Source organism: Stenotrophomonas sp. K-6 (assembly GCF_056861555.1).
In genome coordinates this window covers 1-57276 of the sequence record NZ_JBSPUC010000002.1, presented here as the reverse complement: position 1 = coordinate 57276, position 57276 = coordinate 1, and the positions used below count along the sequence as shown (strand labels likewise).

The window sequence follows — 57276 nt, the reverse complement described above, 5'->3', positions numbered from 1 at the left end:
ATGGCACCTGCCTGTACCTGACCACGGTGGCGCTGTTCCTGGCCCAGGCGACCAACACCGAGCTGACCGTGTGGCACCAGCTGGGCCTGATCGCGGTGCTGCTGCTGACCTCCAAGGGCGCCGCGGGCGTGGCCGGTGCGGCCTTCGTGGTGCTGGCGGCGACGCTGGGTACCACCGGCACGATTCCGGTCGCCAGCATCGCGCTGATCCTGGGCATCCATCGGATCCTGGCTGAAGGCCTGACCTTCGTGAACCTGGTCGGCAACGCGATCGCGGTGCTGGTGATCGCCAAATGGGAAGGCAAGCTGGACGAGAAGGTGATGGCCGAGCAGATCGGCACCCGACGGCTTCGCCGCCGCGTCCTGGCGGCCCAGCCGGTCTGAGCCTTGCCGCAGTGAATCCGGCCGCCATGGGGTGTCGTGGCGGCCTCCCTCCCTCCATCCACGTCCCGGCTGCCTTGCGCCGGACAGGAGCTGCCTGTGTCCCGTTTCTCCCGTACTGCTCTGGCCGCGCTCATCGGCGCCTGCCTGGCCAGCCCCGTGTTGGCGGCCGATGCGCCTGCCCGCAGCGGCGCGCTGCCCGACGGCGTCGACCTCACGCTGGATGTCGTCGGCAATGTCGCCTCCAACCCGTCCGGCGGTGTCGAGCAGGGTACCGAAGGGTCTTATTGGGTAATGGCCCAGTCCAGGTTCGACCTGGATGCGCTGTTTGGCGTGCGAAATACCGATGTGGATACGCAATGGGCCTGGTTTGCCGGGCGCAACCTGGCGCGCGAGAAAATCGGCAATTCGATCAGCGCCCAGCAGACCTGGCGCCCGGTGGCCGGCGGCCGCCTGACCCGGCTGACCGTGCGCCACCGTTTCCAGAACGGGCTGAGCATCACCGCTGGCCGCGCGCCGGTGAACAGCTACTTCAATACCTCCGCGCTCAACTGCGTGTTCATGAGCAACGCGATCTGCCTGACCCCGTACGGGGCGATCACCGACCTGGGCATCACCGCGTTCCCGAATTCGTCGTGGGCGGGCATCCTGCGCTACGACGTGGATGATCGCTGGTATGTGCAGGGTGGGGCGTTCGACTACAACAACGAGCTGAACAGGGCGGGCAAGAACGGCCTGGATTTCTCGGTCGGCGAGGGGACCGGCACCCTCACCGCGTATGAAGCCGGCTACCAGACCAGCGTCGCCAATGACCGGCTGCCTCGCACCTACCGGGTGGGCATGTACCGCAACAGCGATGGCGGCAAGAGCTCCTACTTCGATGCGAACGGCGGCTCCGCCGCGCTGACCGGCAGGCCCACTGCCATTCAGGAGGGCGCGCGGACGGGCTGGTATGCGATGGCCGACCAGACCGTCTGGCGGGGGCAGGGCAAGCGCAGCCTGGCGGTGTTCGCCCGTGCCTACGTCAATACAGGCAATGAAGCCCCGGTGGACCAGTTCGCGGCGGTCGGCTTCGTCAAGACCGGCACCTTCGCCGGCCGCGACCAGGACACGCTGGCCATGTTCGTCTCCAACACGCATTTCAGCGACGAACAGATCGCCTTCCTGCGCGACCGTCGCGCACGCAACGGCGGCAGCGGCGCGCCGAATGCGGACGAGATCATCGCCGAGCTCAGCTATGGCTGGGCGGTGCACAAGGGCATCCGGCTGATGCCCAACCTGCAGTATGTGATCAACCCCGACCCGATCTACGCGCCGACCCGCACCACCGACATCCCCGACGCGCTGATCGTCGGGCTGCGCGTGGACGTCCACCTTGCCCAGCTGTTCGGCTGGTGACTCCTCCCCCACGAGGCTCCCTGATGATCATCGATTGCCACGGTCACTACACGACCGCCCCCGCCAGCCATGATGCGTTCCGCAAGGCGCAGGTGGCCCATTTCAACGACCGGTCGCTGCCGGCGCCGGTGTACCCGGTCATCAGCGATGACGAACTGCGCCAGAGCGTGGAAAACAACCAGCTGCGGCTGCTGCGCGAGCGCGGTGCGGACATGACCATCTTCTCGCCGCGCGCGAGCACGATGGCCCATCACGTGGGCGATGAGGCGGTCAGCGCCGAATGGACGCGGCGCTGCAACGACCTGATCGCGCGGGTCGTGGCGCTGTACCCGGACACCTTCATCGGCGTGTGCCAGCTGCCGCAGTCGCCGGGGGTGCCCATCGCGAACTCGATCGCCGAACTGGAGCGCTGTGTGAACGAGCTCGGCTTTGTCGGCTGCAACCTCAATCCGGATCCCTCGGGCGGCCACTGGACCGGGCTGCCGCTGACCGATCGGGCCTGGTATCCGTTCTTCGAGAAGATGGTGGAACTGGATGTGCCGGCCATGGTGCACGTCTCGGGCAGCTGCAACGCCAATTTCCATGCGACCGGCGCGCATTACCTCAACGCCGATACCACCGCGTTCATGCAGTTCCTGCAGGGTGACCTGTTCCGTGACTTCCCGGACCTGCGCTTCATCATCCCGCACGGTGGCGGTGCGGTGCCCTACCACTGGGGCCGCTTCCGCGGTCTGGCGGACATGCTGGGCAAGCCGCCGCTGAACGAGCACGTCATGAAGAACGTGTTCTTCGATACCTGCGTCTATCATCAGCCAGGCATCGACCTGCTGTTCAAGGTAATCGAGATCGACAATATCCTGTTCGGGTCTGAAATGGTCGGTGCGGTGCGCGGTATCGATCCGGAAACCGGGCAGTATTTCGACGACACGCTGCGCTACGTGCAGGCGCTGGGACTGTCCGAGGCCGATCGCTACAAGGTGTATGAAGGCAACGCGCGCCGGGTCTACCCGCGGCTGGACGCGCAGCTCAAGGCGAGGGGGCTGTGATGGCGGCGTTCGAGAAAGACGCGGATTGGCTGGATTTCTTTCCGAACCCGAGCCGGCCGGCATTCGTGCCGCCGCCGGGCGCGGTGGATGCGCACTGCCACGTGTTCGGGCCGGGCGACGTGTTCCCGTATGCGCCGGAGCGCAAATACACCCCCTGCGATGCCGGCAAGGCCGAGCTGTTCGCGTTGCGCGACCTGCTCGGGTTCGGCCGCAACGTGATCGTGCAGGCCACCTGCCACGGCGCGGACAACCGGGCGCTGGTGGATGCACTGCGCAGCGCCGGCGGACGTGCACGGGGCGTGGCGACCGTGCGCGATACGGTGTCCGATGAAGAACTGCAGGCGCTGCACGCGGCCGGCGTGCGCGGCGTGCGCTTCAATTTCGTGAAGCGGTTGGTCGATCCCAAGCCGGACGCCTACTACCACGCGATCATCGCGCGCATCGCACCGTTGGGCTGGCATGTCGTGGTGTACTTTGAAGCGGCCGACCTGGCCGAGCGATGGGACTTTTTCACCTCGTTGCCGGTGACGGTGGTGGTCGACCACATGGGGCGTCCGGACGTCAGCAAGGCGGTGGACGGGCCGGAGTTCCAGCGCTTCGTGCGGCTGATGGCCGAGCACGGGAATATATGGACCAAGGTCAGCTGCCCGGAGCGGCTGTCCCAGATCGGCCCGCCCGGCTACGACGACGTGGTGCCGTTTGCGCGGTATCTGGTCGAACGGTTCCCCGAGCGTGTGCTGTGGGGAACGGACTGGCCGCACCCGAACCTGAAAACGCACATGCCCGATGACGGCATGCTGGTGGACATGATTCCGCGGATCGCGGTGACCGGGGCGCTGCAACAGCAGTTGCTGGTGGACAACCCGATGCGGCTGTACTGGGGGAGGCCCTGCGCGTGATCGCCGCTGCGCTGCGGGGCGGGGGTGAACCCGCTCCGCAGCACCGCGATGGCCTCAACCCCGCGCCAACGCCATCAAGCGCTCGGCGATCCGTTCCAGCGGCACCATCTCCTCCGCTGCGCCCAGCTTGAACGCCGCACCCGGCATGCCCCAGACCACGCTGGTCGCTTCATCCTGCACCAGCGTCGGTGCGCCCGCGTTCTTCAGGTCCAGCAGGCCACGCGCGCCGTCGTCGCCCATGCCGGTCAGGATCGCGCCGATGGCGTTGGCGCCGGCGCTTTCGGCGACGGAACGGAACAGCACGTCCACCGCCGGCTTGTGTCGGTTGACCGGCGGGCCATCGTCGATCCGACAGCGCCAGCGCGCACCGTCACGGATGATCCGCAGGTGCTTGCCGCCCGGGGGGAGATACGCATGGCCGGGCAGCACGGCTTCGCCGTCGGTGGCTTCGCGCACGGACATCGCCGAGTGGCGGTCCAGGCGTTCGGCGAACGGCGTGCTGAAGGTGGCCGGCAGGTGCTGGGTCATCACCACGGCCGGTGCATCGGCGGGCATGCCTTCCAGTACCACGCGCAGGGCTTCGGTGCCACCGGCCGAGGCGCCGATGGCGATCAGACGGTCGGTGGTGCGGAACTGGATGGAGCGCGGCACGACGGGAGCCACGGCGCCGAGGGTGATGCGCGGCGGATTCGGGCGGGCCAGCGGACGCACGCGCGAGCGTGCGGCCATCTTGACCTTGGCGATGATCTCGTCCGCGTAGCCCTGCAGGCCACGCGCGACATCCAGCTTGGGCTTGGACACGAAGTCCACCGCGCCCAGCGCCAATGCCTGCAGCGTGGTGTCGGCGCCACGCTCGGTCAACGAGGAAATCATCACCACCGGCAGCGGATGCAGGCGCATCAGGTTCTCAAGGAAGGCCAGGCCGTCCATGCGCGGCATTTCCACGTCCAGCGTGATCACGTCCGGTGCCAGGCGCTTGATCTTCTCGCGCGCCAGCAGCGGGTCGGCGGCGGTGCCGACCACTTCGATACCGGGATCGCTGTCTAGGATTTCGCTCAGCATCTGACGCACGACCGCCGAGTCGTCGACGATCAGGACTTTGCAGGGTGCACCATGGGTCATTCGAACAGCTCCACGCCACCGGTGACCGGGGCTTTGGACAGGCGGGCGCGCACGGCCGATTCGGTCGCGGCAACTTCGGCTTCATGCGCATGCGGCAGGCGCTGCACGACGACGCGGCCGGTGTCGGCGAAGAACCACACCTTGCGCGGGTGGATGCCACACAGGTCTTCGGCAATGATCGGGATGTGTTCGGCCTGCAGGTACTGGCGCACGAACTCGGCGTTGCGCGTGCCGACCGGGTTGCTGGTGAAGCCCTTGAGCACGTTGGCGCCACCGAAGACTTTGGCCTCCAGACGCTTGCGGTGCGCGCCGCGCTTGAGCAGGTCGTTGATCAGCAGTTCCATCGCGTAGCTGCCGTAGCGCGCGGGCGCACCATCACCGACGTTGCCCTCGGGCAGCAGGAAGTGGTTCATGCCGCCGATCTTCAGTACCGGGTCCCGCAGGCACGCAGCCACGCAGGAGCCCAGCGTGGTGGTCAGTGCGGTGTTGTCGTCCACCGCCAGATACTGGGTCGGCAGCAGCTTGGCGGCGGTGACCTGGAAGCGGCTGTCGTAGTAGCGCATGACCTCATCGTTGCGGATCGGCAGACTCATACCGGCGCTCCGGGCGCGCGCTTGTACAGGGTGCGCCCGCACGGCTGGATCAGATCGGCGGCGTGCAGGTAGTTTTCCGAATGACCGGTGTAGAGCAGGCCGTCGTCGCCCATGTGCTGGATCAGGCGCGAGAGGATGCCGCGCTGGGTCGGCTTGTCGAAATAGATCATCACGTTGCGGCAGAACAGGGCGTCGAACGGGCCGCCGACGTCGTAGCGGTTGGCCAGCAGGTTGAGCGGACGATAGTCGATCAGCTCGCGCAGGGCAGGGTGTACGCGGCAGTGGCCTTCATTGGGCCCGGTGCCGCGCTGGAAGTAGCGCTTGCGGATCGCCGGATCCAGGCCGGACACGCGGTCGATCGCGTAGACGCCACGGCTGGCGGTGGCCAGCACCTGGGTGTCCACGTCGGTGGCCAGGATGCGTACCGGCGGCTTGAGCGTGCCGAAGGCCTCGCAGGCGGTGATGGCCATCGAGTACGGCTCTTCGCCGGTGGAGGCCGCGCAGGACCACAGCTGCAGCGTGCCGCCACCGTTGCCGCGCAGGCGGAGTTCGTCGGTGAGCTTTTCGAAATGATGCGGCTCACGGAAGAACGCGGTGAGGTTGGTGGTCAGCGCATTGGTGAACGCCTGCCATTCCTCACCGCCATGGGCTTCGAGCTGGTCCAGATAGTCACTGAAACTACGCATGCCGAGCGCACGCAGCCGGCGCGAGAGGCGGCCATAGACCATGTCGCGCTTTGCGGGCGCCAGCGAGATACCGACCCGCTGGTAGATCAGCTCGCAGACACGGCGGAAATCACGGTCGGCGAACTCGAATTCGCGGCTATTGGAAGAGGCGGCGGTGGCAGGAGGCGTGGACACGGGCGGGCTCGCAGTAAAAGGGGGATGCGGCGGTCGTGCGACCGCCGCAGGAACTCAGAACTCTTGCCAGTTGCCGTCATCGGCCGGCAGGGCGCGCGGGGGCTTGGCGGCTGCGACCGGACGCGGCGCGGCAGGTGCCGGGCGAGGGGCACTGCGCACCGGCGGCAGCTCGGCACCGGCGCGCGCCGTGACGGCGCTGACGGCGGCGGCGACCTGGTTGTCCAGGCGGAAGATGGCGACGGCATCGGCCAGCTGTGTGGCCTGCTCCTCCATCGAGCGGGCGGCAGCGGTGGCTTCTTCCACCAAGGCAGCGTTCTGCTGGGTGGTTTCATCCATCTGCACCACGGTCTGGTTGACCTGGTCGATGCCGGCGGACTGCTCCTGCGAGGCCGCCGAGATCTCGGCCATGATGTCGGTCACGCGCTGCACCGAGGCGACAATCTCGCCCATGGTGGCGCCGGCCTGATTGACCAGCTGCGAGCCTTCGGCGACCTTGCCGACCGAATCATCGATCAGGCCCTTGATCTCCTTGGCCGCACCGGCCGAACGCTGGGCCAGGGTGCGCACTTCGGAAGCGACCACCGCAAAGCCACGGCCCTGTTCACCGGCGCGGGCGGCTTCCACCGCAGCGTTCAGCGCCAGGATGTTGGTCTGGAAGGCGATGCCGTCGATGACCGAGATGATCTCGGCGATCTTCTTGGACGAGGTCTGGATCGCGGCCATGGTGGTCACGACTTCACCGACCACGCTGCCGCCCTGGGACGCAACGGAGTGCGCACCGATGGCCAGCTGATTGGCCTGACGGGCATGCTCGGCGTTCTGGCGCACGGTGGAGGTCAGTTCCTCCATCGAGGCAGCGGTTTCTTCCAGATTGGCGGCCTGCTGCTCGGTGCGGCGCGACAGGTCACTGTTGCCGGTGGCGATTTCGCCCGCGGACAGGTTGATGCTGCCAGCAGCCGTCTGGATCTGGCCGACAATCTGGGTCAGCTGCGCGACGGTGGCATTGGCGTCGTCGCGCATGGTGGCGAACACGCCCTGGAAATCGCCGTCCATGCGTGCGGTCAGGTCGCCTTCGGCGATGGCCGACAGCAGCTGGGAGAGTTTGCCCAGGTTCTCGTCGCTGACCTGCATCATCGCGTTGAGGTTGGCGATCATCAGGCGGAAATCGTGATTGAAGCGGGCGGTGTCGCCGCGCTGGCTGAAGTCGCCGGCCGCGGCGGCCGATGCCAGGCGCTGGATCTCGCCATTGATGTTGCCCAGGTTCTGCTTGACCGCATCGACGGTGGCGGTGATCTGCGCCTTCTCACCGGGGTAGCGGGTGAGATCCGCACGCAGATCACCCTGCGCGTAACGCTGTACGACCGACAGCACCTCGGTCATGGTCTGCACGTGCGCGCCGACCAGGGTGTTGGTCTCATGCACCATCAGGCCGTACTCGCCCGGGAAGGCGCCCTCATCCATGCGGTAGCTGGTATTGCCGGCGTCGTGATGGGTCGCCATCTCGCGCTGGCCGCTGATCACCGCGTGCAGCTGTTCCTGCATGCGGGCCATGCTTTCCAGCAGGCGACCGGGTTCATCGTGTGCCTGCTCGCCGATGCGACTATCCAGCTTGCCGCGCGCGATGCTCTCGGCCACGTGGGTGGCCTGACGCAGGGGCAGGGTGATGCGGTTGCCGATCAGCCAGCTCAGCGCCAGCACGATCAGCACCACGCCGCCACCGGTGGCGGTCATGATGCCGGTGAACACCAGCGCCTGCTGCTGCACGTCTTCCATGTACACGCCGCTGCTGATCACCCACTGCCACGGCTGGTACATGCCTGCGTAGGCGGACTTCACGAACAGCCCCTTTTCGCCGGCCTTTTCCCACTTGTAGGTGACTACGCCGCCACCGATGCGGGCCATGCCGACCAGGTCGTAGAACAGGCGGACCCCGTCCTCGGAACGGAAGTCTTTCATGTCCTGGCCGATCAGATCCTTGCGGAACGGATGCATGATCACGCGGTACTGGGTGTCGTAAACGCTGTAGTAGAAGGCGTTGTTGTCCGCGCGCATGCGGGCCAGTGCTTCCAGCGCACTCTGCTTGGCTTCCTGCTCGCTGAGCTCGCCGCTCTGCGCCAGCCCGTGATAATGATCGAGGATGCCGTAGGTCAGCTCGACCTGGGTTTTGAGGCTGGTCTTGCGCGTTTCGGTCAGGTCCAGGTACTGCATGCGCGCGGCGACGACCGACAGGGCAATCACGCCCAGCGCGATCAACAACGTCAGCATGTTCAGCTTGCGCCGGACGGAGAGGTTGGCGAAGTACTGGTTCCAGCGGCGGAATAGAGTCATGGGCAGGGCATCTGATCGGCAGGAAAGCACGTGGCGATGCCAGGGAAATCGCGGTGACGTTCACCCACCTGGCCGGCCGCGACGAAGTGTCTGGCAATGCTGTTATCGGCCGATTTCGGCGAGTATTTAGCCGCTCTCCATTCAGCTGGGCAGTTGCGCACGAAAAAGGCCCCGATGCCGAAGCACCGGGGCCTTTGTGCAACAACGCGAGCCGTCAGGAAATCAGAATTCCTGCCAGTCGCCGTCGGCCAGTTCGGTGGCGACCGGGCGCGCTGCCGGGCGACGTGCCGCCGGTGCCACAGCAGGCGCTGCCGTGACCACCGGCGCACGGGCAGCGCGAGCCGGTGCCGGGGCCGCTGCCTGCTCGTCCAGCTTGAAGATGGACACCGCGTCGGTGAGGTGGCCGGCCTGTTCTTCCATGGCGCGGGCGGCAGCCGTGGCTTCTTCCACCAGCGCAGCGTTCTGCTGGGTGGTTTCATCCATCTGCACGACGGTCTGGTTGACCTGCTCGATGCCGGCCGACTGTTCCTGCGAGGCCGCTGAGATCTCGGCCATGATGTCGGTCACGCGCTGCACCGAGGCGACGATCTCGCCCATGGTGGCACCGGCCTTCTGCACGAGTGCCGAACCATCGTTGACCTTGCTGACGGAATCGTCGATCAAGCCCTTGATCTCCTTGGCCGCACCGGCCGAGCGCTGGGCGAGGGTGCGGACTTCGGAAGCGACGACGGCAAAGCCGCGACCCTGTTCACCAGCACGTGCGGCTTCGACGGCGGCATTGAGCGCCAGGATGTTGGTCTGGAAGGCGATGCCGTCGATCACCGAGATGATCTCGGCGATCTTCTTGGACGAGATCTGGATCGCGCTCATGGTGGTGACAACCTGGCCGACCACGTCACCGCCCTGCGAGGCAACGCTGTGCGCGCCGATCGCGAGCTGGTTGGCCTGGCGGGCGTGCTCGGCGTTCTGGCGCACGGTGGAGGTCAGTTCCTCCATCGAGGCAGCGGTTTCTTCCAGATTCGCTGCCTGCTGCTCGGTACGGCGCGACAGGTCGCTGTTGCCAGTGGCGATTTCGCTGGCGGCCGAGCTGATGGCCTGGCTGGAGTCCTTGATGCGGGTAACGATGCTGCTGAGCTGTTCGGCCGTGGCGTTGGCATCGTCGCGCATCCGGGCGAACACACCCTGGAAGTCGCCGTGCATGCGCACGCTCAGGTCGCCCTGGGACAGGGCGGTCAGCAGATTGGAGACCTGTTCGATGCTGGCCGAGTTGGCATCCAGCAGACCATTGATCTGCTGGGCCAGCTGCAGGAAGAAGCCATCCTTGCCCTCGCTGACGATACGGCCGGACAGATCGCCTGCCGCTGCCTGCGCGATGACGCGGGCGACTTCGGCTTCGACCAGGGCCTCCGGGGTGCGGTCACGCCACTCAGCGACATGGCCGACGGTCTCGCCCTGTTCGTTGAAGATGGACGTCACCGACTGCGCGAACTGCGCCTGGCCGAACTGCAGCTGGCGATGTGCGACGCCGTGCTGTTCCAGCTGGCTCATGAAGCGATCGTCGGCGCGGTTGTTCTTTTCCAGAACGAGGACGGACTTGCCGACCAGCACGGTGGCGGGGTCGAAGTCCGGCAGGTCTTTGTGCAGCTCGTCGGCGTGCTGGCTGAGCGTCTGCTGCAGAGCACGGTTGGTATAGACGATCTTCATCTCGCCGTCGGTCAGGCACACGCCGGTGGAGCTGTAGTCCAGCGCAGTACGGATGCGCAGATTCTCACGGGCGATGGCCTGGTCGGTTTCGGTGCGTTCGCGCAGATCGCGCTGCATGCGCTGCATGGCCTGCAGCAGGTCACCCACTTCGTCCTTGCGGCTGACATCGATGTGACCATCGAGCTTGCCGCTGGCGACATCGTTGGCGACCGAGACGGCACCGCGCATGCTGCCGACCAGCGAACGGGCGAACAGATACACCAGCACCAGGCCCAGGGCGGCGCCGCCGAGCAGGGTGATGACCGTCAGCGTAGCCGAGGCGGCATAGGTGGATGCGGCCTTCTCACTGGACGCGCGCGAAAGGCGGTTGTCTTCGGCGATCAGCGCCTCCAGGGCGGCCGAGGCCTTGGCATGCTTGGTCCGGGTTTCGCCGACGAACGTATCGATGGCGTCGTCCGGCAGGTCCAGTTCCAGCATTTCGGTGACGGCGTCGTAGGACGCCAGCGTATCGGTCCAGTCCTTGGCGAAGGTGTCGAACAGCTTCTTCTGCTGGGGATTGTCGATCAGCTCGGGATATTTTTTGATCGACGCGTCGATCTGGGTGCGCAGTTCCGCTGCGCGCGCCTTGGCCTGGGCCTTGACGTCGTCGCTGGCGCGGATGAGGCCCTGATAGGCGGAGTTGCGGTACTCACCGACCATGCCGCGCAGCTCGCCCGCAGTGCGGATGCTGTCCATGCGGGCGCCGGCCAACTCGGTGGTGACACCGTTGAGCGAGTGGAGGCCACGGTAGGCCACGATGCCCTGCAGCAGCATCACCAGCAGGAGGACGCCGAAAGTCAGCATCAACTTGGGCATCAGTTTGAGGTTGTTGATCCACGGCATGGCAGGTGCGGTCTCCAGTGGCAAACGCGTCCGGCCGAGGTGGCCGGTTGCAGCGACCACGCCGGCCGGTGCCGGCGTGGCAGGGCGTACGGGGATTACTTGATGTTGGCCAGCTTCAGGCTGGACGGCGAGCTGACTTCGATTTCAGCGCGCGAGGCATCGCGGGCGATCTTGCCGATCACGCAGACGGTCTTGCCTTCCAGCGATTCCAGCGGGAAGGTGAACTTGTCGCGGTTGGCGCCGGCGATGCGGGCCGAGAAGGTGTGGCGCGGGAACGCACCGCCCATGTACAGGAAGGTCGGCTGGCCTTCAGAGCCTTCGGCGTAGCGGGCCTTCTCGACCTTGCCACAGACCATTCCGTCCTTGCCGACCGAACGCGGCGCCATTTCCGGCGGGATCATCTCGTTGGACTGGGCGAACGCGGAGGACGCGGAGGTGGCGAGCACGGCGACCGAGAACAGGGCAAGCAGGGACTTCATCGGGAGATTCTCCGGGGATATGGGCAAGTTGGCCCGGCCGTGGGCTATCCAGTGCAGCCGGGTCCTGAATCCAGCTATCGGCCGGCCACTGGGGAACTGAAGCACTTTTTTTCCGTGACCCGCATTGCGGTTGCAGATGCGGGCAGGAAGATCAAATTCTGTGACGGACGTCTCAGGCGGCGACGTCGTCAACGACCAGATGGGTCTGGCCCATATCGGCACTGTCGAGCAGCGTTTCGATGTCCAGCAGGATGAGCATGCGGTCATCCTGGGTGCCGATGCCGGAGATGAAGCGGGTGTCGACGGCGGCGCCGAACTCGGGGGTCGGGCGGATCTGGTCGGCGGCCAGCGGGATGACGTCGGAGACGCTGTCCACCACGATGCCGACGACGCGGTCTTCGACGTTGAGCACGATCATGACGGTGAAGGCGTCATAGGTCGCGTTTTCCAGGCGCAGTTTCAGGCGCAGGTCGATGACGGGAACGATGGTGCCGCGCAGGTTGATGACGCCCTTGATGTAGTCGGGCGCGTCGGGGACGCGGGTGACGGAGTCGTAGCCGCGGATTTCCTGGACTTTGAGGATGTCCACGCCGTAGTGCTCGGCGCCGAGGGTGAAGCTGAGGTATTCGCCGCCGTCGCTGGCGGCGGTGGTGTTCTTGTCGTTCATCGAGGGGTCCTGGGTCGGGCGTGGCGGTCGAAAAAACCGGCTTCACGCTGGATATCGGCCTCGTTGGGGACGACTTTAGGGGGGACAATCCGTCCTTGGACAGTGCGTCGGTGTGCAGGTGACCAGGGGGACGAGCGGCTAGATCACGCATCAGCGGCGCCACGCGGTTGAAGCGGCCGTCAAATCTCCCCGTTTTTCCGGGCACTGCGCTGCCGGTCGATGCGGAAGATGTAGCGCTGGATCGCGCTGTCGCCGCCACGCGGGAGGTCATCGAAACGCATGCCGATGCGCTTCATTTCCACGCCATTGGGCAACTTGACGGCCAGTTGATTGCACACGATCAGCGAGATGTGCAGCGGGCTGCTGTCAGGCAGGTCGAGCTGGGCGGCATAGCGCTTCTGCAGGGAGAAGACATTGCAGTCCACCGGCACCGTCACGGCCAGGCCACCGCCGCTGATGTCCACCACCCGCAGGTGGAGCGCTTCGCTGCGGTCTTCATTGATCGGGAACTTCAGGTGCGGCGAATCAGTGATCGGGGTCTCGAGCCGGTACAGCTCGCGGCGCTGCAGGTGCACCAGCTCTGCCGGAAACGGCACGCGGAAGGCTACGTGGCCGTCGTTCTGCGTACGCTCCAGGCCGTCGAGCCGGAAGCGGACCATCACCCGGTCCAACTGGGCGAAGCAGAGCAGGTGGCCGACTTCCTCCGCCGCGCGGTTGGAGGGCTCGGACGGGCTGCCGTCGAGCAGCAGCCAGTCGTCGTCCTCGTCCAGTTCCAAGACGGCGGTCGGGAAGGACTGGTCGCGCCCCCCCAGATGGGCGTTGATCAACGAACGCTGGTCGATCAGCGCCTGCAGCAACTGCCGGATCTGGCGAGGGTTGCGGACCAGATACCGGTCGTCCGTACCGTCGTCGTGCGCGGCATGGGAGGGGTCGTGTGCGTCGAGGCTGCCTTCGGACATGGAATCTGCTGAGTTGGGCGGGTGACGACATCCGCAGATGCCAGGGCTCAGTCCGTTTATCGGCAGCGGGGCACAATTATGTAGGGTCAGATGCCAGGGAGACCGACGCACCGGTGCAGGGCCGGCGCGTCCTGGACCATCAGTGGGCGCTGGCGATCTGCCGGATCCGTTGCAGCACCGAGGTCTGGCCGTCGTCCAGGTGGAAGCGCGCCACTCCTTCGGCCAGCAGCCCGGCCTGATGCGCCATGCCGTGCGTGGCCGTCATCGACTCTTCCACCAGCGCGGCGTTCTGGCGGGTGTTGACGTCCATCTGCGCGATGCTCTGATTGACCTGTTCGATGCCCATCGACTGTTCCTGCGAGGCGGCGGAGATCTCGCCCATGATGTCGTTGACCTGGCGCACGGCCGTGACGATATCGCCCATGGTGGCCCCGGCACGATCGACCAGCTGGCTGCCATGGGCCACCTTGCCGACCGAGTCGTCGATCAGCGTCTTGATCTCCTTGGCGGCGTCGGCTGAGCGCTGGGCCAGGGTGCGCACTTCGGTGGCGACGACGGCGAAGCCGCGGCCCTGCTCACCGGCGCGAGCCGCTTCCACCGCGGCGTTGAGGGCCAGGATGTTGGTCTGGAACGCGATGCCATCGATCACCGAGATGATGTCGGCGATGCGGCGGGAGGAGGCCTGTATGGCGCTCATGGTGCGGATGACTTCGCCGACCACCTCCCCGCCCTGCGAAGCGACCTCCGATGCACCACTGGCCAGTCGATTGGCCTGGCGGGCATGCTCGGCATTCTGGCGCACGGTGGCGGTGAGTTCTTCCATCGTGGCGGCGGTTTCTTCCAGGCTGGCGGCCTGCTGCTCGGTCCGGCTGGAGAGGCGGCCATTGCCTTCGGACATGCCGCTCGCCGCCGCGCTGAGACTGCTGGACGCCGACTGGATGCTGGACACGATGCCGGTCAGCTGGTCGATCGTGGCGTTGGCATCGTCCTGGATGCGTGCGAACACACCGTGGAAGTCGCCCTCCATGCGCGTGGTGAGATCGCCCCGCGACAGCGCGGAGAGCAGCTGTGAGATCTGTTCGATGCTGCTCGCATTGGCATCCAGCAGGCCGTTGAGGTGCTCGGCCAGCTGCAGGAAGAAGCCCTGCTTGCCAGCGGTCTCGACGCGCCCGGCGAAGTCACCGTTGGCGGCGGCGTGCACGATGCGGCCCAGTTCCTCTTCCACCTGGAGTTCGGTGGTGCGGTCGGCCCATTCCACCACGAAGCCCTGGCGCTGGCCGTCACCGCCGATGATCGGGTTGACGATCAGGCGCATCACACGGCCGCCGATCCGGATCTGGGCGCGATACGTGCCTTCCAGCGTATCGAGCAGCTTGGCCTGGTGGGCCGGATGGCGATGGAAGATATCGATGTTGCGGCCAATCAGATCGCGCGCGTTGAACTGCGGCAGGTCGCGGCGCAGATCCTGCTCGACGCCGCTGAGCATGTGCTGCAGCGGGCGGTTGACGAACACGATGTTGCGGTCACGGTCGGCGATCATGACGTGGGTGGTGACGTCATCCAGTGCGGTGCGGATGCGCAGGGTGTCGGCGAGGCTGGCCTGTTCGCGATGGCGGCGGTCCAGCAGCTGCTGGCTGGTCTGCACCAGGGTGCGCGCCAGCGAGTCGGCTGGAAACTGGTCGGGCTGCACGTTCGCCGGCAGCGGTTGGTCATTGACCACGCCGCGCGCCATGGCGGCGAGCGCGCGCGGGTCGTGGCCGATCAGCAGCAGCTGGCGCCGCATCTGCACCGCCATGGCGCTGAGCAGCGCGGTTTCCACGATGACGTAGGTGGCGTGCAGCACGACCACGCCAACGCCGCTGCCGGCGGCGAACACCGGCGTCGGGGCGCCGCGTGACTGCAGGTAGAAGAACAGCAGGTGGTGCACGGCGATGGCCCCGGCCGCGACCACGATCGGCAGCCAGTCGCGGTAATACAGCAGCAGGGCGATCAGGACGATCACCGTGAAGTGCGTTTCCAGCATCCCGTGGGTCTGGTGGATCAAGGTGGCGGCCAGCACCATCCATGCCAGCGCGACCGTGCACCGCGACAGGCGGGTGCCGGGCAGCCAGCGGGTCTGCAGGGCGATCAGCGCGAGGCTGGGCAGGGTGATGGCCAGCAAGGGCGTCCATTGGCCGCTACGCGCGGCCAGCACCAATGAGGCGACCGACAGCAGCACGGTGACCATCAGGAACAGGCGGTCTGCTTCGGCGGCGATGACCTGCAGGTACGGCACCTTCTCGTGACCCACCAGCGAGGGGAGGGGCGTTGCGTGGGTGGACATGCGGGTCACTCCTGTGGGCATGAACAATGGGATGAAACGATGAGCGGTGCCTGCGGATGCGCAAGCAACTGCTGGATCAGGGGCGCGGCCGAGCGCGCGAGGCCGCCACAGCCGGGGTCAAGCTGTGCCGGGCCGGCATAGACGAGGCGGCGGGAGGCATCGAGTACCACCCAGGCATAGGGCAGTGGTACGCCAGCGTCGCGTCGGTCGAGGGTGTGCAACGCCGGCCGCGGAGCGGTCGGCGCGGCGCAGCCGCACTGGCCGTCAGCGAGCAGGAGAATGGGGGCGCCAACCGCCGGCAGCGATCCGCCCAGCCGGGCCAGGATCTGATCGGCGGTCATGGCCGGTGGCGCGGCGGGCAGTGTGCGCAGCAGCGCAGGCAGGACCCAGCCCAGCCAGAGTGACAGCAGAACCAGACCTGCCACGGCACGGCGCGTCGTGATCTGCGGCTGCTGACATACCGGTGTCATCGCGGTGGTCATCCTGCTGGCGTCCCTGCGCAACTCGATAGTCCCGTTAGCGGCGCACACGGCCGCTTACTTGATGGCAGACCGCCATCATTGGGCTGAATTCGGTAAGCAAGATGACGGCAGACAGTCTCTGGCCGATCGGCGTGTACACCGGGACGGCCATGCGCAACGGCGGAAACGACGACACCCTGCCGGAGCAGGGTGTCGTCGTGTCACGAAGGGTAACCGCAGCGCAGAATCAGAACTCCTGCCACTCGCTGTCGTTGACCATCGCCGGTTCACGGGTCATGGGCCGGCGTGCAGCGGCGCTGCTCGGCGCGGCCGGGGCGGCGGGGCGCGGTGACAGGACGGCGGAACGCGCAATCGCTGGGCGCGCGGCTGTCACCGGTGTCACGCCCGCGCGGCTGTCGAGCTTGAACAGCGCGACCGCGTCGGTGAGGTCGCCCGCCTGCTCTTCCATCGCACGGGCCGCGGCCGTGGCTTCTTCCACCAGCGCGGCGTTCTGCTGGGTGGTTTCGTCCATCTGCACGACGGTCTGGTTGACCTGTTCGATACCGGCGGACTGCTCCTGCGACGCGGCGGAGATCTCGGCCATGATGTCGGTCACGCGCTGCACCGAGGCGACGATCTCGCCCATGGTGGCACCGGCCTGGTTGACCAGCTGCGAGCCTTCGGCGACCTTGCCGACGGACTCATCGATCAGTCCCTTGATCTCCTTGGCGGCACCAGCCGAACGCTGGGCGAGGGTGCGCACTTCCGAAGCGACCACCGCAAAGCCACGGCCCTGTTCACCGGCACGGGCGGCTTCGACCGCAGCGTTCAGCGCCAGGATGTTGGTCTGGAAGGCGATGCCGTCGATCACGGTGATGATGTCGGCGATACGGCGCGAGGAGGCATCGATCTCGTGCATGGTGCTGACCACGCGACCGACCACATCACCGCCCTGCGAGGCGACCGAATGCGCACCGATGGCCAGCTGGTTGGCCTGACGGGCATGCTCGGCGTTCTGGCGCACGGTGGAGGTCAGTTCCTCCATCGAGGCGGCGGTTTCTTCCAGGTTGGCGGCCTGCTGCTCGGTGCGGCGCGACAGGTCGTTGTTGCCCGAGGCGATCTCGCCGGCAGCGGTGCTGATGCTGGAGGAGGCCTGCTGGATGCGGCCGACGATCTGGGTCAGCTGGGCGACGGTGGTGTTTGCATCGTCACGCATGCTGGCGAACACGCCGTGGAACTCGCCGTGCATGCGGGCGGTCAGGTCACCATTGGCGATCGACTGCAGCAGGTGCGAAAGCTGGGACAGATTGCCGTCGGCCACTTCCATCATCGTGTTGAGGTTTTCGATCATGACCCGGAAGTCATGCTCGAAGCGCATCGCGTCGCCACGCTGGGTGAAGTCGCCGGCGGCAGCGGCCTGGGCCAGGGATTGGATCTGGGTGTTGATCGCCAACAGGCTGGCCTTGGCGGCATCCATCGATTCATGCAGGATCGCGCGGGTGCCGGGCAGGCGACGGGCGTTCTGTGACAGATCGCCGGTGGCGTACTGGTTGAGGATCGCCACCGAATCGGTGATCGCGTCCAGGTGCTCGAAGATCATCGTATTGATGCCCTTCGCCAGTTCGCCGTACACGCCCGGGAAGTCCTGCGGGATGCGGTGGCTGATGTCGGGGCCGGCATGCATCTCGGCCATGCGCTGGGTTTCAGCGGAGAAGCGGCGCAGCATCACGGTCATGTCGCGGGTCGCGGCCAGCATCTTGCCGGCTTCGTCCTGGCTGGTCGCCTGGATGTTGACCGACAGATCGCCACGCGACACCGACTGGATCGCGTGCACGGCCTGGGCCAGCGGGCGAGTGATGGCGCGCGCGATGACCACGCCCATGGCAGCGGCCAGCAGTGCCAGCAGCACCATGCAGGCGATGATTGCGTAGACGCTGTTCTGGTGGATGGTGTTGGCACGCTCCACGCGGCGTGCGATCACGCCGTTGCTGTACTCGCCCAGTTCCTTCATGGCAGCGAACAGTGCACGGCGGCCGGGACGCGACTGCTCGTCGGAGATCTGCTGCGCACCGGCGTTGTCGCCGGCGGCGATGGCCTGCTTGATCGCTGCGTTCGCCTTGAAGTAGTCCGCATTGCGTGCGGCGACGACTTCGTACAGCTCGCGCTCCTTGGGCTCGGCCGGGAGGGCGGCGTAGGCCGCCATCTCTTCATGGACCACCTTGCCGGTGGCCTCCATGCGCTTGTCGTAGTCGGCCACCGACTCCGGCTTGTCCAGCACGGTCAGCTGCGCCATTTCATAGGTGCGGAACTCGCCGAGCTGGGCGCGGATCTCGCCCAGGTGCTGTACCGACGGAATGTCGTTGGTGCTCATCGCACGCAGCTGTTCATTGGCTTCGCCAAGGCGCACCAGGGCAAAGATGCCCAGCGCCAGGGTCATCAGCGTGGTCAGGGCGAACCCCACGGTGAGCTTTCGAGCGATGGGTAGATCGTGGAACCACTTCATGATGGGAACTCCGGGCAGGGCGTAGGCGCGCAGCCGTGGGGAACTGGGCGAGATGGCGTGGTGGGGAAAGGTGAGGCGACCGCTGCGCGACATCTATCGGTGTCGCTATTGCCGATAACGGCGTTGCAACGGAACAACTTGATAGCGCTCATCACATTGAGTTCACATTTTTTCTGTGAACTCGATCAAAAACGGGGTGTTTCGCCCAGGTACGTGCTGTCCGAGGAGGTTGCGAGCATTCGCTGGCACGCCGGGTACCGACGAAGTTCACCATTGCGCCGGGAGCCGTGCCGGATCGCGCAGGCGCGCAAAAACGCCGCCACTCCCGGGGAGCGGCGGCGTCAGGAGGCAGCGTATGGCAGGGGCGGTCAGGCCGCCTGTGGCACCTTCAGCGAGCGCACCAGACCGCCGATGTCGACGATCAGCGCCACGCGGCCATCGCCGAGGATGGTGGCGCCGGAGACGCCGCTGATGCGGCGGTAGTTGTTCTCGATGTTCTTGACCACGACCTGCTGCTGGCCGACCAGCTCGTCCACTTCCAGCGCGATCTTCTGGCCATCACCTTCGACCACCACCACCAGGGGCTCTTCCTGGGAATGACCACCGTAGCCGTAGTAATCGCTGAGCGAGAGGATCGGCAGGTACTCGCCACGGACCCGCAGCACGCGGCCTTCGCCGGCCATGGTGCGGATGTCGTCGCCCTTCGGCTGCAGGGCCTCCAGCACATAGGCCAGGGGCAGGATCAGGGTTTCACCGGCGACCGAGACGGTCATGCCGTCCAGGATGGCCAACGTCAGCGGCAGGCGGATCAGCACGCGGGTGCCGTTGCCGGCCTGGCTTTCCAGCTGGACTTCGCCACCCAGGGCCTGGATGTTGCGGCGGACCACGTCCATGCCCACGCCACGTCCCGACAGATCCGTGACGGCATCGGCGGTGGAGAAGCCCGGTTGGAAAATCAGGTCCCACACCTGCGAATCGGTGGGGTTGTCCGGCACGCTCAGGCCGCGCTCAAGCGCCTTGGACAGGATCTTGTCGCGGTTCAGGCCGCGGCCGTCGTCGCTGACCTCGATCACGATGTGGCCGCCCTGATGCGACGCTGCCAACGTGATGGTGCCGGTTTCGTCTTTGCCTGCGTCACGACGCACGTCCGGCATTTCCAGGCCGTGGTCGATCGAGTTGCGGACCAGATGCACCAGCGGATCGGCGATCTTCTCGATCAGGCCCTTGTCCAGCTCGGTGCCTTCGCCGATGGTGCGCAGACGCACGTGCTTGCCCAGGCGCGAGGACAGATCGCGGACCAGGCGCGGGAAGCGGCGGAACACCGCATCCACCGGCAGCATGCGCACGCCGATGACCGCTTCCTGCAGATCACGCGTATTGCGCTCCAGCAGGTCAAGGCCGGTCAGCAACTGCTCTGCCTGGGCCGGATCCAGTGCATGCGAGACCTGCTTGAGCATGGCCTGGGTGATGACCAGTTCGCCGACCAGATTGATCAGGGCATCGACCTTGTCCACGCTGACGCGGATCGAGGTTTCCGCTTCGTGGGCCGCAGCGGGTGCAGCGGCTGCGGCAGCCGGTGCTGCGGGGGCGGCAGGCTTGGCCTCGGCCGGTGCGCTGGTGGCCAGGCTGGGCGGTGCGGCCGGACGGATGTCCAGTTCGCAGTCGTCCACGACCCAGGCGAAGGTGTCTTCGATCTTGCTGCGCGGTACCTTGCCGACCAGGCCCAGGTCCCACGCGAGGTGGGCTTCGAGCGGGTCGAGCTGGTCGAAACCGGGCAGGCGCTCCATGCGCGCGGCGACCTGCAGCGAACCCAGGTGTTCCAGTTCGCGGATGATGCGCAGCGGATCATTGCCGCTCATGAACAGCGATGGTGCCGGCACGAAACCGATCTGCCACGCCTCGGGTGTGTCATCGATCCTGGCCGCGGCCACCGGTGCGGCGGTGGCGGCCTGGCCGGTCAGCACCGCTTCCAGGCGTGCCTTGATATCGGCGACGGATTGCGGGTCGGCCGGTTGGCCGTGTTCGGCTTCACGCAGCAGGGCGCGCAGCACGTCCACGGAGGCAAGCATCGCATCAACCGCGGCCGGCTCCAGCGCGCGCTTGCCAGCGCGCAGTTCGTCCAGCAGCGTTTCCAGCACATGCGTCAGCGAGGCGATCGCGTCGAAGCCGAAGGTGCCGGCGCCGCCCTTGATCGAGTGCGCAGCGCGGAACACCGAGTTGATGATTTCCGGGTCCTGCTGGCCCGATTCAAGCGCCAGCAGGCCAGCTTCCATCGCGTCCAGCCCCTCGCGGCTCTCTTCGAAGAAAGTGGCGTGGAAACGTTGCAGATCCATGCTCATGGTGCGGGGTGTCCAGTTGCGAGGGGAGGGAAGGGTGAAACGGGATCAGCCCAGGACTTTCTGGACGGTGGCCACCAGCTGTTCCGGATTGAACGGCTTGACCAGCCAACCCGTCGCGCCGGCAGCCTTGCCTTCGGACTTCTTGTCCGCGGCCGATTCGGTGGTCAGCATCAGCATCGGCGTGAACTTGTATTCGGCCAGCTGGCGCAGCTCACGGATCAGCGAGATGCCGTCCATGTTCGGCATGTTGACGTCGGTGACCACCGCATTGAAGCGTTGGCCCTTGGCACGCCCGAGGGCGACCGCGCCGTCTTCGGCTTCCTCGACGGAAAAGCCGGCCGAGGTGAGGGCGAAAGAGACCATCTGGCGCATCGACGCCGAATCGTCCACCACCAAGATACGTGCGCTCATGCAGCGTTCTCCACAGATTTCAGGTTGTCATGGGGTGCTTCCAGGCCGAGGGCCTGGGTGACGCCGAGCAGACGCGCGGCATCACGGAAGGTTGCGGTGCAACCGTGGAATCCGGTGGGATGCCCGGCCTTGCGGCGGGCCTCGACGAATGCGCACAGCACTTGCACCGAGGCGGTATGGATACGGCCGACCTGGCTGGCATCCAGCGTCAGATCGCCTTCCTGATCCACCAGGGGGGCCAAACGTGTTTTGAGCTCGGTGCTGGTCTCGATACCGAGATCATCACCCAGTGCGACAGTGCTCATCTTTGCTCCGGACAAACGGTTCCGAGGTCTATAACGGCCTAAACCAACAAAGCTTTAGGGCAGCTGCCGGTTCCCGGTCAGTTCAACAGCTGCGTCGCGTCCAGCAGGATCATCGGCTGGGCGGTCACGCGCGCCACGCCGCGGAACAGGTCGTTGGAAATCTGGCAGATGCGGGCGGTATCGGGCGGCTCGATCTGTGAGTCGGTGAGGTTGGCGACATCCTCCACGGCCGAGACCCGCAGGCCCATGGTTTCACCATTCTCTTCCAGCACCACGATGCGGGTGTTGGCATCGTTGATGACCGCACTGCTGCCCAGGTGGATGCCCAGATCCATCACCGGGACGACCTGGCCACGCAGGTTCATGATGCCGAGCATTTCCGGCGCCGTGCCGCGCAAGGGTAGCAGCGGCACGGGCAGGACGACCTCCTGCACCTTGAGCAGTTCCAGCGCATAGGCCTGGGCGCCACAGCGCAGGCGCAGCCAGCGCGAGGTGCGCTCGTTGGCCCGCCGGTTTTCGCGCGGGCTGGAGGCCGGGTCGCGGGCCTGCCGTTGCAGCTCTTCCCAGCTGCTGGGGCGGCTGTGCGCCAACGTAGGCGTCTTGGCGCGGATGCTGGGGGCAAGTGGCATGGCAGGCATGGTGCGGGCGGTGGGGGCCGGCGGGGTGGCAGGGGTGGGCGCGGGCGCTGGAACGGGCGCTGGCGGTGGTACCGGCGCGGAGGGCGCCACGTCATCGCACGCGGTCATCAGGCCGCTCAATGACGGGTCGTTGCGGACTTCGTCGAGCAGGTCCTCGAAGCCCGGGGCGGGCATTGCAGCGGGTGCAGCCACTGGAGCGGTCTCGTACACGACCTCCGGTGGCAGGTCATCCCAACCGGGGCGTTGCTCATCCGCCGCCAGCGTCATCGCGCCGCTCAGTGAGGGGTCATTGCGGACCTCGTCGAGCAGGTCGTCGAAGCCCGGCGCCGGGGTGGCGGTGTCGGGCAGGGTCATCTCGCCACTGAGCGACGGGTCGTTGCGGACCTCGTCGAGCAGACCGTCGAGCACGGCAGCGGGCATCGCGTCGGTGACAACGGCGTCGACGTCGACGTCGACTTCGACGCCCGGCGTCGTGCCTGCATCGAGTGTTGCCACCGGAGCTGGTGCCTCGGCCGGTGCCGGAACGGCATCGCCGAGCAGTTGGTCCAGATAATCGTCGAGTACGCCGGCCGTGTTCATGCCGCGCGCTCCATCTGCTGCGCGTCGTCGGCCAGGATCCATTCCAGCGCACGCCGATAGGCAGCCAGGCCGCGCCCCGGGTAATCCTCGGACTGCGGCGGCACGGTCAGGCTGGCGGCGTTGCAGATGCGGGTGTCGACCGGGATCGCGTCTTCCCACACACGCTGGCCGTGCTTGTCCTGCATGAGCCTGACGGTTTCGTTGCCAGCGCGGGTGCGGCGGTCGAACAGGGTCGGCAGGATCGACATCGGCAACGGGCGGCGACGCGAGCGCTCGACCATCTCACCGGTGCGGACCATGCCATCCAGGCCGTGCAGCGCCAGCGGTTCGGCCTGGGTCGGGATGATCAGGCGGTCGGCCGCAGCCAGTGCGTTGATCATCAGCAGGCCCAGGGTGGGCGCGCAGTCCAGCAGGATGTAGTCGTGCTGGCCCTGGTGGCGGGCGAGCGCGTTCTGCAGCGCCAGGCCGAGGCCGGGCTGGTTCGCGCTGCGGCGCTCCAGCGTGGCCAGTGCCGCCTGCGCGCAGACGTAGTCCAGGCCGGGAATGCTGCTGTGGTGGGCCAGGGTGGCCAGCTCGGCCGGCGGTGCGCCGAACAGCTCCAGCACGCCCTGCGGCGGCGGGTCCAGCGGCACGCCGAAGGCCCGGGTCAGCGACGAATGCGGATCCAGATCGATCAACAGCACGCGGTGGCCCTGCGTGGCCAGACCACGGCCGAGCGCGAGCGTCGTGGTGGTCTTGCCCACGCCGCCTTTCTGATTGGCAACAGCCCAGATACGCATGCGGTTCACTCCTTCAGTGCAGACGGAACGGCGGCGCCAACACGGCTGCCGGCCGGCACCGGTGGCAACTGCACCGGTGCGATGGGGGTAACAGGGGAGGTACGGGCGGCGCTCGGTGCGGCGGCCGTATCGGCCGGCTCGGCATCGGCACTGAGCCGGTCGGTGATCGGGTCGACGCCTGCAGCGGTGTCGGCGAGGATGATCACCATCACCCGCCGATTGCGGTTGCGGCCTTCGGCGCTGGCATTGCTCTGGCGCGGCCGGAACTGGCCGTACCCGACCATCGCCAGCCGCGCTGGCTGCAGGCCCTGGTCGGCGAACAGATGCACCACGCTGGCCGCGCGCGCGGCGGACAGTTCCCAGTTGGAGGGAAACAGCGCCGTGGCGATCGGGATGTTGTCGGTGTGGCCTTCCACGCGTACGCCATTGGGCGCATCGCGCAGCACCTGGGCGAGGGTGGAGAGGGTGTCGCGCGCATGCACGTCCAGCGTGGCCGATGCGGTGGGGAACAGGATGTCGCTGTTGATCTCCACCTCGATCCACAGCTCGGTACGGCGCACGGTGATCATGCCGCGCTCGATCAAGGGCGCCAGGGTGGCGGTCAGCTTGTCGGCGATCCCGTTGAGCTGGCGCTCGGCGCGCTGCAGCTGTTCCTGGTTGCGCATGGAAACGGGCATGCGCATCTGCGAAGCCATCGCCGGCAGCAGGGTGGGGTCGTTGCTCGGCGCCGGCGCGGACGGGCCGACCTTGGTGCCGGCCTTGATCACGGAGGGGCTGTCCCAGCCGCCGCCCTGGACCTGCTGGTTGCCGACCTGCACCGGGTTGATGGTACGCGGCGCGCCACCAAAGGCGGTGGTGAGTGCGTCGGCCATGATCCGGTACTTGCCCTCGTTGAGCGAGGAGATGGCGTACATCACCACGAAGAAGGCGAGCAGCAGCGTCATGAGGTCGGCGTAGGGGATCGCCCAGGCCTCATGGTTGGCATGTTCTTCGTGGTGCTTGCGGCGGGCCATGTCAGTGCAGGAACCCGGACAGGTTGGTTTCGATGTTGCGCGGGTTTTCACCCTGGGCGATGGAGATCAGCCCTTCGATGATCATTTCGCGGTCGCGGCTGTTGTGATGGATCACGCTCTTGAGCTTGGCCGAGACCGGCAGGAACAGCAGGTTGGCCGAGGCGATGCCGTAGATGGTGGCGGTGAACGCGGCGGCGATGCCGTGGCCGAGCTTGCTCGGGTCGGCGAGGTTCTTCATCACCGCGATCAGGCCGAGCACGGCGCCGATGATGCCCAGCGTCGGCGCATAGATGCCCATGCCCTCGAACACCTTGGAGGCGGCCAGATCCTGGCTCTCCTGGCTGCTCAGCTCGATTTCCATCATGTGCCGGATGGTCTCCGGCTCCACACCGTCCACCAGCAGCTGCAGGCCCTTGCGCAGGAACGGGTCGTCCTGGGCATCGACCTGGGCTTCCAGGCCGAGCAGGCCCTGGCGGCGGGCGATGTTGCTCCACTCCACGATCTGCTGGATCAGGTGCCGGCGGTCGCTGCTCGGCGGCAGGATCACCCACTTCACGATCTTGAAGGCATGCTTGAACACGGCCGGCGAGGTGTGCAGCAGGATCGATGCGATGGTGCCGACGATGACGATCACGAAGGCGGCCGGCGACCACAGCGACGCCAGACCGGCCCCCTTGAGGATGCTGCCGCCGACCAGTGAGGCCAGCGCGAGGAAAAGTCCAATGAGGCTGAGTCTGTCCATGGGTCCGTTATCGGCTTGTGTGAATGGGACTTGAGACGCCGAAGGAATCCACTGATGCGGCGGTCACACTTTCACGCGGTCAATCGTGGTGGGTGCGCAGCCCGTCCACGTCCAGGATCAGCGCCATGCGGCCGTCACCGATGAGGGTGGCGCCGGCATAGCCACGCAGTCCGCGCAGGGCTTTGGGCAGCGGCTTGATCACCACTTCCTCGCGGCCGCGCACCTGGTCGACCACCAGGCCAAAGCGGGCTTCACCGGCCTGCAGTACCACGATGGTCAGCAACGAGGACGGCATCGGCTCCACGTCCAGCCAATGGCGCAGATCCACCAGGGCCAGCGTGTGCGATTTGCGGTCCAGCACGGCGCGGCCATCGAACCACCCCAGGGAGCTGTTGGGGGCGTGCAGCACCTCCATCACACGGGCCAGCGGCAGAGCGTAGACGTCCTCGCCGGCCTGCACCAGCAGGGTCGGCAGGATGGCCAGCGTGAGCGGCACGCGGATCATGAAGCGGCTGCCACGGCCCAGCTCGGACTGGATCTGGATCTGGCCGCTGAGTTCGCGGATGCGCGACTGGACCACGTCCATGCCCACGCCGCGGCCGGAGATGTCGGTCACCTGCTGCTTGGTCGAGAACCCGGGCAGGAAGACCAGATGCAGGCATTCCTCGCTGCTCAGGCGGGCGGCAGCTTCCGGATCGATCAGGCCCTTCTCGCGCGCCTTCTGGCGCAGACGTTCCGGATCGATACCCGCGCCATCGTCCTGCACTTCGATGCTGACGTAGTCGCCTTCCTGCTGGGCCGACAGGCGCACGTGGCCGCTGCGCGGCTTGCCCTGGGCTTCGCGCAGGTCCGGCATCTCCACGCCGTGATCGATCGCGTTGCGGACCAGATGGACCAGTGGATCGGCCAGCGCTTCGACCAGGTTGCGGTCCAGCTCGGTCTCGGCACCGATCAGTTCCAGCTCCACTTCCTTCTTCAGCGAGCGCGCGACATCGCGGGCCACCTTGGGGAAGCGCGAGAACACCTTGCCGACCGGCTGCATGCGGGTGCGCATCACCGCCGACTGCAGGCGGGCGGTGGCGATGTCCAGGGTGGAGACCGCGCGGTCCAGCTCTTCATCGTGCAGGCGCGCGCGCAGGGTCTTGAGCCGGTTGCGCGAGAGCACCAGTTCGCCGATCAGGTTGACGATCGCATCCAGGCGTTTGGTATCCACGCGCACGGTGTGCTCGGCCTCGGCGACCGGCTTGTTGGGCGCCGGCTTGTTGGCGGCAGGCGCGGCGGGCGCTGCCACTGCACGCGGCGCCGGGGCCGGTGCAGCCGTCACGGGCTTGGCACCGGGTGCCGCGCCGCCGTGCAGCTGGTCGAGCAGGGATTCGAACTCGTCCTCGCTGATCATGCCGTCGTCTTTCCTGGCGGCGACCGCGGTCGGTGCGGCACCGCCATGCAGCTGGTCGAGCAGTGCTTCGAATTCATCGTCGGTGATCAGCTCACCGCTGCTGGGGCCGGCGGCGGCGCTCGGTGCGGCCGCCGGCGTCGCCGGGCCGTTGACGTCGAACTGTGCGATCAGCTCCGGCGGGGCATAGCCCGGCTCGGTGCCGGCCGAGACCGAGTCCAGCATCGACTGCAGATAGTCCAGCGACTGCTGGGCCGCGTCGAAGTGATGGGCTTGCAGCGTGGCCTGGCCCGAGCGCGCCATGCCGAGGGTTTCCTCGGCGGCGTGGCACAGCTCGACCATCGCCTGGATGCCGAGGAAGCCCGCGCCGCCTTTGAGCGTGTGGAACCCGCGGAACACGGCGTTGAGCTGGTCACCGTCCTGGGGCGCCTGCTCCAGCGACACCAGCTGTTCGCCAAGGCGATCCAGGATCTCCTGGGCCTCGAGGATGAAGTCGGCAGCGATATCGTCCGGAACAGCACTCATGATCGTTAAAGTCCCAAATCGGAGAGCAGGTCGTCAGCGTCGACCTGTGAAACCTGGTGGCGGTCCAGACCGGTCACGGCCGGGCCGGCCAGACCGTTGTCGCGCTTGTGCGCGGTGTCGTCCTGCGGCGGCAGCCCGAGTGCACCGAAGCCTTCATGCACGCGACGCACGATGCCCACCACGCGGCGGATGATCTGCCCGGTGAGATCCTGGTAGCTCTGGGTGAGTGCGATCTCGGTCAGGTTGTGGCGGATGCGGTCCAGCTGCTGGTCCTGGTCGGCCGTCACGCCATTGGCGCGCAGCTGCTCGGTGAGCGTGCGGCATTCTTCGGCCAGGTCCAGGGTGCGGTGGGTGGCCTGTTCGGTCATCGCCACCACGTGATCCAGACGCGCGCAGGCATCGTCCAGTTCGCCGGCTTCGCTGGGCAGGCTGGGCAGCTCGCCCAGTGCCTGGCCCAGCTCGCGGGCAAGCCGGTTCAACCCGGCCATCATCGGCTGGGTCCGCAGTGCGGCCAGTGCATCGATTTGCTGACGCCACGCTGCTTCGTCGCCCGATTCCAGCGCGGCCAGTGCATCCTGCAGGCGCTGCACCAGCGCTGATTTGTCGCTCAGGGTTTCCATCAGGCGCTCGCCGCCAGACGTTCGAAGATCTTGCCGAGCTTTTCTTCCAGGGTCTGGGCGGTGAACGGCTTGATGATGTAGCCGTTGACGCCGTTCTGGGCCGCTTCGATGATCTGCTCGCGCTTGGCTTCTGCGGTCACCATCAACACCGGCAGGGTCTTGAGCTTGGCGTCGGCGCGGATGGCCTTGAGCAGGTCGATGCCCGTCATCACCGGCATGTTCCAGTCGGTGACCACGAAATCGAACGGCTGGCTCTGCAACAGCATCAGCGCGGCATGCCCGTCCTCGGCTTCGGCGGTGTTGGTGAAGCCCAGATCGCCCAGCAGGTTCTTGACGATACGACGCATGGTCGAAAAATCGTCGACGATCAGGATACGCATGTTCTTGTCCAAAGCTCTTTCCTCGGTCTTAATGGTTCTCGAGGCCGGCGTCGGCCGCCTCGAAGATTTTCAGTCGGCCACGCAGGCGCAGCACGGCCTGGCCATGGATCTGGCACACGCGCGATTCGCTGACGCCCAACACGGCGCCGATCTCTTTCAGGTTCAGTTCCTGCTCGTAGTACAGCGACAGGACCAGCTGTTCGCGCTCGGGCAGCAGTCCGATGGCGTTGCCCAGCTCACGTCCGAACTCACCGCGCTCCAGCACCTGCTGCGGGGTCGGGCCGCCCTGGGCAACGGTGTCCAGTTCGCCCTGGTCCTCGATCCGTGATTCCAGGCTCAGCACCTGGCCGCGCGAGGCATCTTCCATCAGGCGCAGGTAGTCCGGCAGCGGCATGTCCATCGCGGCGGCCACTTCCGTGGCGCTGGCGGCACGGCCGGTGCTCTGCTCAAGCCGGCGGATGGTGGCGGCGGCGTCGCGGGCGCGGCGGTGGACCGAGCGCGGTACCCAGTCGCCACGGCGGATCTCATCGATCATCGAGCCACGGATGCGGATCGAGGCATAGGTCTCGAACGAGGCGCCCTGGTCGGCGTCGTAGCTGCGCGACGCTTCGATCAGGCCCATCATGCCGGCCTGGATCAGGTCGTCCACTTCCACGCTCGCCGGCAGGCGGGCGGCCAGGTGATGGGCGATGCGGCGGACCAGGTCGGAGTGCTGGGCAATGCACTCGTTGGCTGCGACCCGCTGGACCTCTTTGTATTGTGCGGCGCCTTTCATGCGGTCACCCCGCGTTGCTTGAGGATGCGTTCGAGGAAGAACTCAACGCCGCCACGTGGCTCGGTCGGGGCCTGCCAGCGTGCGGTACGGCGCGCGATCTCGGTCAGTGCCAGCGCCGAGGGGCTGGACGGGTAGGCCTTCACCACCGGCTGCTGGCGCTGGACCGACAGGCGCAGCCAGTCGTCCTGCGGCACGCAGCCCAGGTAGTTGAGCGAGACATCGGCGAGGAACTTCTCGCAGACGCGGGTCAGCTTCTCGTACAGCACCCGGCCTTCATTCGGGTCGCGCACCATGTTGGCGACCACCTGGATCCGGTCCACGCCGCGTTCGCGCGAGAGCACTTTGATCAAGGCGTAGGCGTCGGTGATCGAGGCCGGCTCATCGCAGACCACGACGACGGTGTCCTGGGCGGCCTGGCAGAACGTCAACACGCCGTCGGTGATGCCCGCGGCCGTGTCCACCACCATGATGTCCAGCTCACGCTCCAGCTCGGAAAACACGTTGATCAGCCCGATGTGCTCGGCCTGCTGCAGCTCGGCCATGTTGCGGCGGCCGGAGGCGGCCGGCACCACCAGCAGGCCGCCGGGGCCTTCGATGATGACCTCCTCCAGCGTGCAGCGCCCGGCGATCAGGTCGGCCAGGGTCACGGTCGGCTTCAGCCCCAGGATCACATCGACATTGGCCAGGGCCAGGTCGGCATCCAGCAGCAGGGTGCGTTTGCCCATGCTGGCAAGCGCCACGGCCAGGTTGGCCGAAACGTTCGTTTTGCCCACGCCGCCCTTGCCGCCGGTGACGGCGATGGTGCGGACCGGGCCCAGCGGCTGGCTTCGGGTAGCCGACAACGGGAAGGTCTGGGTCAGCTTGGCGTACTCACGCGACGGCATGGTTCAACTCCGGGTTGCAGGGCATATCGGCCGCGCGGCGCAAATCTTCAAGGCGAAGTACAAGATTGGCCGCACTGGCACGGTGCAGGTCTTCAGGAACGTCCTGGCCATCGGTGACCCAGGTGATCGGCAGGCGGTGGTCCACGGCCACCGACAGGGCGGTACCGAAGCGCCCGGTCTCGTCCAGCTTGCTCAGCACCACACCCTGCGGGTTGGCGGCGCTGAAGCGGCGGACCACCTCGTCCATGTCGCCGAAACTGGTGTTGGCCGGCAGCACCAGCAGGGTGCGGATCTGCTCGGCGGCCCGCAGCCACTGCAGCTGGGCGGCCAGCGCACGGTCGCGCGGGCCCAGGCCGGCGGTGTCGATCAGGACCAGTTTGTAGTCCTTCAGGCGTTCCAGCAGCTGGTTCAGATCGCTGCCACTGCTGGCCTCGTGGACGGCGATGCCGAGCTGGCGGCCGAAGCCGTACAGCTGCTCGCGGGCGCCGATGCGGCCGGTATCGGTGGTGACCAGGGCCACATCGCGGGCGGCGTGGGCTTCGGCGAAGCGCGAGGCCAGCTTGGCGATGGTGGTGGTCTTGCCGGCACCCGTCGGGCCGACCAGGGCGATCACGCCGCCCGCTTCGAGCGGGTCGACCGGGGCGATCGGCAGCTTCTTGGAGAGCAGGCCGAGCATCAGGCCGCGGCCACGGTGGGCTTCGGTGTCCAGCGGAATCTGCATGGCCACGTCACGGCTGATGCCGGCGTCGAAGCCGTATTCATCCATCAGGTCCAAGGCGGCCGCACGGACCGGCGAGCCGCGCAGGCGTTCGTCGGTGAAGCGGTGCATCTCGCGCTCGATGACGTGGCGCATGCCCGCCACTTCGTGACGCAGCTGGCGGAGTTCTTCGTCGTCGCGCGGGATCAGGCTCAGCTCCGGCACGCTGGCCACGACCGGTGCCGGTTCGTTGGCGGCGGCCGCGGTGGTCACCGGCAGCGGCAGCGGCAGCGCCGGCGGTACGGCGGTGGCCACGATCGCGGCCGGGGCGAGCACCGCCGCGGCCGGCAATGCGGGCTCGTCCATTTCATCCAGTGGTGGATCGATCACGAAACGGGCGCGGTTGATCGCGGCGGGCGCGGCAACAGCCTCCACCGGCTCGGCGGGCGCCGCCGCCGCGGCCTGCTCGACATTGAACGGCGCGAAGATCTGCTCCGGCAGCGACGGTTCGTTGACAGCCGGGTTGAGGCCTGCGCGGGCCAGGGTGGCGGCAAAGCCATCACTGCCGCGCGGCGGCACTACTTCGTGGGCGGTATCGAGCGTGCGGCCGGTCGCGCCGACAGCGGCGCGCGCCAGGGCGGCAACGGCCGAAGTGGTGGCCGCGACCGGCTCGGGCGTGGCGACCGGGGCCTTGCGACGGGTCACCGCCGCGATCACGGCATCGGCGGCGCTGCGTGGGCGCGGGGCCGGCGGCGGAGCGACGTCCTTGCGGGCCGCTTCCAGGGCACGCTGCACGGCGTCTTCATCGTAGTTCGCCGCCGCCACGATTTCGACACCTTCCGCGATCCGGCGGTTGGACAGGATCACGGCGTCCGGACCGTGTTCCTTGCGCACCAGGTTCATGGCCGAGCGCATATCGGAGGCGACGAAGCGTTTGATTTTCATGCTGTGGTACCGGGACTGGGGCGGCGGAGTGGTGGAAGGGAAACGCTGGTTGTCGGTGGTCTGCACGGTCAGGGATTCCCTTTATTTCCTGCTGCGGTGAATTCGAATGAGGTGTCTGTTTTCTGTCGCGTTGCCGTCGGGCGCCTGGCTCAACTGATCGTGCCGACCAGCTTCAACCGTTTGTCCTCGGGTACCTCGCTGTAGGCGAGTACGGACAGCGAGGGGACGCTGTGGCGTACCAGCCGTGCCAGCGCGGCACGTACCGGGCCGGGGACCAGCACGACCGCCGGCTCGTTCTTCGCTTCCTGCTTGCCGACACATTCGGCCAGGCTTTGATGCAGTCGCTCGGCGAGTCCGGGTTCCAGCGCGGCGCCGTTGCCCTGAGTGGACTCCTGCAAGACGCGTTCCAGTTGCGGATTGAGGGTGAACACCGGCAGCTCCGCCGACATGCCGGCGATCTCCTGCACGATGAAGCGGCCCAGTGCATTGCGTACGGCAGCGGTCAGCACGGCCGGGTCCTGGCTGGTCGGGGCACTTTCCACCAGCGATTCGACGATCTTGCGCAGTTGGCGGATCGGGATGCGTTCGATCAGCAGGTTCTGCAGCACGCGCACCACGGCCGAGAGCGGCAGCGACTTCGGCGTCAGATCCTCGACCAGCTTCGGTGCGCTCTTGGCCAGGTTGGCCAGCAGCTGCTGCACTTCTTCATGGCCCAGCAGTTCCGGGGCGTGCTCGCGGATCAGGTGCGATAGATGCGTGGCCACCACGGTGGCCGGATCGACCACCGTGTAGCCCATTGTTTCGGCGTTGGCGCGCTGGTGCGGCTGGATCCAGGTGGCGTCCAGGCCGAAGGCTGGATCCTTTCCGGCGATGCCTTCCAGCGTGCCCAGCGCACTGCCCGGGTCCAGCGCGAGTTCGCGGTCGGGGTGGATCTCGGCGGTGGCCACGGGCACGCCGTGGATCAGCAGGCGGTAGGCCGTGGCAGGCAACTCGAGGTTGTCGCGGATATGGACGGAGGGAATCAGGAAGCCGATGTCGTGGGTGAGCTTGCGGCGCACCCCCTTGATCCGCGCCATCAGCTCGCCGCCCTGATTCTTGTCGACCAGTGGGATCAGGCGATAGCCGACCTCCAGGCCCAGCGGATCGACCGGGCGCAGTTCGTCCCAGGTCAGCTCAGCGGTGGGCGACGGGGTGGCACCGGGCAGCCCCAGGGCTTCAGAGCGGCCGGCAGCGGGGGATTCGGCGGCGCGCGCAGCGGCCACGCTCTTCTTCCAGGCCTTCCAGGCAACGAAGCCGAGGAGGGCCGCCAGCGTCAAGAAGGCGACGTTGGGCATGCCCGGGACCAGGCCGACCACACCCATGATCGCAGCGGCAATGGTGAGCGCGCGGTACTGGCCGAACACCTGGCCCATCATGGCCTGGGCCATGTCCTGCGAGCGCGAGGCGCGGGTCACCAGCATGGCCACCGCCGAGGACACCAGCAGCGCCGGCAGCTGCGCCACCAGACCGTCACCGATGGAAAGCAGGGTGTAGGTAGCGGCGGCATCACCGAACGGCATGCCGTGCTGGAGTACGCCGACGGCCAGGCCGCCGATCAAGTTGATGAAAAGGATCAGGATGCCGGCGATCGCATCGCCGCGGATGAACTTGCTGGCACCGTCCATCGCGCCGTAGAAATCGGCTTCCTCGCGGACTTCTTCGCGGCGGGCCTTGGCCTCTTCGCGCGTCAGCAAACCGGCGTTGAGATCGGCGTCGATGGCCATCTGCTTGCCGGGCATGGCATCGAGGATGAAGCGCGCGGTGACTTCGGACACGCGGCCGGCACCCTTGGTGATCACCACGAAGTTGATGATGGTCAGGATCGCGAACACCACGATGCCGACCGCGTAGTTGCCGCCGATGACGAACTCACCGAACGCGGCGATCACCTTGCCCGCCGCTTCATGGCCGTTCTGGCCATGCAGCAGGATCACGCGGGTGGAGGCCACGTTCAGCGCCAGCCGCAGCATGGTGGTGATCAGCAGCACGATCGGGAAGATCGTGAAGTCCAGCGGGCGCTTCACGTACACCACCGCCAGCAGCACCATCAGCGAGATGGCGATGTTGAAGGTGAACAGTGCATCGAGCACCGGTGGGGCCAGCGGGACCACCACCATCGCCAGCAGCGCCAGCACGATCAGTGGGGCGCCGAGGCCGTTGCGGATCATGTCCATGGCGCGGCGCGCGGTCATGCCGCCGGCAGCGGGCTGTGCACTCATGGGCGGGCTCCCTTGCCGAATTCATCGATGTCGATGCTGGGGCTGGCCGGCATCGGGCCGGTGTGCCAGCTGCGCAGCTGATAGACGTAGGAGAGGACCTGGGCCACGGCCGAATACAGTCTCACGGGAATTTCCTTTCCAAGTTGACCTTCCCGATACAAGGCGCGTGCCAAAGGCGGGGCGGAGACGATGGCGACCTTGTTGCCGTCGGCCACTTCACGGATACGCAGGGCGGTTTCATCTACGCCCAGGGCCACCACGGTGGGGGCGCCCATCTTTCCGCCCTCGTATTTCAGGGCGACCGCGTAGTGCGTCGGGTTGACCACCACCACGTCGGCGGTGGGCACCGCTTCCATCATCCGGCGGTTGGCCAGCTGCTGCTGGAGCTGGCGGATGCGGCCCTTGACCTCCGGGCTGCCCTCGCTTTCCTTCATTTCCCGGCGCAGCTCTTCACGGGTCATCTTCAGCTTGCGCATCCAGTTCCAGCGCTGGTACGGGGCATCGATGAAGGCCAGCAGCATCATGGCGCCGCCGGTGGCCAGCATCAGCTTCAGGGTGAAGCCCAGGCCATGCACCATGGCGGCCTCCAGCGGCTGGTTGAGGAGGTCGCGCAGCGAGCGGATGCCGTGCCAGACCACCAGCCCGGCAGCGGTGCCGACAAAGACGATGCGCAGCAGCGATTTGGTGAACTCGGCGATCGCTTCGGGGCCATACAGGCGCTTCATGCCCGCCATCGGGCTCATCCGGGTGAAGTCCGGCATCATCGATTTGTTGGACCAGCGCAGCCCGCCCATCACCACCGGTGACAGGAAACTGGCCAGCAGGCAGATCACGATCAGGGGCCACATCGCCAGCATCAGGCGCAGCAGCAGCTCGCCGAAGTGCCCGAACAACGCCTTCGGGTGCAGCCACAGGGCCGGCTCGGGGCTCAGCGCGAACTGCATCCAGCTCTTGGTGTTGCGGGCGATGGTGCCGGAGAACGCCATCAGCGCCAGAACACCGGCACCGAACACGGCCGCCGTGGCCAGCTCACGCGAGCGCGGGATGTTGCCTTGTTCCCGGGCATCGCGCAGGCGTTTTTCGGTGGGTAATTCGGTTTTTTCGCCGGCTTGTTCGTTCTCGGACATCAGGGCACGACACGGGAGGAGATGCCGGTGTCCGTGCAAGAACCGTTCCGCGAGCCGCCAGCGACGGTAGTGCCGGCCGCTGGCCGGCTGCAGGGGATGCCTGCTGGTTTCTGGGGAGCCGGCCAGCGGCCGGCACTACCGCGTCGCCAGCCTCACCCTGCCGAGGCACCAGGGCGGGCGGGGGGCGGGGGGCGGGGGTGGCGGGTTGGTTGGGGGGCCCCGGCCCCGCGCCCGCCACTACCGCGTCGCCAGCCTCACCCTGCCGAGGCACCTGGGCGTGCCTGGGCCTTCCAGTCTACCGCCACCTCCACTCTGGGGCGGGGCAGGTCATGCAGCTGCATGAAGCGCTCCGGGTCCACCGGCCGCCCCAGCAGATACCCCTGCAGGTAATCGCAGCCCAGTCGCTCCAGGTAAGCTCTCTGGCCGGCGGTCTCGACGCCTTCGGCGACGATGTCCATGTCCAGGGCATGCCCCAGCGCCACGATCGCCGACACGATCACTACGTCCTCCGAGCTGTTCTCCAGGTCGCGCACGAAGGCGTGGTCGATCTTGATCTCGGTGGCCGGCAGCCGCTTGAGGTACAGCAGGCTGGAATACCCTGTCCCGAAATCATCGATGGAGATGCCCACGCCCAATGCGGCCATTGCCTGCAGCAGGGTCAGGCTGACTTCGGTGTCACGCATCACGGTGCTTTCCGTGATCTCCAGGATCAGCCGGCGCGGCTCGAGATGGTGGGTCTTGAGGGCCTCGCGCACTTCCTGCAGCAGGTTGGGCGAGGCGAACTGGATCGGGGAGAGATTCACCGAGACCGTCCAGCCGTCATGACCGGCGTTGTGCCACGCACGCAGCTGGCGGCAGGCTTCGTTGAGTGCCCAGCGGCCAATATCATTGATCACCCCGCTGCGTTCGGCCAGGCGGATGAAGCGGTCCGGCGGAATCAGGCCCTGCTGCGGGTGACGCCACCGGATCAGCGCTTCGGCCCCGCTGATCGACTGGCCGGCGACGCGCGTCTTGGGTTGGTAGTGCAGGAACAACTGCTCGGTGCCGATCGCCCGGCGCAGGTCGGCGAGGAGCTGGAACTGCTGCTCGGCACTGTCGTTCATCCAGTCGGCGAAGCGCACATACGCGTTGCGGCCCGCCTCCTTGGCCTGGTACATCGCCGCATCGGCGGAGGCCATGAGCTGGCGCTCATTGGCGGCATGGTCGGGGCAGATGGCGATGCCGATGCTGGCGGTGACCTGCAGGTCGTGACCGCCCAGCAACGGCTCGCGGCCCACGGCCTGGATGATGCGGCTGGCCAGCGTGGCGACATCCTCATCGTTCTCGATCGGCACCACCAGCACGAACTCGTCGCCGCCCAGGCGCGCGATCATGTCCCCGGGCCGCAGCAGCTTGCGGGTGCGGTCGGCGACGGCGACCAGCAATGCATCGCCAGTCTGGTGACCGTAGGCATCATTGACCTGTTTGAAGCCGTCCAGATCCATGAACATCACCGCGAACCGACTGCCGCGCTGCTCGGCTTCGGCAAGCGCCTGCTCGATGCGCTGCTGCAGCAGGCGGCGGTTGGGCAGGCGGGTCAGGGGATCGTGCAGGGCGGCCTGGGTCAGCTCGGCCTGGGCGTCATCCAGTGAACTGCTCAGGTCGGTATTGCGCAGGCGCAGCAGCTGTGCCTCCATGCGCTGGTCCAGCCAGGAGACGATCAGCACGATGGCCAGGATCGCGATGGTGAGCACCAGTACCACCAGCGCCAGCCACTGCGCCTGCAGACCGTCACCGGCGACCGCACCGCAGATGCTGCCGGCGGGAAAACGCGCGGCGGCCATGCCGGTGTAATGCATGCCGGCAATGGCGGCACCGAGCACCAGTGCGGGCGCGACGCGGTCACGAAGACGGCGGTGGCTGCTGCGCAGACGGAAGGCGATGTGTAGCGCGGTCCAGGACGCGGCCACGGCGATGAGCAGCGACAGCGCCACCCAGCCGAGGTGGTAGTCGATCCCGGGCAGCATGTGCAGTGCGGCCATGCCCAGATAGTGCATTGCTGCGATCCCACTGCCCATCAACAGCGCACCGAGCGCGAGGCGCCCGTGCGGCAGGGTCGGGCGCGAGACCAGCCACAGCGCGAAGATGGACGAGGCCATGGCGGCCAGCAGTGAGACCGTGGTCAGGCCCAGCGCATAGCCCAGCGGGATAGGGAGCCGGAAGGCGAGCATGCCGATGAAGTGCATCGACCAGATGCCCAGGCCCATCGCACCTCCGCCGCCGGTCAACCAGAGCCAGGTGGAGCGACGTGTGGCCGCGGTCGTGACCCGGCTGGCCATGTCCAGCGCGGTGAAGGAGGCCAGTACGGCGACCAGGAACGACACGACGACCAACCACGGGGTATAGCTGCCGATCAGCATGGATGACTCTCTCCCTGGTCAACACCTGAGCGATACGACAGAACGCCACGCCATCACCGCAGACAGCGGGTGAAGGTTTCGTCGTCGCCGTGCGACGGCGCAGCGGAGCGCAGGACTCAGACTAACAAGCCGACCGGGGGGCGCTGCAAGTGACGAATGGCCCGCGTTCGGCCCGATTCCGCGCTGTCCCGGGTGTGTCCCGGGTCAGCGGCTGACGCTGTCGGCCGCGTCGAAGGCGGCATCGAACAGGCGCTGCACCGGCGGCCCCATTTCGCCGGCCAACACGGTCAGCAGGAACAGCCCCAGCAGCAGGGCCACCGGCAGGCCGAGCTGGATTGGATTGAGCGCAGGTGCCGCGCGTGCCAGCACGCCGAAGGCCAGATTGATGGCCAGCATCGCCACGGTAAGCGGCAGCGCCAAGGTGAGCGCGCCACGGAACACCTGCAGCAGGAACGTGGGAGCGATGGCGAAAAACGCATGCGGATCGGGCAGGGCGGTGCCGATCGGCAGGGCTTTGTAGCTGTCCATCAACAATGAGATCAGCGCCAGATGCCCGTTGGAGGCGAAGAACAGCAGGCCGAACAGCAGATAGAACCACTGACCGATCACGCCGGAGCTGCCACCGCGCATCGGGTCACTCATCTGCGCGAACGCCAGGCCGGTCCCTTGGGCCACCAGTTCACCAGCCATCGCGCCGGCCTCGAACACCAGCCGCAGCAGGAAGCCGATGGAGATGCCGATGGCCAGTTCGCGGGCGATGGTCAGCACCGTCGCCGCATCGAAGCCGGTCCATTCCGGGACCGGCGGCAGCATAGGTGAGAGCGCGATTGCCAGTGCGCCGGCGAGCATCACGCGCACCCGCGAGGGCACGGCGCGGGTGCCGATCAGCGGCATCGCCATGATCATCGCGCCGATGCGCAGCATGGTCCACAGGATCGTGCCGATCATGCCGAAGGCCTGCAGGCCATCGGCGGCCATCTGGGTCGCGGAATCCACGGCGGCTGCCTCAGCCGATCAGGTGGGGAATGCGCTGGAACAGCAGCGTGGTGTATTCGACCAGGTGGCCGATCAGCAGGCTGCCGAGCGCGAACAACACGACCGTCAAGGCCGCGGCCTTGGCCACGAAGGCGATGGTCGGTTCGTTGAGCTGGGTCGCTGCCTGCACTACGCCGACCACCACGCCGACGATCAGCACGGTGAGCAGCAGCGGGCCGGCGACCCAGAGCACGGTGATCAGGCCACCACGCAGTTCGGTCAGGGCAAGTTCGGGCGTCATGTCAGTCTCGGGTCCGTATCGATCAACAAGGCAGGGCGGTCAGACCGCATTGAAACTGGCGGCCAGGGTGCCCACCACCAGCACCCAGCCATCCACCAGCACGAACAACAGGATCTTGAACGGCGCGGAGACCAGCATCGGCGAGAGCATCATCATGCCCATGGACATCAGCACGCTGGCCACGACCAGGTCGATGATCACGAACGGGATGAAGATCAGGAAGCCGATCTCGAAAGCGGTCTTCAGTTCGCTGGTGACAAACGAGGCGACCAGGATCGGGAACGGAATGGCGTCCGGGCTGGCGTAGGTACCGTGGCCGGCCATACCGGCGAAGGTCATCAGATCCGTCTCGCGGATCTGCGCCAGCATGAAGGCGCGCAGCGGCTGGGTGGTCAGCGTCCAGGCGGTCTGGAAATCGATCTCGCCGTTGAGGTACGGCGCCATGCCGCTGCCCCAGGCCTTCTGCCACACCGGCAGCATCACCATCGCGGTAAGGAACAGGGCCAGGCCGAGGAGCACCTGATTGGACGGCGTCTGGCCGGTACCCAACGCCTGGCGCAGCAGGCCCAGCACGATGATGATGCGGGTGAAGGCGGTCAGCACCAGCAGCATCGAGGGGATCAGGGTGATCGCCGTCATCAGCAGCAGCGTCTGCAGCGGCAGGCTGACCGGTTGGCCGCCGATCTTGCCGACATTCACGTCCGGCAGCGCGGGCACACCCGGCACGCCGGGCGCGGCCCAGGCCAGGGCCGGCAGCGCACACAGCAGGGCAGTCAGCAACAGCGGCAGGTAACGGGTCCAGGAGGTACGGGGGCCACGCATGTTCAGGGTTCCTTGCGCAGCCGCTGTTGCAGCAGCTGGGCGAAATTCGGGAGGTGTTTGAAATCGGGAAGGCGTGCCGGCGTCGGAGCCGGCAGAGGTTCGGGCAGCTGATGCAGGGTGTTGATGCCGCCGGCGGTGACACCCAGCAGCAGCTGGGTGCCATTGACCTCGACCACCACCACGCGTTCTTTTGCGCCGACGGTCAGGCTGGCAACCACCCGCAGGCCTTCGGCCGGGCGGAAGCCGCTGCCGGGCATACGCTTGAGCAGCCAGCCCAGGCCGACGATCAAGGCCAGCACGCCCAGCAGTGCCAGTACCGCACCGAACATGCCCGGTGCGGCGGCGGCATGCTGGCCGACCTTGACGGTCGACGCGCCGGCGGCGATCAGCAGCCCGGTGCTCAACGCAGTCTCCGGATCCGTTCGCTCGGGCTGACCACGTCGGTCAAGCGCACGCCGAAGCGGTCGTTGATCACCACCACCTCGCCATGGGCGATCAGGGTGCCGTTGACGAACACGTCCAGCGATTCACCAGCACCGCGTTCCAGTTCCACCACCGAACCCTGGTTGAGCTGCAGCAGGTTGCGGATCGGCAGGCGCGCACGGCCCACTTCCAGCGACAGGGTCACCGGCACATCCAGGATCACATCCAGGTTCAGCTCGGGACCGAGGTTCTCATCGGACTGCAGCGTGGTGAACTGCGCCGGTGCCGGTTCCGCCGGGGACAGCGGTTCGTTGGATTCGATATCGTTCATTTCGAGACTTCCTGGAGTACGGGAACGCGTGGGCGGGTGCCCGGGGGATGGGTGGCGGTGATCTTGACGGCGTTGCAACCGTTGGCGATGCCGAACTCGCCGGTGAACACCGGGATGTTCTCCACGCACAACGGCACCTGCGCCGGCATGTCGATCGAGAGGATGTCGCCGACCTTCAGGCCGGTCAGTTCACGCAGGGTCATGCGCTTGCTGGCCAGGACGCTGGACAGCGTGACTTCGGCGATGTTGAGCTGTTCGCGCAGCATCACGCCCCAGCTGGCATCACGATCGTTGCGGTCGCTCTGGATGCCGGCGTCGAGCAGCTCGCGGATCGGTTCGAGCATCGAGTAGGGCAGGGTGACGTGGATGTCGCCGCCACCGCCGTCGAGTTCGACATGCAGGCGGCACACCACCACGTACTCGCGCGGCGTCACGATGTTGGCGAAGTGCGGATTGATCTCGGAGTTGATGTACTCCAGCTCCACATCCATTACCGGTGCCCACGCTTCCTGCAGGTCGGCGAAGGTCTGCTTGAGCAGCAGGTGGATGACGCGCATTTCCGTCGCGGTGAACTCGCGGCCTTCGATGCGGGTCGGGTAGCGCCCGTCGCCCCCGAAGAAGTTGTCCACGATCGCGAACACCAGCGTCGGCTCGAACACGATCAGCCCCGTACCGCGCAGCGGCTTGAAGCGGATCAGGTTGAGGTTGGTCGGCACGTACAGCGAGTGCATGTAGTCGTTGAACTTGATCAGCTCGATGCCGCGCACGGACAGTTCGGCCGAGCGCCGGATCAGGTTGAACAGACCGATGCGCCACAGGCGCGCGAAGCGCTCGTTGACCATTTCCAGGGTCGGCATGCGGCCGCGGATGATGCGGTCCTGACTGGCAAAGTCATACGAGCGCGCCTCGCCGGGCGTGGCAGCATCGACGTCGGTCTCGACCGCACCGGAGTCCACGCCGTGCAACAGCGCATCAATCTCATCCTGGGAAAGCAGGTCATTCATGGTCGGCCCTTACTGGGTGACGAAACTGGTGAACAGCAATTCGTCGGCACCCGGCTTGCCGGTTTCGGCCTTGAGCAGCTTCTGCACTTCGGCCAGCGAGGTGGCCTGCAGGCGCTCCTTGCCCGCGCGGTCGGCGATGTCGGTCGGCTCGACCTGCGAGAACAGCATCAGCAGCTTGGCGCGGATCGCCGGGGCATGGAGCTTGATCGCTTCCATGGCAGCCGGATCGCGGCTCATCAGCTGCACTTCGACCTGCAGGTAGCGTGGGCCGTCGAAGCTGCTGTTGAGGTTGACCACGAACGGCGGCTCCAGACCGAAGTACTGGGCCGGTGCCGGCACCGCGGCCTTGGCGGCCGGCTTGGCGGCCTTGTCGTCGTGCTGGGACTGGGTGAAGTACCAGACGCCGCCACCGGCGGCACCGGCAGCGAGCACCGCGACCAGGGCGGTGATCAGGATCGGACGGCGCGGCTTGGCCGGCTTGTCCTTTTCGGCGGATTTCTTGGTTTTATCGGCGGCTGCGGCCACGAGGAAGCTCCAGAGGATTGCTTCCTGACTACATGCAAAGGCTGTGCCTGAATGCTGTAGACGGCGGGTGTCGGGTTTCTGGCGGCGCCGCCGAAGCGGCGTCGCACTCGGGGATTACGCGTAGGCGTCGACCAACCCGCGCTGACGGATCAACTGCGAGGGCGACAGAGTAGTCTCGGCCATCAGCGGTTCACCGTCATCGCCCACGCCGCTCCGGGCACCATCGCCGCGGCCGCCATTCTGTGCGGTCTGCTGCTGGCCCACATCGGCCTGGCCGAGCTGGAAACCCTGTTCGCCGAGCATGTCGCGCAGGCGCGGCAGACTGCTTTCCAGTGCATGACGCACGTCGGCATGGGCGCTGGTGAAGGTCGCATGGACCTTGTCACCGTCCAGATGCAGTCGCACGTCGATCGGGCCCAGGTCGTTCGGGGTGATTTTGATATGGGCGTGGCCGATCTTCTGGTCCGCCAACCAACTGACGCGGGCGCCGACGGCATCATCGAAATCGCCAGCGCCCAGCTGCGGGGTGGCGGTCGGCGAGCCGGTAAAGGGCGGGGCCGCTGCCGGTTTGGCGTCGACGATGCTCTGCAGGGCGTGCAGCACCGGCGTGGCCGGTGCGTCCGGACCATCGCTGGCGGCAGCGCTCAGCGCCTCGGTAAAGGTCTTCAACAGCGGCACGGCATCGGCTGGGGCGGCGTCGGCCGCCAGGGCGGGCAGGGCGATGCCGCTTGTCGCAGGTGCCGCCGGAGCCAGCGGGCCCGCTGCCGGCGCGGTGGTGTCCGCAGTGGCGGTGGCCAGCGTCGGCAGCGCCGCCGTCGTGGGCGCAGCACCGGCGGCGGCCCCGGCAGGCGCCGGCGCGACCGGCACGGGCACCACAACCGGCAGCCCGTTCAACGCCAAGCCGGCCAGGCCGAACGGCGGCCACGCTGCATCGTCGTCCGCCGCCTCGGCCACCGGCTTATCGGCGGTGGCGGGCGGCGCGGTGCTGGTATCGGTAGTGGCAGGCGCCTCGGCGGTGTCTTTGCTGCTGGCGCTGCCGGGGCGTGGTGCGGTGTCCTTGCCGGTATCCGGTGTTGCAGCGTCCTTGCCCGCAGGTGCGTCGCGGCGCCCCGCGGGCTTGCTGGATGCTGCCGGGCGTGGCGTGTCAGTGCCGGGCGAGAGCATCGCGTCAAACTCTCGACGATCGCTGCCGCTGGACAGCTCAGGGCGTGCGGAGGACGCACCCGTGCTGCCGTTCTGCAGCGGTGCGGTGCCGCCAAGCAGGGCCGAGGGCATCATGGCGCGCCTCCATTGTCGCTGTCTTCGCGCTGGGCCTGGCGCGAACGACGTGCGCCCAGATCGTCCATCTCGCGCTGGTCGCGGCGATCGGTGACCACCTTTTCCTGCGCGCGGTAACTGGCGGCCAGCTGCTCAAGCACCTGCTTGTCGCGGCTGGCCAGGATCAGACGCGCGCGTTCGGCCTCGACCTTTTCGCGGTTGTTGTCCACGGTCTGGCGCTGTTGGGCCACGGCGCTGTCCAGACGATCCAGGAACGCGCGCCGGTTCATCAGCTGCGCCGGACTGGTCGCGGCCATCTGCGCGCCGGCATATTCGTCGGCATAGCGGCGCAGCTCATCCAGCCGCGACACATGCGTGTCGAGTGAGCGCTGGCGTTCGGCGAGGTCGCGGGCGACCTCGTCCTCGTGGTCCTGGGCGCGCTTCAGCAATGGGTCGAATCGCTTGGATTGCATCATGGCTTTAACTCTCTGGTTCCACCAGCCGCTTGAGGGCGGCCTGACTGTGCGGTAGGTCGGCGGCTTTGCCGACGTCCTGGCCGAGGAATTCAACGATGTCCGACCAGCGCTCCAGCGCCTCGTCGGTCGCCGGGTCATTGCCGCGCTGATAGGCGCCGATCGCGATCAGGTCGCGGTTGGCCGAGTACGCCGAGACCAGCCGCTTGAGCTTGCGGATGCGCAGGCGCCACGGCTCGTCGGCGATTTCCGTGACCACGCGGCTGACCGACGATTCCACGTCGATCGCCGGGTACAGACCGCTGTCGGCCACGCGCCGCGAGAGCAGGATGTGGCCGTCGAGAATCGCGCGGGCGGCATCGGCGATCGGATCCTGCGGATCATCGCCTTCGGTCAACACGGTGTAGAACGCGGTGATCGAACCGCGGCCCTTGGCGCCGTTACCGGCGCGCTCGACCAGGGCCGGCAGCTTGGCGAACACGGATGGCGGATAGCCACGCGTGGTCGGCGGCTCACCGACCGACAGGCCGATCTCGCGCTGGGCTTGCGCGAAGCGGGTCAGCGAGTCCATCAGCAGCAGGACATTCAAGCCCTGGTCGCGGAACCACTCGGCGATCGCCGTGGCACGGTAAGCGCCGTGCAGGCGCGCCAGCGGCGGTCGGTCGGCCGGGCTGGCCACCACCACGGCGCGGCGCAGGCCTTCTTCGCCCAGCGTGCTTTCCACGAAGTCGCGGACTTCGCGGCCACGCTCGCCAATCAAGCCGACCACGATCACGTCCGCGGCGGTGTAGCGCGTCATCATGCCCAACAGGGTCGATTTACCGACACCGGAGCCTGCGAACAGGCCGACACGCTGGCCGCGGCCGATCGGCAGCAGCGCATTGATCGCGCGCACACCTACGTCCAGCGGCTGGGTGATCGGCTCACGGGCCAGCGGATTGATCGACACGCCGGCCATGCCGACGGTGCCTTCAGCGCGGATCGGGCCCTTGCCATCCAGCGGCACGCCGTCGCTGTCGATGACGCGGCCGAGCAGGCCTTCGCCGACTTCCACACCGCCGCGACCCAGCGCAGGCACGACCCGCGCATTGGGCAGCAGGCCGTGCAGTTCGGCGCTGGGCATCAGATAGGTGCGTTCGCCGGCAAAGCCGACCACTTCGGCATCCACCCAGCCACCGTCGGCGACTTCGACCTTGCAGCTGGCGCCCATCGGCGCTTCGCAGCCGACCGCTTCCAGGGTCAGGCCCACCGCGCGGCGCAGCACGCCTTCGCGGATCAGGCCACGGCCATGCGCGGTATCGGGGCGGATGTTGTCCAGGCGCGAGGCCAGCCGCAGGTTGCGGACGGCGGTCCAATCGGCCGGCGGGGGCAGGGTATCGGTGTTCATGGCGTGGTGCCTGCCTTGCGGATGACCGCATCGAGCGCGCCGCGCAGGCGGGCGTCCAGGGTGCCGTCGATGCGCACGGTCTCGGCGTGGACCCGCAGGTCGCCGCGGCTCAGGCTGAGATCCGGGGTGAGGCGCTGGTTCGGGGACAGGTTCAATACCGGGGTCAACGCAGCGATGTCGTCCGGGTGCAGACGCACTTCGACCTCGCGGGCGGCGCCGCCGACGGCGTCGACGGCCTCGTTGACCAATTGCGCCAGCAGTTCGGGCTCGGCTTCATACGCCCGGCCGACCAGATTGCCGGCGATGCGCACGGCCAGTTCGCCGAGCGCGGCCACTACTTCATTTTCCAACCGCACCAGCGGCCGGCTGAAGTTGTCCAGGATGCCTTCGATCTGTGCGATCAGCCGACGCACCTCGGCCTGGCCCTGGGCAAGGCCATCGGCGTGACCCTGGTCAAAGCCGTCCTTCTCGGCGTTGTCCTGGATCGCCTGTATCTCTTCCAGGGTCGGCAGCTGCAGCAGGGGTTCCGGTTCCAGCTCCGGATCCGGCTCGGTGAGTTCGAAGATATCTTCTTCCGGCGCCGGCTCGGGCACCGCCAGCAGATCCGGGGCAAGCCAGCGCACGGCAGCGTTCACAGCATGGCCTCCGCATTGCCACCAATGGTGACGGTGCCTTCATCGGCCATGCGCTTGACGATCGCCAGGATCTCGCGCTGCGCCACTTCCACATCCGACAGGCGCACCGGGCCACGGGCTTCCATGTCTTCCAGCAGGATCTCGGCCGCACGCTGGGACATGTTGCGGGTGATCTTGTCGCGCACCTTGATGTCGGCGCCGCGCAGGGCCAGGCCCAGGCGCTCGCCGCTGACTTCGCGCAGCACCAGCTGCAGTTCGCGGTCGTCCAGGTCCACCAGATCGTCGAACACGAACATCAGGTCCTGGATGCGGCCACTGAGCGGCGCATCGATGCGCGCGATCTCGCCCAGGATCGCCTGGTCCTGGCCACTGTCCATGAAGTTCAGGATGTTGGCCGCGCACTGCACGCCGCCGATGTTGGAGGACTTCAGGTTCTGGTTGCCGGCGAACTGGCGCTCCATGATCTCGTTGAGCTCATTGAGCGCGTTCGGCGGAATGCCATCCAGGGTCGCGATGCGCAGCAGCACATCCACGCGGGTGCGCTCGGGCAGCAGCTTGAGCGCGTCGGCGGCCTGGTCGGTTTCCAGATGGGCCATCACGATGGCGATGATCTGCGGGTGCTCGTTGCGGACCAGATCGGCGACGGCGCGCGGATCCATCCACTTCAGGGCATCCAGGCCGGTGGTGTTGCGGCCGAGCAGGATGCGGTCGATCAGGTTGCCGGCCTTCTCCGTGCCCAGCGCCTGCACCAGCATGTTGCGGATGTAGTCGTCCGAGCCCACGCCCAGCGAGGTCTTGGAGCCCAGTTCGGCACCGAACTGATCCATGACCCGCTCGACCTGTTCGCGGGTGATATCGGTCATGGTCGCCATGGCGATACCGATCTTCTGCACTTCCTTGGGTTCCATGTGGCGCAGCACTTCGGCCGCATCCAGTTCACCCAGCGAGAGCAGCAGCACTGCGGCGCGTTGGACGCCGGTCATGGGGGCGTTCTCAGTCATTGGCCACCCAGCCCTTGACCACCTGGGCCACGCGCTTGGAATCGGTCTTTACAGCTTCACGCGCCATGCGCAGTCGTTCCTCGTAAGAGTCCACCGGCAGCGCCAGGGGTTCATGTCCAGCCGCGTTCAAGCGTTCGCTGCCGAGGGCGGGCAGGCCCTCGCCATCGTCGACCAGCTGCACGTCGGCCGTGTGGGGTTCCAGCTCTTCTTCCTTGGCTTTGTTCTGGCCGGTGATCGAGCGCAGCGCCGGGCGCAGCACACCAAACACCAGGGCCAGCACCACGATCGCGCCGAGCAGCAGACGCAGCGCGTCCTGGACCTGCGGCAGTTCCCACCACTTCGGTCCTTCGATCGGGGTGACTTCCCGCACGAACGGCGCATTCATCACCGAGACCGTGTCGCCACGCTCGGCATCGAACCCGACCGCCTGCTTGACCAGCGCTTCGACGCGGGTGAGTTCGGCAGCGGAGAGGGCCTGGTCGGCCATCTTGCCGTTGGCACCGGCGCGCGGCACGTTGTCCACCAGCACCGCCACCGAGACGCGCTTGATGCGGCCGGCCGGCTGGCGGGTGTGCTGCAGGGTGCGGTCCAGCTCGTAGTTGCGGGTCGCGTTCTTCGAGCTTTCCGTCGGTGCCTGCGCGGTGGCCGGTGCGGCAGCGGGGCCGGGCGGGGTATTGCTGGCAGCACCAGGCACACCCTGCGGGCCGGGCACGTTGGTGCTGTTTTCGCTCATCTGCTCGCTGCGCAGCTTCTGCGGCTCGCCGTTATAGAGCTCACGGGCTTCCTCGATCACCGAGAAGTCCATGTCCACGCTCACTTCCGGGTTCACGCGGCCGGGGCCGGTCATCGGCTCGAGCAGCTCGCGGATGCGTTGGTTGAACGAGGTTTCCTGGCGGCGCACCTGCTCGAACTGCGCGGCATTCATCGCCGCCTCGCTGTTCGGGTCGGAGACGCTGAGCATGCGCCCGCTCTGATCGACCACGGTGACGCGCTCCGGCGCCAGATCCGGAATGCTGGCGGCGACCATGTGCACGATGGCATCGATCTGACCGCGTTCGAGCTGCTGGCCGCCACGCAGTTCCAGCACCACCGAGGCGCTGGCGACATCGCGCTGGCGGGTGAAGGCGCTGGGCTTGGGAATGGCCAGGTGCACGCGCGAATCGCGGACCGGGCGCAGCGTATTGATGGTGCGCGAGAGTTCGGTCTCCAGCGAGTGCTGGTAGCGGGCGTTCTCCATGAACTGGCTGACGCCGAAGCCCGGGTCACGCTCCATCAGCTCGAAGCCCAAGCGGCCACTGTCGGTGAGTCCGGAGCTGGCCAGCTTCAGGCGAGCGTCGTGCAGGTTCTTTTCCGGCACGGTGATGCCGCCGGTGGCCTGGTCCAGTTCAAACGGAATCTGCGCGGCGCGCAGCAGGTCGGTGGCCTCGGCCGTGGCCTTCTGGTCCAGCCCGGTGTACAGCGGCACCATGCCGGGCTTCTGCGACCAGAAGAACACGAACAGACCTGCCGCCACGGCCACGGCGATCATCGCCATCAGGCCAAGCCGACGGGTGATCTGCAGGCTTTGCAGCCGGTCGAACCACTGCCCAGCCTTTTCGGTGTTCAGCGATTCTTTGGAGAGCGACAGGGCCATGCGTTTCTATCCTTACAGCGGCATGTTCATCACGTCCTGGTAGGCCTGGACGAGACGGTTACGGACTTCCACGGTGGCGCGGAAGGCGATCTGGGATTGCTGCGAGGCGACCATGACCTTGGCCAGATCCGCACCGGGTTCACCCAGTTCGAAGGACTTGGCCAGGGCGCCGGATTTCTGTTGCGCATCGTTGACGCCGGCGATGGCGCCACGCAGGGTTTCGGTGAAGCTGGGGCCCTGGATCTCCTGGGGAGATACCAGGCCCTGGATGGCATTGCTGCGCGGCACTTCCGTCAGCGGGCTGACGGCGGGCTGCCCCATCTGGGTCTGGAAGGTGCGGATCTGAGAAAGGATCGAGGTGACGGAGTGCGACATCTGGAACGTTCCGAAGCAGGGGATGGGTTTCGAGTGAATACGTTGCAAGTGCCGTGCCGAAAGTGATGAGTGGTTCAGTTTCGTAACGGTGGCGGGGGTTTGCGGGGTCAGCGGCTCCGGCGGGGGTGGCCGTGGTGTACGTGAGGTGCGGTTGAGTGACCCAGAGGCGGTTTGACGCGCTGGTGTGCCGGAGAGTCGACGCCGGAAAACCGGCGGGTCGGTCGGGCGGTGGGCCACGATGCCCTTGCCGGCGAATGTCCCCCGGCGCCGGCCTGCGGCCGACCCCTCCTCCTTTATTTCGCCCACAAGGGCATCGCGACCCACCGTGTCGAGGCTGCTGGCGGCCACCCGTCAGATCCACAAAAAAGCCCGGGACATGCCCGGGCTTCTGATTTCCTTGTGGTGTTCTGCTCAGCCAGTCAGTTCGGTCTGGTCGCGTTCGATGCCGTACTTGCGCAGCTTCTCCACCAGGGTGGTGCGGCGCAGGCCGAGCAGTTGCGCGGCATGGGCGACCACGCCTTGGGTGCGTTCCAGCGCCTCGTTGATCAAGGTCAGCTCGATGTTGGCCATGTGGTTGCGCAGATCCAGGCCGTCGTCGGGCAGGGCCGGGGCGCGGTTGGCCGGGGCGGCGCCGTTCTCCGCCGAGGTGGTGCCTTGGCTGCCCGGGGTGTGGAAGGAAAAGCTGCGCAGGTCCAGACGTTCATCGGCCAGAGGCGCCGGTGCGGCGGCGGCAACTGGGGCCGTGATGGCGAAATCGCCGCGGTAACGGGCCGGCAGATCCTGCACGCGCACGTTGCCACTGGGATGCAGCACGGCCAGGCGTTCGACCAGATTGGTCAGCTCGCGCACATTGCCCGGCCACTCGTAGCTGGCCAACGCCTGCAGAGCCTCGCCGGTGAAGCGGACTTCGCCGCGGCCAGTGCGGGCCAGCTGACCAGCGATGGTGGTCACCAGCGCCGGCAGGTCTTCGCTGCGCTCGCGCAGGGCCGGCACGTCGATCGGGAAGACGTTGAGGCGGTAGAACAGATCCTCGCGGAATTTGCCATCGGCGATACGCGTTTCCAGGTCGCGATGGGTCGCGGCGATCACGCGCACGTTGCAGCGGATGGTCTGGTTGCCGCCGACGCGCTCGAAGCTGCGCTCCTGCAGCACGCGCAGCAGCTTGACCTGCATCGGCAGGCTCATGTCGCCGATTTCGTCCAGCAGCAGGGTGCCGCCCTCGGCCATTTCGAAACGGCCCTTGCGCGCGCTCAGTGCACCGGTGAAGGCACCTTTTTCGTGACCGAACAATTCGCTTTCCAGCAGGTCCGGCGGGATCGCGCCGCAGTTGATCGCCACGAACGGCCCATCACGGCGCGGGGAGCGCTGGTGGATCGAGCGCGAGACGACTTCCTTGCCGGTGCCCGATTCGCCCAGCACCAGCACGGTGGTGTCGAAGGCGGCGACCTGCTCGATCATGCGGCGCAGCTGGGTGACCGCAACGCCTTCGCCGGTCGGGCCCTGGTCCTGCACGGCACCGGCCTGATGTTCGGCATCCAGGCGCTTGAGGCTGGCCCGGCGCAGCAGACCTTCCATCTGCGCGTGGCGAAGCGGCGCCTCCAGCGGCCAGACGTTGGCTTCGTGCAGGCCATGCTGCTGCGCGAACGCGGTGGTATCACCGTCGATCAGCATCACCGGCGGGGGCAGGGCCCCCTTGCCCAGCCACGCGAACAACGCATCGCTGCGGTCGGAGTTGTCCAGGCTGCCGATGATGGCAGCCATCCAGTCATTGGGGCGGTGGCGGGTGACATCGAAATCGTTGGCATCGGCCACCCAGCGCGGGTTGAAGTCCATGAACTCCAGCAGCGCGACGGTGCGCTCGGCGCGGACCGCGTCGTTGTCCACCACCAGGATGCGCGATTCACTCATGGCCCGGTTCCTTCAGGCCTTCCAGGATCGGCATCACTTCCTGGATGTAGGAGAGCTTGCTGACGAAGTTGTCGGCCCCGGCGCGCAGGGCGTGCTCGCGGTGTTCGGCATCATCGAAATGGCTGGCGATGACGATGTAGGGCGCGTCGTCCTGCGATTTGATCAGGCGGGTTGCCTGCAGGCCGCCCATTTCCGGCATGGCCAGATCCATCAGCACCACCTGCGGGCGCAGCGACTCGGAGCGTTCGATCGCTTCCAGGCCATTGGCGGCGCTGCCGATGACATCGAGCCAATCGACCTTGCGGAAGTGGCGCATCGCAGCGTTGATGAAACCCTCGTGGTCATCGACCAGCAGCACGGTGAGCTTGTTCATGTCGTCCATTTCCTTCAGCCCACCCGGGCCAATTGCGGGGTGCTGGCATGGCTGCGGCGGCGTTCGCGCGCCGGAGCGATGTCCAGTTGTTCGCGGTATTTTGCAACGGTCCGGCGGGCAATGTTCACCCCTTGGCGCGAAAGCAGGCCAGCGATGGCCTCATCGGCCAGCGGGCGGGCCGCCGGCTCGGATTCGATCAGGCGACGTACCATCGCTTTGACGGCCTGGCCGGAGACGCTCGCGCCTTCCAGGCGCACGGCGAAGAAGTGCTTCAGTTCGAGCGTGCCGCGCGGGGTCTGCAGGTACTTGCCGGTGGTGATGCGCGAGACGGTGGACTCGTGCATGCCGATCTCATCGGCCACTTCCTTCAGGGTGAGCGGCGCCATCGCCTCCTCGCCACGGGTCAGGAAGCCGGACTGCCGTTCGATGATCACCCGCGCGGTGCGCAGCAGGGTGTCATAGCGCATCGACAGGCCACGGGTCAGCCATCGGGCTTCCTGCAGCATGTCGCGCAGCGGCTGTGCGGCTTCGCTGGTCTCGGCCAGGGCCTGTTCGTAATGCGGGTTGATGCTCAAGCGGCGGCTGGTGGCCGGGTTCAGCGCGACGCGCCACTGGCCATCGGCATGCCAGGCGACCACATCGGGGATCACGACCCCGGTGGTATCGGGCAGCAGGCTCTCGCCCGGGCGCGGCTGCAGCGACAGGATCAGGCGGACCGCTTCGTGGATGTCGGCGACTTCGGCGTCCAGCTGCTGGGCGAGCGCGGCATAGTCATGCGTGGCCAGCGCGGCCAGCCCGTCATCGAGCACGCGCTGGGCCAGGTGCCGGGCCGGTACGCGGCCGGGCAGGGTGCGCAGCTGCACGCTCAGGCATTCATGCAGGTTCTGGGCGGCCAGGCCAGCCGGGTCGCCGTGCAGAATGCGCTGACGGACCGCTTCCACGCCGGCGGCATCCACGTCGCAATGCGCGCTGGCGAGCAGGGTCAGCTGCGCCAGCGGGGCATCGAGATAACCGGTGTCATCGCAGTGTTCCAGCCAGAAACCGGCGACGGCCAGCTCGCGGTCATCCAGTTCCATTGCCAGGCGCTGCAGGACGCGCAGCTGCGGGTCGGTGGATTCGCCGGCGGCGACGCGCTGCATGCGGTCATCATCCCCGTCCTGCCAACCGGCACCGGCCACGTCCCACATGGTGCTCTCGGGCAGTTCGTCAAAGGCGGCCACGTCCTGGGTCGTCACGGCCTCAGCGGTGTCGGCGGCGACGGGCTCGGGGGCCTCTTCGATCTCCAGCAGCGGGTTGGCTTCCAACGCACGGCGGATTTCCAGCTCCAGCTGCATGCCATCAAGCTGCAACAGACGGATCGACTGCAGCAGTTGCGGCGTGAGGTGAAGCTGCTGACCCATCTGGGTCGACATGGAGGCTTTCAAGACGTTTCCCCGATCACGCCGAGTCCCCGGCGCGTTATGGAACACATCTTGCTTCTGTTCCGGTGGCACCGGAATCAGGGGGTTCCTGAGTCGGGTCATCCAATCCCCGACAGCATGTAGGGGAAACCACTACATCAGTACGTCATTTTGACGCATTTGCCGGTCCAACCCTTGAAGATCGCCACCTGGTGGCGCTGTGCCGCATCGGAATCCTGACGTGAGGGGCTGCCCTTGGCCGAAAAACGCCACCGAACCGTCGCCGGTCATTCCAGTTCGTGCTGGTGGCGTGCGGCGAGCAGCACCAGATCCGTGGCGCGTCGGCAGCCCAGCGACTCCATCATGCGGGCACGGTGGGTCTCCACCGTCTTGACGCTGATGCCCAGATCCGCCGCGATTTCCTTGTTGCTCTCGCCTTTGCCGATCTGGCGCAGGATCTCGCGCTGACGCGGCGACAGCGCCGCCACGCCTACCGGCTTTTCCTTGCCGAGCATCGGCGCCAGCATCTTTGCCGAGATATGCGGGCTCAGGAACACCTGGCCGGCATGGGCAGCGCGCAGGGCCAATTCCAGTTCCTGGGGGGCGGCATCCTTGACCACGAAACCGACAGCGCCACGGTCGAGTGCATCGCGCACATGCACGGCGTCATCGTGCATGGTCATCATCACCACGCGTGAGCCGGGGGTACGCAGCAGAATGTCGCTCAGCGCTTCCAGCCCGGTACGGCCGGGCAGGGAGAGGTCCATCAGCACCACGTCCGGCGCATGCTGCACGCTCAGCTGCAGGGCCTGCTCGGCATTGCTCGCCTCGGCGACGACGTCCACGTCGGTGAAGCCCTGCAGGAGGCGGCTGAGGCCGGCACGGACCAGGGTGTGATCGTCGACAATGAGTACGCGCACAGGCTACTAGGGGGGCGGGGAGGCGGTAACCTTAACGGAGTGGCGGGCCAGCGCCAAGCCGACTGGGTCACAGTCGGTACCGTATGGTCAGCGCAGACGCCGTGCTTCGGCAATCTGGCGGCGATGCAGGCGGAACAAATGCCGCTCCAGCGCCATTTCCAGCGCATCGCTCAGGACCTCGAAGCGCAGCCACAGATAATGCGCGCCAGCGCCGTTGGCGGCCTCGGCCACGATCACCACGGGCAGATCGATATGGTCGGGCAGCCAATCGCTGGGCTGCAGCCGGATCACGCCCTGGCTGCCCGCTGCGGCGCCCGTACGCATGCCCTGTTCAATCCGGATGCCCCGACGGGACCAGCGCAGCGGACGCAGCGGCAGATCCTGGGCGCTCTGGCGGACCAGCCGGCCCAGCAGCACCATCACCAGGTCCAGTTTGGCTTCCAGGCGCTGCACCTGCAGCGTGGCGTCGCTGCGCTCGTCGTGCCCGTCATCGCTGCGGGCATCTTCCACCAGGGCCACACTGCGCAGCAGAGTCTCGGCGGTGCCCGGGCGGATCACCGCGCTGCCAATGCGGAACTCAGCCGGCAGCGCCAGTTCGCAGCTCAGCGTCTCATCGAACAGCTCGCTTTCGGCGGGGTGATGAATCTCGCTGGTGCGAAGGTCGGTCATGACAGGGATTCTGCCGTCAGGTACGCATGCGCGGCGCGAAGCGACTGTCGGCCGCTGTGGATATGCCGGCTGGCTTCTTCGCGCTGGCGCATCATGAACAGCATGATGCGCTGCTGGCGTGCCTGCAGCGAAGACAGACCCGGGACGTCGAACAATGCCGACGGGCCGGCCAGGTAGGTGGTCTGGGCGGCATCGAGGGCATCCAGCTGCAGGCCGGCCTCATCGAAGTTCTCTTCCTGCAGCGCTGTCTCCAGTGCGTCCAGACGGGCGTTGAGCGAGCCCAGCGACGTCATGGGGTGGCCTGCTCAGCGTGGCGCTGCTGGTGCGGGATGGCATTCCAGGCCGAATCGATCTCGCCCAGCAGTTCCAGCGCCTCGGTCAGCGCGGCCGGATCGTTGTGCAGATTGGCTTCGGTCAGGCGCTGCATCACGTAGTCGTACAGCGAGGACAGATTGCCGGCGATCTCGCCACCAGCTTCATGGTCCAGCGAGCCGTTGAGGTGACCGACGATCGCGCAGACTTCGCCGATCGCCTTGCCCTTGCGCGCCTGGTCGCCGCGTTCCAGGCAGGCCAGGGCGAGTCGAAGTCGTTCACAGGCCCCGGCGAGCAGCAGTGCGACCAGCTTGTGCGGGTCGGCATCGGTGATGGCGCTCTGTACGCCGACCTGGCGGTACTGCTCGGTGAATTGACGGTTGGAACCGTACATCAATCATGTCTCCTTCATTCGGGGCCGCGAGGTTCGCGACATCGTCGGCACCGGGTGGAGCCTGCGGGGTGTCCTGCGTGTGGTATCGGCAGCGGACCGGTTCAACTTGAGTCCGCTTCCTTCATCGATCAGCCGTCGATCAGCCGCTGAGCTGGGAGAGCTGGCTGGTCAGGCTCGACATCGTCTGGCTCATCTTGCTCATCAGCGAATCCAGCGCCAGGAACTGCTTCTTGTAGCGTTCCGACACGCCTTCCATACGCACATCCAGCGCTTTGCGACGCTTGTCGATATCGGTCAGCGTGCTGTTGATGCTCTTGGTGCGCGATACGAACGCGCCTTCTTTGCCAACGGCGGTGCTGACGTAGCCATCCACCACGGCAAACAGCTTGGCTGCCGCGCCATCGTCACCGGTCAACGCTTCACGCACGGCGCCGCCCTGGTTGACCAGGGCCGCGTCGAACTTGGCCGCGTCAAGGACCAGGCTACCGTCGGCATTGGGGTAGCCGCGGGTCTGCAGGCCCAGGGTCTTGGGATCCAGGCCAGCCGCGGAGAGATCCTTCAGAATGCCGCCCATCAGCCCACGCAACTGGCTTGACGCACCGCGCATCTGCGCATCACCGGTCAGGGAAGAGGGTTCTTTGTTCTCGATGTCGTACTTGGTAGCCGTATTGATCGCGGCGATGGCACCGTTGTAGGCGGTCACGAAGTCCTGCATCACCTTGCGCGCGGCGGCCGCATCAGTGGTGATGGTGACGGTGCTGTCGCCTTCTTTTTTCAGATTCAGCGTGAGGCCCGGGACCACGTCGGTGACGGTGTTTTCGCTGCTCACCACGGACACGCCGTCGATGGTCAGCTTGGCATCGGTCGCCGGCGTGCGCTCGCTCAGGCTGCTGGCGAGGGCCGTCAACTTGGCGTTGGCCGGGTCGGCAGTCAGCTTGATTGCGTTGGCGGTACCGGACTTGCTCTGGGAGAGCGACAGGAACTGATTGTCGCCCGAGGTGATCAGGGTGGCCTGTACACCCGAGGCACGGCCCGCCTTCTCGATCTTGGTCCTGATCGAGCTGAGGGTGTCATCGGCGGCGACGTCGATGTTGAGCGTCTTCTGCTTGTCGCCGACGCCAACGGTGAGCGTCAGGGTTCCGGCGCCGAACGTCTCGGTCTTGGGCAGGGAGGTGTCTGCGATCCACTTGTGTGCCGTCGCCAGCTGTTCCACATGAATGGCGTGCGTACCGGCGGCGGCCAGGTTGGTACCGGTCGCTGTCAAAATCTCGTCAGTGCCGGATTTGCTCGCGCTGACCGTACGCGCATCGAACGCAGTCTCGGCTTTCAGCGCTTTGAGCGCCGTATTGAGGGTGTCGAACGCGGATTTGACCGTGCCGATCGCCGAAAGCTGCATCTTGGCCTTGGACTGCTGCAGGTTCAGCGCATTGTCCGCCGGCTTGCGATCGGCAGCTACCAGGCTGCTGACCATGCCGGAAATATCGAGTCCTGAACCGATGCCGCCGTAACCGAAGTCCGCCACGTTGTATCTCCTGTGTGTTGCCGCTGCCGCATGGTGCAGGGCGGTGCCATCAACGAAATTAGCGGCCGTAGCCGCCGGGTCTTTAGAACTCTCGTTGATGCAGGAGTTGTGCCAGCCACGTAGCGCCGGGTTTGGCACGGCGGTTGCAGGTCACTCAGGGCAGGGCGGCGATGTGCGCTCATGCCAGAGGGTCTGTAAAAAACCCTCCTCCAATGCAGAGGAGGGGTCAGGCTACTGAAAAACGGGGGGAGACGAAGCCACCCGAGGTGTTCAGTCAAACAAACAGCGCTGATAACAGTTCTGCCGCAGGGGCGGGCCATGGCCACGAAGAGGTGGCGACCGGGAGAGAGTCCGGCTCATGGCCATGGCCCGTTCCTGCGTGACGATTGCGATGCTTCGGGTTGTCCCCGCCGCCGGTCGAAGCCGGCGGCGGCGGGGACGGTGCAGGGTGGATCAGCGCAGCAGGCTGAGCACGTTCTGTGGCACCTGGTTGGCCTGGGCCAGCATGGCCGTACCGGCCTGCTGCAGGATCTGGGTGCGGGTCAGCTCTGCGGTTTCCTTGGCGAAATCGGTGTCCTTGATGCGGCTACGCGACGCGGACAGGTTTTCCGACGAGGTCTGCAGGTTGGCAACGACCGAGGTGAAGCGGTTCTGCACGGCACCAAGGTCGGCGCGCGTGTTGTTGATCGAGCTCAGCGCCTTGTCAACGATTTCCAATGCCTGCTGGGCACCCTTGACGGTGGAGACGTCGATCTTGTCCGCGAACTGCTTGTCAGGCACAGCAGCGTTGCCCGTCAAAGCGATTCCGGTGCCGGCCAGTTGGACCACAGCGCCATCCTTGTCGATGCTGTCCTTGACCGAGGTCAGCGTCAGTGCGCCGCTGGTGGCATCGGCTTCAGCGTAGACGCCGGTTTCGCCGATCTTGGCATTGATATGCGTGGCGAGTGCCTGGCCGGCCTTGGCGGCGGTGGTTTCGGTGAGCTTGAGCTCGTCGAACGACACCGTGCCCGAGGCGCTCGTCAGGGAGAACGCTGCGATGGTGGCGTCACCAGCGGTGACGGTCGGGGCGGCGATGGCGGCGGTAACGAACTGTGCGCCGCCCAGCGCATTGGCCTTGGCGTCCACGACCTTGTCGATGGCGATGGCCTGGCCGGCGTTGGCACCGACCTGGAACAGCTGGCTGGAGAACGAGCCATCCAGCAGCTTGGTGCCGTTGAAGTCGG

Annotated in this window: 54 protein-coding genes (1 of these 54 only partly in view); 4 read left to right on the top strand and 50 right to left on the bottom strand. The window is 66.8% G+C overall.

The window, feature by feature from the left end; genetic code table 11:
* The 4 genes from dctA to AC13F7_RS05630 form a co-directional block, all read left to right on the top strand.
* Positions 1-383, top strand: the final stretch of a protein-coding gene (gene dctA / locus AC13F7_RS05645; RefSeq protein ID WP_481475757.1) for a C4-dicarboxylate transporter DctA. Its footprint begins 931 nt before the window's first position; only the last 383 of its 1314 coding nucleotides appear in the window; its start codon lies off the left edge, out of view; its stop codon occupies positions 381-383.
* A gap of 96 nt (positions 384-479) precedes the next feature.
* Entirely contained in the window at positions 480-1778 is a 1299-nt protein-coding gene (locus tag AC13F7_RS05640) for a carbohydrate porin (RefSeq protein WP_482999526.1), read from the top strand.
* A 23-nt stretch (positions 1779-1801) separates the two neighbouring features.
* On the top strand, positions 1802-2824 hold the full coding sequence (locus AC13F7_RS05635; RefSeq protein ID WP_482999525.1) for an amidohydrolase family protein: 1023 nt from the start codon (positions 1802-1804) through the stop codon (positions 2822-2824).
* Positions 2824-3723 carry an amidohydrolase family protein gene (locus AC13F7_RS05630; protein ID WP_482999524.1) on the top strand — a complete coding sequence of 300 codons (900 nt, stop codon included), beginning with the start codon at positions 2824-2826 and terminating at the stop codon, positions 3721-3723. The genes AC13F7_RS05635 and AC13F7_RS05630 overlap by 1 nt, the downstream gene beginning before the upstream one ends.
* A gap of 54 nt (positions 3724-3777) precedes the next feature.
* Here the strand turns inward: AC13F7_RS05630 and AC13F7_RS05625 are convergent, their stop codons facing one another.
* The 50 genes from AC13F7_RS05625 to AC13F7_RS05380 all read right to left on the bottom strand — a co-directional run.
* Complete coding sequence (locus AC13F7_RS05625) at positions 3778-4845, bottom strand: protein-glutamate methylesterase/protein-glutamine glutaminase (RefSeq protein ID WP_482999523.1); 1068 nt, start codon at positions 4843-4845, stop codon at positions 3778-3780.
* Entirely contained in the window at positions 4842-5438 is a 597-nt protein-coding gene (gene cheD, locus AC13F7_RS05620; protein WP_123729173.1) for a chemoreceptor glutamine deamidase CheD, read from the bottom strand. Before cheD ends, AC13F7_RS05625 begins: the two co-directional genes overlap by 4 nt.
* The gene (locus AC13F7_RS05615) at positions 5435-6298 is read right to left on the bottom strand and encodes a CheR family methyltransferase (RefSeq protein WP_481468189.1); all 864 of its coding nucleotides are present in this window, start codon (positions 6296-6298) and stop codon (positions 5435-5437) included. The genes cheD and AC13F7_RS05615 overlap by 4 nt, the downstream gene beginning before the upstream one ends.
* A gap of 54 nt (positions 6299-6352) precedes the next feature.
* On the bottom strand, positions 6353-8626 hold the full coding sequence (locus AC13F7_RS05610) for a methyl-accepting chemotaxis protein (protein WP_482999522.1): 2274 nt from the start codon (positions 8624-8626) through the stop codon (positions 6353-6355).
* Positions 8627-8848: 222 nt separating this feature from the next.
* Complete coding sequence (locus AC13F7_RS05605; RefSeq protein WP_482999521.1) at positions 8849-11212, bottom strand: methyl-accepting chemotaxis protein; 2364 nt, start codon at positions 11210-11212, stop codon at positions 8849-8851.
* 95 nt (positions 11213-11307) lie between these two features.
* Positions 11308-11691, bottom strand: coding sequence for a hypothetical protein (locus AC13F7_RS05600; protein WP_481468185.1), 384 nt, complete (start codon positions 11689-11691; stop codon positions 11308-11310).
* Positions 11692-11863: 172 nt separating this feature from the next.
* On the bottom strand, positions 11864-12358 hold the full coding sequence (locus AC13F7_RS05595) for a chemotaxis protein CheW (protein ID WP_123729178.1): 495 nt from the start codon (positions 12356-12358) through the stop codon (positions 11864-11866).
* A gap of 179 nt (positions 12359-12537) precedes the next feature.
* Complete coding sequence (locus tag AC13F7_RS05590) at positions 12538-13317, bottom strand: flagellar brake protein (protein WP_482999520.1); 780 nt, start codon at positions 13315-13317, stop codon at positions 12538-12540.
* Positions 13318-13456: 139 nt separating this feature from the next.
* Positions 13457-15640 (bottom strand): methyl-accepting chemotaxis protein, encoded by a 2184-nt coding sequence (locus AC13F7_RS05585; protein ID WP_482999519.1) that lies wholly within the window; start codon positions 15638-15640, stop codon positions 13457-13459.
* A 5-nt stretch (positions 15641-15645) separates the two neighbouring features.
* A complete protein-coding gene (locus tag AC13F7_RS05580) occupies positions 15646-16122 on the bottom strand; it encodes a hypothetical protein (RefSeq protein WP_482999518.1) in 477 nt (158 codons plus the stop codon).
* 226 nt (positions 16123-16348) lie between these two features.
* On the bottom strand, positions 16349-18604 hold the full coding sequence (locus tag AC13F7_RS05575; RefSeq protein WP_482999517.1) for a methyl-accepting chemotaxis protein: 2256 nt from the start codon (positions 18602-18604) through the stop codon (positions 16349-16351).
* Between the two features lie 368 nt (positions 18605-18972).
* Positions 18973-20943, bottom strand: a complete 1971-nt coding sequence (locus AC13F7_RS05570) for a chemotaxis protein CheA (protein WP_482999516.1) — start codon at positions 20941-20943, stop codon at positions 18973-18975.
* A 45-nt stretch (positions 20944-20988) separates the two neighbouring features.
* On the bottom strand, positions 20989-21354 hold the full coding sequence (locus tag AC13F7_RS05565; RefSeq protein ID WP_019182916.1) for a response regulator: 366 nt from the start codon (positions 21352-21354) through the stop codon (positions 20989-20991).
* Complete coding sequence (locus tag AC13F7_RS05560; RefSeq protein ID WP_123729183.1) at positions 21351-21659, bottom strand: STAS domain-containing protein; 309 nt, start codon at positions 21657-21659, stop codon at positions 21351-21353. The genes AC13F7_RS05565 and AC13F7_RS05560 overlap by 4 nt, the downstream gene beginning before the upstream one ends.
* A gap of 77 nt (positions 21660-21736) precedes the next feature.
* Positions 21737-22876 carry a chemotaxis protein CheW gene (locus tag AC13F7_RS05555; protein WP_482999515.1) on the bottom strand — a complete coding sequence of 380 codons (1140 nt, stop codon included), beginning with the start codon at positions 22874-22876 and terminating at the stop codon, positions 21737-21739.
* Complete coding sequence (locus AC13F7_RS05550) at positions 22873-23655, bottom strand: ParA family protein (RefSeq protein WP_482999514.1); 783 nt, start codon at positions 23653-23655, stop codon at positions 22873-22875. The genes AC13F7_RS05555 and AC13F7_RS05550 overlap by 4 nt, the downstream gene beginning before the upstream one ends.
* 5 nt (positions 23656-23660) lie before the next feature.
* On the bottom strand, positions 23661-24668 hold the full coding sequence (motD, locus tag AC13F7_RS05545; RefSeq protein WP_481468169.1) for a flagellar motor protein MotD: 1008 nt from the start codon (positions 24666-24668) through the stop codon (positions 23661-23663).
* A gap of 1 nt (position 24669) precedes the next feature.
* Positions 24670-25410: a flagellar motor protein gene (locus tag AC13F7_RS05540; protein ID WP_121036725.1), complete on the bottom strand. Its 741-nt coding sequence runs from the start codon at positions 25408-25410 to the stop codon at positions 24670-24672.
* A 79-nt stretch (positions 25411-25489) separates the two neighbouring features.
* Entirely contained in the window at positions 25490-27328 is a 1839-nt protein-coding gene (locus AC13F7_RS05535; RefSeq protein ID WP_482999513.1) for a chemotaxis protein CheA, read from the bottom strand.
* Between the two features lie 5 nt (positions 27329-27333).
* Positions 27334-27948 (bottom strand): protein phosphatase CheZ, encoded by a 615-nt coding sequence (locus AC13F7_RS05530; RefSeq protein ID WP_482999512.1) that lies wholly within the window; start codon positions 27946-27948, stop codon positions 27334-27336.
* The gene (gene cheY / locus AC13F7_RS05525) at positions 27948-28340 is read right to left on the bottom strand and encodes a chemotaxis response regulator CheY (RefSeq protein ID WP_184997074.1); all 393 of its coding nucleotides are present in this window, start codon (positions 28338-28340) and stop codon (positions 27948-27950) included. Before cheY ends, AC13F7_RS05530 begins: the two co-directional genes overlap by 1 nt.
* Positions 28341-28356: 16 nt before the next feature.
* The gene (locus AC13F7_RS05520) at positions 28357-29103 is read right to left on the bottom strand and encodes an RNA polymerase sigma factor FliA (RefSeq protein WP_123729188.1); all 747 of its coding nucleotides are present in this window, start codon (positions 29101-29103) and stop codon (positions 28357-28359) included.
* Positions 29100-29987, bottom strand: a complete 888-nt coding sequence (locus AC13F7_RS05515; RefSeq protein WP_482999511.1) for a MinD/ParA family ATP-binding protein — start codon at positions 29985-29987, stop codon at positions 29100-29102. The genes AC13F7_RS05520 and AC13F7_RS05515 overlap by 4 nt, the downstream gene beginning before the upstream one ends.
* Positions 29974-31629: an AAA family ATPase gene (locus AC13F7_RS05510; protein ID WP_482999510.1), complete on the bottom strand. Its 1656-nt coding sequence runs from the start codon at positions 31627-31629 to the stop codon at positions 29974-29976. The genes AC13F7_RS05515 and AC13F7_RS05510 overlap by 14 nt, the downstream gene beginning before the upstream one ends.
* A gap of 149 nt (positions 31630-31778) precedes the next feature.
* Positions 31779-33860, bottom strand: coding sequence for a flagellar biosynthesis protein FlhA (flhA, locus tag AC13F7_RS05505; protein ID WP_483000092.1), 2082 nt, complete (start codon positions 33858-33860; stop codon positions 31779-31781).
* 23 nt (positions 33861-33883) lie between these two features.
* Positions 33884-35014, bottom strand: a complete 1131-nt coding sequence (gene flhB, locus AC13F7_RS05500; protein WP_481468161.1) for a flagellar biosynthesis protein FlhB — start codon at positions 35012-35014, stop codon at positions 33884-33886.
* Between the two features lie 254 nt (positions 35015-35268).
* Positions 35269-37413, bottom strand: a complete 2145-nt coding sequence (locus AC13F7_RS05495; RefSeq protein ID WP_482999509.1) for a putative bifunctional diguanylate cyclase/phosphodiesterase — start codon at positions 37411-37413, stop codon at positions 35269-35271.
* 204 nt (positions 37414-37617) lie between these two features.
* Positions 37618-38409 (bottom strand): flagellar biosynthetic protein FliR, encoded by a 792-nt coding sequence (gene fliR, locus AC13F7_RS05490; protein ID WP_123729193.1) that lies wholly within the window; start codon positions 38407-38409, stop codon positions 37618-37620.
* A 10-nt stretch (positions 38410-38419) separates the two neighbouring features.
* Positions 38420-38689, bottom strand: coding sequence for a flagellar biosynthetic protein FliQ (locus AC13F7_RS05485; RefSeq protein ID WP_019184809.1), 270 nt, complete (start codon positions 38687-38689; stop codon positions 38420-38422).
* Positions 38690-38728: 39 nt separating this feature from the next.
* Positions 38729-39511 (bottom strand): flagellar type III secretion system pore protein FliP, encoded by a 783-nt coding sequence (fliP, locus tag AC13F7_RS05480; protein WP_346490214.1) that lies wholly within the window; start codon positions 39509-39511, stop codon positions 38729-38731.
* A 2-nt stretch (positions 39512-39513) separates the two neighbouring features.
* Positions 39514-39915, bottom strand: a complete 402-nt coding sequence (gene fliO, locus AC13F7_RS05475; protein WP_346470592.1) for a flagellar biosynthetic protein FliO — start codon at positions 39913-39915, stop codon at positions 39514-39516.
* The gene (gene fliN, locus AC13F7_RS05470; protein ID WP_123729195.1) at positions 39912-40265 is read right to left on the bottom strand and encodes a flagellar motor switch protein FliN; all 354 of its coding nucleotides are present in this window, start codon (positions 40263-40265) and stop codon (positions 39912-39914) included. The genes fliO and fliN overlap by 4 nt, the downstream gene beginning before the upstream one ends.
* Positions 40262-41269, bottom strand: coding sequence for a flagellar motor switch protein FliM (fliM, locus tag AC13F7_RS05465; protein WP_346468348.1), 1008 nt, complete (start codon positions 41267-41269; stop codon positions 40262-40264). Before fliM ends, fliN begins: the two co-directional genes overlap by 4 nt.
* A 9-nt stretch (positions 41270-41278) precedes the next feature.
* Positions 41279-41794 (bottom strand): flagellar basal body-associated FliL family protein, encoded by a 516-nt coding sequence (locus AC13F7_RS05460; RefSeq protein WP_481468158.1) that lies wholly within the window; start codon positions 41792-41794, stop codon positions 41279-41281.
* A 114-nt stretch (positions 41795-41908) separates the two neighbouring features.
* Complete coding sequence (locus AC13F7_RS05455; RefSeq protein ID WP_482999508.1) at positions 41909-43072, bottom strand: flagellar hook-length control protein FliK; 1164 nt, start codon at positions 43070-43072, stop codon at positions 41909-41911.
* A complete protein-coding gene (fliJ, locus tag AC13F7_RS05450; protein WP_482999507.1) occupies positions 43069-43527 on the bottom strand; it encodes a flagellar export protein FliJ in 459 nt (152 codons plus the stop codon). Before fliJ ends, AC13F7_RS05455 begins: the two co-directional genes overlap by 4 nt.
* Before the next feature lie 4 nt (positions 43528-43531).
* Complete coding sequence (locus AC13F7_RS05445; protein ID WP_123729200.1) at positions 43532-44911, bottom strand: FliI/YscN family ATPase; 1380 nt, start codon at positions 44909-44911, stop codon at positions 43532-43534.
* Positions 44908-45546, bottom strand: a complete 639-nt coding sequence (locus AC13F7_RS05440; RefSeq protein WP_482999506.1) for a FliH/SctL family protein — start codon at positions 45544-45546, stop codon at positions 44908-44910. The genes AC13F7_RS05445 and AC13F7_RS05440 overlap by 4 nt, the downstream gene beginning before the upstream one ends.
* Complete coding sequence (fliG, locus tag AC13F7_RS05435) at positions 45543-46529, bottom strand: flagellar motor switch protein FliG (protein ID WP_123729202.1); 987 nt, start codon at positions 46527-46529, stop codon at positions 45543-45545. The genes AC13F7_RS05440 and fliG overlap by 4 nt, the downstream gene beginning before the upstream one ends.
* A 10-nt stretch (positions 46530-46539) precedes the next feature.
* Positions 46540-48180 carry a flagellar basal-body MS-ring/collar protein FliF gene (gene fliF / locus AC13F7_RS05430; RefSeq protein ID WP_481468151.1) on the bottom strand — a complete coding sequence of 547 codons (1641 nt, stop codon included), beginning with the start codon at positions 48178-48180 and terminating at the stop codon, positions 46540-46542.
* A gap of 12 nt (positions 48181-48192) precedes the next feature.
* On the bottom strand, positions 48193-48555 hold the full coding sequence (gene fliE, locus AC13F7_RS05425; protein ID WP_481468149.1) for a flagellar hook-basal body complex protein FliE: 363 nt from the start codon (positions 48553-48555) through the stop codon (positions 48193-48195).
* A 411-nt stretch (positions 48556-48966) separates the two neighbouring features.
* A complete protein-coding gene (locus AC13F7_RS05420; RefSeq protein ID WP_481468148.1) occupies positions 48967-50463 on the bottom strand; it encodes a sigma-54 dependent transcriptional regulator in 1497 nt (498 codons plus the stop codon).
* Positions 50456-50836, bottom strand: coding sequence for a response regulator (locus AC13F7_RS05415; RefSeq protein ID WP_123729727.1), 381 nt, complete (start codon positions 50834-50836; stop codon positions 50456-50458). Before AC13F7_RS05415 ends, AC13F7_RS05420 begins: the two co-directional genes overlap by 8 nt.
* A 14-nt stretch (positions 50837-50850) precedes the next feature.
* A complete protein-coding gene (rpoN, locus tag AC13F7_RS05410; RefSeq protein WP_481468146.1) occupies positions 50851-52260 on the bottom strand; it encodes an RNA polymerase factor sigma-54 in 1410 nt (469 codons plus the stop codon).
* A 263-nt stretch (positions 52261-52523) separates the two neighbouring features.
* The gene (locus AC13F7_RS05405) at positions 52524-53156 is read right to left on the bottom strand and encodes a response regulator (protein WP_481468144.1); all 633 of its coding nucleotides are present in this window, start codon (positions 53154-53156) and stop codon (positions 52524-52526) included.
* 87 nt (positions 53157-53243) lie between these two features.
* Positions 53244-53825, bottom strand: coding sequence for a PilZ domain-containing protein (locus tag AC13F7_RS05400; RefSeq protein ID WP_482999505.1), 582 nt, complete (start codon positions 53823-53825; stop codon positions 53244-53246).
* Complete coding sequence (locus AC13F7_RS05395) at positions 53822-54118, bottom strand: hypothetical protein (protein ID WP_482999504.1); 297 nt, start codon at positions 54116-54118, stop codon at positions 53822-53824. Before AC13F7_RS05395 ends, AC13F7_RS05400 begins: the two co-directional genes overlap by 4 nt.
* Positions 54115-54531, bottom strand: a complete 417-nt coding sequence (gene fliS, locus AC13F7_RS05390; RefSeq protein ID WP_482999503.1) for a flagellar export chaperone FliS — start codon at positions 54529-54531, stop codon at positions 54115-54117. Before fliS ends, AC13F7_RS05395 begins: the two co-directional genes overlap by 4 nt.
* Before the next feature lie 139 nt (positions 54532-54670).
* Positions 54671-56053: a flagellar filament capping protein FliD gene (gene fliD / locus AC13F7_RS05385; protein WP_482999502.1), complete on the bottom strand. Its 1383-nt coding sequence runs from the start codon at positions 56051-56053 to the stop codon at positions 54671-54673.
* A gap of 453 nt (positions 56054-56506) precedes the next feature.
* Positions 56507-57276 (bottom strand): flagellin (locus AC13F7_RS05380; RefSeq protein WP_482999501.1); only part of this gene is annotated, 770 nt, incomplete at its 5' end.

Excerpts from the sequence above, each read along its gene's own strand:
- AC13F7_RS05520 (WP_123729188.1), bottom strand. The coding sequence starts at position 29,103 with ATGAAAGGCGCCGCACAATACAAAGAGGTCCAGCGGGTCGCAGCCAAC.
- AC13F7_RS05555 (WP_482999515.1), bottom strand. The coding sequence starts at position 22,876 with ATGAACACGGCCGGCGTACTCGACGATTATCTGGACCAACTGCTCGGC.
- fliN (WP_123729195.1), bottom strand. The coding sequence starts at position 40,265 with ATGAACGATATCGAATCCAACGAACCGCTGTCCCCGGCGGAACCGGCA.
- AC13F7_RS05570 (WP_482999516.1), bottom strand. The coding sequence starts at position 20,943 with ATGAGCATGGATCTGCAACGTTTCCACGCCACTTTCTTCGAAGAGAGC.
- AC13F7_RS05625 (WP_482999523.1), bottom strand. The coding sequence starts at position 4,845 with ATGACCCATGGTGCACCCTGCAAAGTCCTGATCGTCGACGACTCGGCG.
- AC13F7_RS05515 (WP_482999511.1), bottom strand. The coding sequence starts at position 29,987 with ATGCCGTCGCGTGAGTACGCCAAGCTGACCCAGACCTTCCCGTTGTCG.
- flhA (WP_483000092.1), bottom strand. The coding sequence starts at position 33,860 with ATGACCGCGCGCCGCGCCATGGACATGATCCGCAACGGCCTCGGCGCC.
- AC13F7_RS05420 (WP_481468148.1), bottom strand. The coding sequence starts at position 50,463 with ATGAGTGAATCGCGCATCCTGGTGGTGGACAACGACGCGGTCCGCGCC.
- cheD (WP_123729173.1), bottom strand. The coding sequence starts at position 5,438 with ATGAGTCTGCCGATCCGCAACGATGAGGTCATGCGCTACTACGACAGC.
- fliG (WP_123729202.1), bottom strand. The coding sequence starts at position 46,529 with ATGACCGGCGTCCAACGCGCCGCAGTGCTGCTGCTCTCGCTGGGTGAA.
- AC13F7_RS05485 (WP_019184809.1), bottom strand. The coding sequence starts at position 38,689 with ATGACGCCCGAACTTGCCCTGACCGAACTGCGTGGTGGCCTGATCACC.
- fliS (WP_482999503.1), bottom strand. The coding sequence starts at position 54,531 with ATGTACGGTTCCAACCGTCAATTCACCGAGCAGTACCGCCAGGTCGGC.
- AC13F7_RS05550 (WP_482999514.1), bottom strand. The coding sequence starts at position 23,655 with ATGCGTATCTGGGCTGTTGCCAATCAGAAAGGCGGCGTGGGCAAGACC.
- AC13F7_RS05630 (WP_482999524.1), top strand. The coding sequence starts at position 2,824 with ATGGCGGCGTTCGAGAAAGACGCGGATTGGCTGGATTTCTTTCCGAAC.
- AC13F7_RS05605 (WP_482999521.1), bottom strand. The coding sequence starts at position 11,212 with ATGCCGTGGATCAACAACCTCAAACTGATGCCCAAGTTGATGCTGACT.
- AC13F7_RS05400 (WP_482999505.1), bottom strand. The coding sequence starts at position 53,825 with ATGACCGACCTTCGCACCAGCGAGATTCATCACCCCGCCGAAAGCGAG.
- AC13F7_RS05600 (WP_481468185.1), bottom strand. The coding sequence starts at position 11,691 with ATGAAGTCCCTGCTTGCCCTGTTCTCGGTCGCCGTGCTCGCCACCTCC.
- fliE (WP_481468149.1), bottom strand. The coding sequence starts at position 48,555 with ATGTCGCACTCCGTCACCTCGATCCTTTCTCAGATCCGCACCTTCCAG.
- AC13F7_RS05565 (WP_019182916.1), bottom strand. The coding sequence starts at position 21,354 with ATGAGCGCACGTATCTTGGTGGTGGACGATTCGGCGTCGATGCGCCAG.
- motD (WP_481468169.1), bottom strand. The coding sequence starts at position 24,668 with ATGGCCCGCCGCAAGCACCACGAAGAACATGCCAACCATGAGGCCTGG.
- fliP (WP_346490214.1), bottom strand. The coding sequence starts at position 39,511 with ATGCGTGGCCCCCGTACCTCCTGGACCCGTTACCTGCCGCTGTTGCTG.
- AC13F7_RS05540 (WP_121036725.1), bottom strand. The coding sequence starts at position 25,410 with ATGGACAGACTCAGCCTCATTGGACTTTTCCTCGCGCTGGCCTCACTG.
- AC13F7_RS05580 (WP_482999518.1), bottom strand. The coding sequence starts at position 16,122 with ATGACCACCGCGATGACACCGGTATGTCAGCAGCCGCAGATCACGACG.
- AC13F7_RS05510 (WP_482999510.1), bottom strand. The coding sequence starts at position 31,629 with ATGAAAATCAAACGCTTCGTCGCCTCCGATATGCGCTCGGCCATGAAC.
- fliJ (WP_482999507.1), bottom strand. The coding sequence starts at position 43,527 with ATGATGCAATCCAAGCGATTCGACCCATTGCTGAAGCGCGCCCAGGAC.
- AC13F7_RS05575 (WP_482999517.1), bottom strand. The coding sequence starts at position 18,604 with ATGAAGTGGTTCCACGATCTACCCATCGCTCGAAAGCTCACCGTGGGG.
- AC13F7_RS05635 (WP_482999525.1), top strand. The coding sequence starts at position 1,802 with ATGATCATCGATTGCCACGGTCACTACACGACCGCCCCCGCCAGCCAT.
- AC13F7_RS05495 (WP_482999509.1), bottom strand. The coding sequence starts at position 37,413 with ATGCTGATCGGCAGCTATACCCCGTGGTTGGTCGTCGTGTCGTTCCTG.
- AC13F7_RS05415 (WP_123729727.1), bottom strand. The coding sequence starts at position 50,836 with ATGAACAAGCTCACCGTGCTGCTGGTCGATGACCACGAGGGTTTCATC.
- AC13F7_RS05395 (WP_482999504.1), bottom strand. The coding sequence starts at position 54,118 with ATGACGTCGCTGGGCTCGCTCAACGCCCGTCTGGACGCACTGGAGACA.
- AC13F7_RS05560 (WP_123729183.1), bottom strand. The coding sequence starts at position 21,659 with ATGAGCACTGTCGCACTGGGTGATGATCTCGGTATCGAGACCAGCACC.
- fliF (WP_481468151.1), bottom strand. The coding sequence starts at position 48,180 with ATGGCCCTGTCGCTCTCCAAAGAATCGCTGAACACCGAAAAGGCTGGG.
- fliM (WP_346468348.1), bottom strand. The coding sequence starts at position 41,269 with ATGAATGACCTGCTTTCCCAGGATGAGATTGATGCGCTGTTGCACGGC.
- flhB (WP_481468161.1), bottom strand. The coding sequence starts at position 35,014 with ATGTCCGAGAACGAACAAGCCGGCGAAAAAACCGAATTACCCACCGAA.
- AC13F7_RS05530 (WP_482999512.1), bottom strand. The coding sequence starts at position 27,948 with ATGGAAACCCTGAGCGACAAATCAGCGCTGGTGCAGCGCCTGCAGGAT.
- AC13F7_RS05585 (WP_482999519.1), bottom strand. The coding sequence starts at position 15,640 with ATGTCCACCCACGCAACGCCCCTCCCCTCGCTGGTGGGTCACGAGAAG.
- AC13F7_RS05445 (WP_123729200.1), bottom strand. The coding sequence starts at position 44,911 with ATGAACACCGATACCCTGCCCCCGCCGGCCGATTGGACCGCCGTCCGC.
- AC13F7_RS05535 (WP_482999513.1), bottom strand. The coding sequence starts at position 27,328 with ATGAGTGCTGTTCCGGACGATATCGCTGCCGACTTCATCCTCGAGGCC.
- AC13F7_RS05455 (WP_482999508.1), bottom strand. The coding sequence starts at position 43,072 with ATGATGCCCTCGGCCCTGCTTGGCGGCACCGCACCGCTGCAGAACGGC.
- AC13F7_RS05595 (WP_123729178.1), bottom strand. The coding sequence starts at position 12,358 with ATGAACGACAAGAACACCACCGCCGCCAGCGACGGCGGCGAATACCTC.
- AC13F7_RS05610 (WP_482999522.1), bottom strand. The coding sequence starts at position 8,626 with ATGACTCTATTCCGCCGCTGGAACCAGTACTTCGCCAACCTCTCCGTC.
- AC13F7_RS05590 (WP_482999520.1), bottom strand. The coding sequence starts at position 13,317 with ATGTCCGAAGGCAGCCTCGACGCACACGACCCCTCCCATGCCGCGCAC.